This window comes from Viridibacterium curvum (assembly GCF_039544165.1).
Classification (GTDB): domain Bacteria; phylum Pseudomonadota; class Gammaproteobacteria; order Burkholderiales; family Rhodocyclaceae; genus Viridibacterium; species Viridibacterium curvum.
Genome location: NZ_BAABLD010000008.1, coordinates 454,183 through 508,625, shown reverse-complemented (window position 1 = coordinate 508,625; position 54,443 = coordinate 454,183). Strand labels below are relative to the sequence as shown.

57 protein-coding genes (2 of these 57 only partly in view) are annotated in these 54,443 nt (G+C 62.4%); 30 read left to right on the top strand and 27 right to left on the bottom strand.

What is annotated here, in order from left to right:
• Positions 1 to 171 carry the 3' portion of a hypothetical protein gene (locus ABEA02_RS10115; protein WP_345532811.1) on the top strand. Its footprint begins 75 nt before the window's first position, so only the last 171 of its 246 coding nucleotides appear in the window; its start codon lies beyond the left edge, outside the window; it ends in the stop codon at positions 169 to 171.
• A gap of 28 nt (positions 172 to 199) precedes the next feature.
• Here the strand turns inward: ABEA02_RS10115 and ABEA02_RS10110 are convergent, their stop codons facing one another.
• From ABEA02_RS10110 to ABEA02_RS10090, 5 genes are all read right to left on the bottom strand, one after another.
• The gene (locus ABEA02_RS10110) at positions 200 to 1,372 is read right to left on the bottom strand and encodes a low temperature requirement protein A (RefSeq protein WP_345532810.1); all 1,173 of its coding nucleotides are present in this window, start codon (positions 1,370 to 1,372) and stop codon (positions 200 to 202) included.
• A 14-nt stretch (positions 1,373 to 1,386) separates the two neighbouring features.
• A complete protein-coding gene (locus ABEA02_RS10105; RefSeq protein WP_345532809.1) occupies positions 1,387 to 1,686 on the bottom strand; it encodes a hypothetical protein in 300 nt (99 codons plus the stop codon).
• Positions 1,687 to 1,778: 92 nt separating this feature from the next.
• Entirely contained in the window at positions 1,779 to 2,489 is a 711-nt protein-coding gene (locus tag ABEA02_RS10100; RefSeq protein WP_345532808.1) for a helix-turn-helix transcriptional regulator, read from the bottom strand.
• Positions 2,490 to 2,598: 109 nt separating this feature from the next.
• A complete protein-coding gene (locus ABEA02_RS10095) occupies positions 2,599 to 2,967 on the bottom strand; it encodes a VOC family protein (protein ID WP_345532807.1) in 369 nt (122 codons plus the stop codon).
• Between the two features lie 79 nt (positions 2,968 to 3,046).
• Positions 3,047 to 3,469 (bottom strand): hypothetical protein, encoded by a 423-nt coding sequence (locus ABEA02_RS10090; protein WP_345532806.1) that lies wholly within the window; start codon positions 3,467 to 3,469, stop codon positions 3,047 to 3,049.
• Positions 3,470 to 3,794: 325 nt separating this feature from the next.
• Here ABEA02_RS10090 and ABEA02_RS10085 point away from each other — a divergent pair, with 325 nt between their 5' ends.
• Positions 3,795 to 4,481 (top strand): VIT1/CCC1 transporter family protein, encoded by a 687-nt coding sequence (locus ABEA02_RS10085; RefSeq protein WP_345532805.1) that lies wholly within the window; start codon positions 3,795 to 3,797, stop codon positions 4,479 to 4,481.
• 60 nt (positions 4,482 to 4,541) lie between these two features.
• Here ABEA02_RS10085 and ABEA02_RS10080 read toward each other — a convergent pair whose 3' ends face one another.
• The 3 genes from ABEA02_RS10080 to ABEA02_RS10070 form a co-directional block, all read right to left on the bottom strand.
• A complete protein-coding gene (locus ABEA02_RS10080) occupies positions 4,542 to 5,207 on the bottom strand; it encodes a Crp/Fnr family transcriptional regulator (protein ID WP_345532803.1) in 666 nt (221 codons plus the stop codon).
• Positions 5,208 to 5,301: 94 nt separating this feature from the next.
• A complete protein-coding gene (locus tag ABEA02_RS10075; protein ID WP_345532802.1) occupies positions 5,302 to 6,669 on the bottom strand; it encodes a class I SAM-dependent methyltransferase in 1,368 nt (455 codons plus the stop codon).
• 169 nt (positions 6,670 to 6,838) lie between these two features.
• Entirely contained in the window at positions 6,839 to 7,558 is a 720-nt protein-coding gene (locus ABEA02_RS10070; RefSeq protein WP_345532801.1) for a Crp/Fnr family transcriptional regulator, read from the bottom strand.
• A 281-nt stretch (positions 7,559 to 7,839) separates the two neighbouring features.
• Between ABEA02_RS10070 and ABEA02_RS10065 the strand changes: the two genes are divergently transcribed.
• Complete coding sequence (locus tag ABEA02_RS10065) at positions 7,840 to 8,670, top strand: universal stress protein (RefSeq protein ID WP_345532799.1); 831 nt, start codon at positions 7,840 to 7,842, stop codon at positions 8,668 to 8,670.
• 20 nt (positions 8,671 to 8,690) lie between these two features.
• Here the strand turns inward: ABEA02_RS10065 and ABEA02_RS10060 are convergent, their stop codons facing one another.
• A complete protein-coding gene (locus ABEA02_RS10060) occupies positions 8,691 to 8,894 on the bottom strand; it encodes a hypothetical protein (RefSeq protein WP_345532798.1) in 204 nt (67 codons plus the stop codon).
• 330 nt (positions 8,895 to 9,224) lie between these two features.
• On the opposite strand from ABEA02_RS10060, the gene ABEA02_RS10055 reads away from it, so the two are divergent.
• Complete coding sequence (locus ABEA02_RS10055) at positions 9,225 to 9,569, top strand: hypothetical protein (RefSeq protein ID WP_345532796.1); 345 nt, start codon at positions 9,225 to 9,227, stop codon at positions 9,567 to 9,569.
• Between the two features lie 78 nt (positions 9,570 to 9,647).
• On the opposite strand, the gene leuE is transcribed toward ABEA02_RS10055, so the two are convergent.
• From leuE to ABEA02_RS10030, 5 genes are all read right to left on the bottom strand, one after another.
• Positions 9,648 to 10,301 carry a leucine efflux protein LeuE gene (leuE, locus tag ABEA02_RS10050; RefSeq protein WP_345532795.1) on the bottom strand — a complete coding sequence of 218 codons (654 nt, stop codon included), beginning with the start codon at positions 10,299 to 10,301 and terminating at the stop codon, positions 9,648 to 9,650.
• Between the two features lie 11 nt (positions 10,302 to 10,312).
• Entirely contained in the window at positions 10,313 to 11,281 is a 969-nt protein-coding gene (locus ABEA02_RS10045) for a hypothetical protein (RefSeq protein WP_345532794.1), read from the bottom strand.
• The gene (locus ABEA02_RS10040; RefSeq protein ID WP_345532792.1) at positions 11,278 to 12,468 is read right to left on the bottom strand and encodes an MFS transporter; all 1,191 of its coding nucleotides are present in this window, start codon (positions 12,466 to 12,468) and stop codon (positions 11,278 to 11,280) included. The genes ABEA02_RS10045 and ABEA02_RS10040 overlap by 4 nt, the downstream gene beginning before the upstream one ends.
• A gap of 9 nt (positions 12,469 to 12,477) precedes the next feature.
• Positions 12,478 to 13,581 (bottom strand): hypothetical protein, encoded by a 1,104-nt coding sequence (locus ABEA02_RS10035; protein WP_345532791.1) that lies wholly within the window; start codon positions 13,579 to 13,581, stop codon positions 12,478 to 12,480.
• Positions 13,582 to 13,656: 75 nt separating this feature from the next.
• Positions 13,657 to 14,136, bottom strand: a complete 480-nt coding sequence (locus ABEA02_RS10030; RefSeq protein ID WP_345532790.1) for an Lrp/AsnC family transcriptional regulator — start codon at positions 14,134 to 14,136, stop codon at positions 13,657 to 13,659.
• Between the two features lie 170 nt (positions 14,137 to 14,306).
• Here ABEA02_RS10030 and glmS point away from each other — a divergent pair, with 170 nt between their 5' ends.
• The gene (gene glmS / locus ABEA02_RS10025) at positions 14,307 to 16,133 is read left to right on the top strand and encodes a glutamine--fructose-6-phosphate transaminase (isomerizing) (protein ID WP_345532789.1); all 1,827 of its coding nucleotides are present in this window, start codon (positions 14,307 to 14,309) and stop codon (positions 16,131 to 16,133) included.
• Between the two features lie 89 nt (positions 16,134 to 16,222).
• On the opposite strand, the gene ABEA02_RS10020 is transcribed toward glmS, so the two are convergent.
• The gene (locus tag ABEA02_RS10020; RefSeq protein WP_345532788.1) at positions 16,223 to 16,624 is read right to left on the bottom strand and encodes a hypothetical protein; all 402 of its coding nucleotides are present in this window, start codon (positions 16,622 to 16,624) and stop codon (positions 16,223 to 16,225) included.
• 125 nt (positions 16,625 to 16,749) lie between these two features.
• On the opposite strand from ABEA02_RS10020, the gene ABEA02_RS10015 reads away from it, so the two are divergent.
• From ABEA02_RS10015 to ABEA02_RS09990, 6 genes are all read left to right on the top strand, one after another.
• Positions 16,750 to 18,354 carry a site-specific DNA-methyltransferase gene (locus tag ABEA02_RS10015; protein ID WP_345532787.1) on the top strand — a complete coding sequence of 535 codons (1,605 nt, stop codon included), beginning with the start codon at positions 16,750 to 16,752 and terminating at the stop codon, positions 18,352 to 18,354.
• 3 nt (positions 18,355 to 18,357) lie between these two features.
• The gene (locus ABEA02_RS10010) at positions 18,358 to 21,060 is read left to right on the top strand and encodes a DEAD/DEAH box helicase (protein ID WP_345532786.1); all 2,703 of its coding nucleotides are present in this window, start codon (positions 18,358 to 18,360) and stop codon (positions 21,058 to 21,060) included.
• Positions 21,061 to 21,266: 206 nt separating this feature from the next.
• Positions 21,267 to 24,389, top strand: a complete 3,123-nt coding sequence (locus ABEA02_RS10005; protein ID WP_345532785.1) for a type VI secretion system Vgr family protein — start codon at positions 21,267 to 21,269, stop codon at positions 24,387 to 24,389.
• Positions 24,362 to 25,210: a hypothetical protein gene (locus ABEA02_RS10000; RefSeq protein ID WP_345532784.1), complete on the top strand. Its 849-nt coding sequence runs from the start codon at positions 24,362 to 24,364 to the stop codon at positions 25,208 to 25,210. Before ABEA02_RS10005 ends, ABEA02_RS10000 begins: the two co-directional genes overlap by 28 nt.
• Positions 25,210 to 25,641, top strand: coding sequence for a hypothetical protein (locus ABEA02_RS09995; RefSeq protein WP_345532783.1), 432 nt, complete (start codon positions 25,210 to 25,212; stop codon positions 25,639 to 25,641). The genes ABEA02_RS10000 and ABEA02_RS09995 overlap by 1 nt, the downstream gene beginning before the upstream one ends.
• A 269-nt stretch (positions 25,642 to 25,910) precedes the next feature.
• A complete protein-coding gene (locus ABEA02_RS09990; RefSeq protein ID WP_345532782.1) occupies positions 25,911 to 26,966 on the top strand; it encodes an acyltransferase family protein in 1,056 nt (351 codons plus the stop codon).
• Between the two features lie 42 nt (positions 26,967 to 27,008).
• Here the strand turns inward: ABEA02_RS09990 and ABEA02_RS09985 are convergent, their stop codons facing one another.
• Positions 27,009 to 27,290, bottom strand: coding sequence for a putative quinol monooxygenase (locus ABEA02_RS09985; protein ID WP_345532781.1), 282 nt, complete (start codon positions 27,288 to 27,290; stop codon positions 27,009 to 27,011).
• 71 nt (positions 27,291 to 27,361) lie between these two features.
• Positions 27,362 to 28,351: a GlxA family transcriptional regulator gene (locus ABEA02_RS09980; protein ID WP_345532780.1), complete on the bottom strand. Its 990-nt coding sequence runs from the start codon at positions 28,349 to 28,351 to the stop codon at positions 27,362 to 27,364.
• Positions 28,352 to 28,450: 99 nt separating this feature from the next.
• Here ABEA02_RS09980 and ABEA02_RS09975 point away from each other — a divergent pair, with 99 nt between their 5' ends.
• From ABEA02_RS09975 to ABEA02_RS09945, 7 genes are all read left to right on the top strand, one after another.
• Positions 28,451 to 29,308 carry an isocitrate lyase/PEP mutase family protein gene (locus tag ABEA02_RS09975; RefSeq protein WP_345532779.1) on the top strand — a complete coding sequence of 286 codons (858 nt, stop codon included), beginning with the start codon at positions 28,451 to 28,453 and terminating at the stop codon, positions 29,306 to 29,308.
• Positions 29,295 to 30,254, top strand: a complete 960-nt coding sequence (locus ABEA02_RS09970) for an alpha/beta hydrolase family protein (RefSeq protein ID WP_345532778.1) — start codon at positions 29,295 to 29,297, stop codon at positions 30,252 to 30,254. Before ABEA02_RS09975 ends, ABEA02_RS09970 begins: the two co-directional genes overlap by 14 nt.
• A gap of 11 nt (positions 30,255 to 30,265) precedes the next feature.
• Positions 30,266 to 30,964: a glutathione S-transferase family protein gene (locus ABEA02_RS09965; RefSeq protein WP_345532777.1), complete on the top strand. Its 699-nt coding sequence runs from the start codon at positions 30,266 to 30,268 to the stop codon at positions 30,962 to 30,964.
• A 19-nt stretch (positions 30,965 to 30,983) separates the two neighbouring features.
• Positions 30,984 to 31,460 (top strand): cupin domain-containing protein, encoded by a 477-nt coding sequence (locus ABEA02_RS09960; RefSeq protein WP_345532776.1) that lies wholly within the window; start codon positions 30,984 to 30,986, stop codon positions 31,458 to 31,460.
• 9 nt (positions 31,461 to 31,469) lie between these two features.
• The gene (locus ABEA02_RS09955) at positions 31,470 to 32,036 is read left to right on the top strand and encodes a GNAT family N-acetyltransferase (RefSeq protein ID WP_345532775.1); all 567 of its coding nucleotides are present in this window, start codon (positions 31,470 to 31,472) and stop codon (positions 32,034 to 32,036) included.
• 165 nt (positions 32,037 to 32,201) lie between these two features.
• A complete protein-coding gene (locus ABEA02_RS09950) occupies positions 32,202 to 32,603 on the top strand; it encodes a hypothetical protein (RefSeq protein WP_345532774.1) in 402 nt (133 codons plus the stop codon).
• A gap of 362 nt (positions 32,604 to 32,965) precedes the next feature.
• Positions 32,966 to 34,243 carry a hypothetical protein gene (locus tag ABEA02_RS09945; RefSeq protein WP_345532773.1) on the top strand — a complete coding sequence of 426 codons (1,278 nt, stop codon included), beginning with the start codon at positions 32,966 to 32,968 and terminating at the stop codon, positions 34,241 to 34,243.
• A 149-nt stretch (positions 34,244 to 34,392) separates the two neighbouring features.
• Here ABEA02_RS09945 and ABEA02_RS09940 read toward each other — a convergent pair whose 3' ends face one another.
• A complete protein-coding gene (locus ABEA02_RS09940) occupies positions 34,393 to 34,983 on the bottom strand; it encodes a TetR/AcrR family transcriptional regulator (RefSeq protein ID WP_345532772.1) in 591 nt (196 codons plus the stop codon).
• Between the two features lie 148 nt (positions 34,984 to 35,131).
• On the opposite strand from ABEA02_RS09940, the gene ABEA02_RS09935 reads away from it, so the two are divergent.
• The 5 genes from ABEA02_RS09935 (at position 35,132) to ABEA02_RS09915 (ending at position 39,019) form a co-directional block, all read left to right on the top strand.
• Positions 35,132 to 35,770: a hypothetical protein gene (locus ABEA02_RS09935; protein WP_345532771.1), complete on the top strand. Its 639-nt coding sequence runs from the start codon at positions 35,132 to 35,134 to the stop codon at positions 35,768 to 35,770.
• A gap of 87 nt (positions 35,771 to 35,857) precedes the next feature.
• Positions 35,858 to 36,277: a lactoylglutathione lyase gene (gloA, locus tag ABEA02_RS09930; protein WP_345532770.1), complete on the top strand. Its 420-nt coding sequence runs from the start codon at positions 35,858 to 35,860 to the stop codon at positions 36,275 to 36,277.
• A gap of 329 nt (positions 36,278 to 36,606) precedes the next feature.
• Positions 36,607 to 37,023 carry a hypothetical protein gene (locus ABEA02_RS09925; RefSeq protein WP_345532769.1) on the top strand — a complete coding sequence of 139 codons (417 nt, stop codon included), beginning with the start codon at positions 36,607 to 36,609 and terminating at the stop codon, positions 37,021 to 37,023.
• A 298-nt stretch (positions 37,024 to 37,321) separates the two neighbouring features.
• A complete protein-coding gene (locus ABEA02_RS09920) occupies positions 37,322 to 38,113 on the top strand; it encodes an alpha/beta hydrolase-fold protein (protein ID WP_345532767.1) in 792 nt (263 codons plus the stop codon).
• 264 nt (positions 38,114 to 38,377) lie between these two features.
• Positions 38,378 to 39,019, top strand: coding sequence for an SOS response-associated peptidase (locus tag ABEA02_RS09915; RefSeq protein ID WP_345532766.1), 642 nt, complete (start codon positions 38,378 to 38,380; stop codon positions 39,017 to 39,019).
• 214 nt (positions 39,020 to 39,233) lie between these two features.
• Here ABEA02_RS09915 and ABEA02_RS09910 read toward each other — a convergent pair whose 3' ends face one another.
• The 3 genes from ABEA02_RS09910 to ABEA02_RS09900 all read right to left on the bottom strand — a co-directional run bounded on the left by ABEA02_RS09910 (position 39,234) and on the right by ABEA02_RS09900 (position 43,757).
• Complete coding sequence (locus tag ABEA02_RS09910) at positions 39,234 to 39,881, bottom strand: hypothetical protein (protein ID WP_345532765.1); 648 nt, start codon at positions 39,879 to 39,881, stop codon at positions 39,234 to 39,236.
• A gap of 137 nt (positions 39,882 to 40,018) precedes the next feature.
• The gene (locus tag ABEA02_RS09905; protein ID WP_345532764.1) at positions 40,019 to 42,268 is read right to left on the bottom strand and encodes an AAA family ATPase; all 2,250 of its coding nucleotides are present in this window, start codon (positions 42,266 to 42,268) and stop codon (positions 40,019 to 40,021) included.
• A 67-nt stretch (positions 42,269 to 42,335) separates the two neighbouring features.
• Entirely contained in the window at positions 42,336 to 43,757 is a 1,422-nt protein-coding gene (locus ABEA02_RS09900; RefSeq protein ID WP_345532763.1) for a DUF2130 domain-containing protein, read from the bottom strand.
• A 274-nt stretch (positions 43,758 to 44,031) separates the two neighbouring features.
• On the opposite strand from ABEA02_RS09900, the gene msrB reads away from it, so the two are divergent.
• The 4 genes from msrB (at position 44,032) to ABEA02_RS09880 (ending at position 46,677) form a co-directional block, all read left to right on the top strand.
• Positions 44,032 to 44,475 (top strand): peptide-methionine (R)-S-oxide reductase MsrB, encoded by a 444-nt coding sequence (gene msrB / locus ABEA02_RS09895; RefSeq protein WP_345532761.1) that lies wholly within the window; start codon positions 44,032 to 44,034, stop codon positions 44,473 to 44,475.
• 2 nt (positions 44,476 to 44,477) lie between these two features.
• Positions 44,478 to 44,981 carry a peptide-methionine (S)-S-oxide reductase MsrA gene (gene msrA / locus ABEA02_RS09890; RefSeq protein WP_345532759.1) on the top strand — a complete coding sequence of 168 codons (504 nt, stop codon included), beginning with the start codon at positions 44,478 to 44,480 and terminating at the stop codon, positions 44,979 to 44,981.
• A gap of 93 nt (positions 44,982 to 45,074) precedes the next feature.
• Positions 45,075 to 45,821, top strand: coding sequence for a MipA/OmpV family protein (locus ABEA02_RS09885; RefSeq protein WP_345532758.1), 747 nt, complete (start codon positions 45,075 to 45,077; stop codon positions 45,819 to 45,821).
• Positions 45,822 to 45,906: 85 nt separating this feature from the next.
• Positions 45,907 to 46,677 (top strand): MipA/OmpV family protein, encoded by a 771-nt coding sequence (locus tag ABEA02_RS09880; RefSeq protein WP_345532757.1) that lies wholly within the window; start codon positions 45,907 to 45,909, stop codon positions 46,675 to 46,677.
• Between the two features lie 77 nt (positions 46,678 to 46,754).
• Here ABEA02_RS09880 and ABEA02_RS09875 read toward each other — a convergent pair whose 3' ends face one another.
• From ABEA02_RS09875 to ABEA02_RS09865, 3 genes are all read right to left on the bottom strand, one after another.
• Positions 46,755 to 48,536 (bottom strand): putative bifunctional diguanylate cyclase/phosphodiesterase, encoded by a 1,782-nt coding sequence (locus ABEA02_RS09875; protein WP_345532756.1) that lies wholly within the window; start codon positions 48,534 to 48,536, stop codon positions 46,755 to 46,757.
• 22 nt (positions 48,537 to 48,558) lie between these two features.
• Positions 48,559 to 49,743, bottom strand: a complete 1,185-nt coding sequence (locus ABEA02_RS09870; protein WP_345532755.1) for an S-methyl thiohydantoin desulfurase domain-containing protein — start codon at positions 49,741 to 49,743, stop codon at positions 48,559 to 48,561.
• 210 nt (positions 49,744 to 49,953) lie between these two features.
• On the bottom strand, positions 49,954 to 50,250 hold the full coding sequence (locus ABEA02_RS09865; protein WP_345532754.1) for a TFIIB-type zinc ribbon-containing protein: 297 nt from the start codon (positions 50,248 to 50,250) through the stop codon (positions 49,954 to 49,956).
• A gap of 203 nt (positions 50,251 to 50,453) precedes the next feature.
• Between ABEA02_RS09865 and ABEA02_RS09860 the strand changes: the two genes are divergently transcribed.
• Together ABEA02_RS09860 and ABEA02_RS09855 are read left to right on the top strand one after the other, a co-directional pair.
• Complete coding sequence (locus ABEA02_RS09860; RefSeq protein WP_345532753.1) at positions 50,454 to 50,978, top strand: DOMON-like domain-containing protein; 525 nt, start codon at positions 50,454 to 50,456, stop codon at positions 50,976 to 50,978.
• A 5-nt stretch (positions 50,979 to 50,983) separates the two neighbouring features.
• On the top strand, positions 50,984 to 52,201 hold the full coding sequence (locus ABEA02_RS09855; protein WP_345532752.1) for an exo-beta-N-acetylmuramidase NamZ family protein: 1,218 nt from the start codon (positions 50,984 to 50,986) through the stop codon (positions 52,199 to 52,201).
• Here the strand turns inward: ABEA02_RS09855 and ABEA02_RS09850 are convergent, their stop codons facing one another.
• Positions 52,202 to 53,449: a DUF1444 domain-containing protein gene (locus tag ABEA02_RS09850; RefSeq protein WP_345532751.1), complete on the bottom strand. Its 1,248-nt coding sequence runs from the start codon at positions 53,447 to 53,449 to the stop codon at positions 52,202 to 52,204.
• A gap of 131 nt (positions 53,450 to 53,580) precedes the next feature.
• Here ABEA02_RS09850 and ABEA02_RS09845 point away from each other — a divergent pair, with 131 nt between their 5' ends.
• Positions 53,581 to 53,973, top strand: coding sequence for a group II truncated hemoglobin (locus tag ABEA02_RS09845; protein ID WP_345532750.1), 393 nt, complete (start codon positions 53,581 to 53,583; stop codon positions 53,971 to 53,973).
• A gap of 55 nt (positions 53,974 to 54,028) precedes the next feature.
• Here the strand turns inward: ABEA02_RS09845 and ABEA02_RS09840 are convergent, their stop codons facing one another.
• The gene (locus ABEA02_RS09840) at positions 54,029 to 54,424 is read right to left on the bottom strand and encodes a DUF4150 domain-containing protein (protein ID WP_345532749.1); all 396 of its coding nucleotides are present in this window, start codon (positions 54,422 to 54,424) and stop codon (positions 54,029 to 54,031) included.
• Between the two features lie 9 nt (positions 54,425 to 54,433).
• Positions 54,434 to 54,443, bottom strand: partial view of a DUF3540 domain-containing protein gene (locus ABEA02_RS09835; protein ID WP_345532748.1) — the final stretch only. It continues 641 nt past the right edge of the window; 10 of the gene's 651 nt are visible here — the last part of the coding sequence; the start codon falls outside the window, past its right edge; the stop codon is at positions 54,434 to 54,436.

Sequence of the window (54,443 nt, the reverse complement as noted above, 5' to 3'; positions counted from 1 at the left end):
GGCTGGGCGGTGCTGATTGCCTTCTTTGTGCTGCTCGCACTGGGCGTCATCTGGTTCCCGCCCGACCGCATGGTTTTCGGCTACATCGCTTACGTTTCCGCGCTGTCTGCGCTGCTGTGCCTGATCTGCTGGCGCACCGGCGAGCCACCGCGCTGGCGTGGCGGAAAATAGAGAAACGGCGGGCCCAGGCCCCGTCGGCTCAGCTTGCCGAGTGACGCACGCTGTGGCTCTCCCACACCGCCACCAGCACGGACGTCGTCAGGGCGCTCAGCACCAGGGCCGAGAAGACATGCGCGTAGGCAAAAGGCAGCAGTGTGGTGAGCAGGCCGAGTCCCACGAGGTGTGACAGGGGCGGCATGCGCCGGCCGCTGGTCACCCACTTGAACAGCGCGCAGCCGAGCACGTAGAGCGCAGGGCCGCCGAGCAGGGCGCTGATGCCGGCGTTGCTGGCGTGGTCCGGGTGAGCGAGCACCAGTTCATCGGCCACGGCGCAGACGATGATGCTGGCGATGATCAGCGTGTGAATGTAGGTGTAAGCCACGCGTGCCTGCTGGCCGGGGTCGTCGGAATGGATGATGCGGTGGTGAGCGCGCTGCGCCCCGCTGTCGAAATAGATCCACCACAGCGCGACCGTGCCGACAACGGCGATTACGAAGGCGGTGATCACGTCGAAATTCCACGACTGATCGGCGAATGTCGCGCCCGTCACCAGCAGCGACTCACCCAGCGCGATGATGACGAACAGCGCGCAACGCTCGGCCATGTGGTTGCCGTCCACGTCCCAGTCCGCTGTGCTGGAGCGACCCAGGCCGGGCACCCAGAACAGCATGGCGGGCGAGATGAACTCGATGAACAGAGCCGCGGCCCAGCACAGCAGGCGCGTGTTGCCGTCGGTGAGGCCGCCTGCGATCCAGAAAGCCGCCGACAGGAGCAGCCAGGCGAGGATGCGCTGGAAGTTGCGGATCATGTTCCGGCTGCCGCTGCGCACGGCCCACAGGAAGAACAGCGTACGACCGACCTGCATGAACACGTAGGCCGCCGCAAACAGCAGGCCGCGCTCGGCAAAGGCGGCGGGAATCGACACCGACATCAGCAGGCCGGCGAACATCAGCACGAAGAGGCTCATGCGCACCGGTATGCGTTCCGGGTCCAGCCAGTTGGTGGCCCAGGATGTGTAGATCCACACCCACCACACAGCCAGCAGCAGCGCGAAGATCTCGACGGCACCCGCCATGGTGAGTTTGGCCAGCAGCGAATGCGAGAGCTGCGTGACGGCGTAGACGAAGACCAGGTCGAAGAACAGTTCGACCATGGTGACCTTGCCACTGTCGTGCTGGCCGCGCGTGCGCAGCAGTGAAGAGGGCTGACTCATGCGCTCACCTTCCCTCAGCTGCGCTTGAAGCGCCACCACAGCAAGGCGGCAGGAGCGGTGGGGATGGCGAAAATGGCCAGAAATATCGGCAACTCCTCTGCCACGGAATAGCCGGCCTGCAGCACGCCCACCGCCATGTTGATGGCGGCACCAATCAGCCACAGCGGAATGAACACCAGCGCAGCCCGCGCCAGCGCCGGGCGCCTGCCCTGCATGCGCCCGACGAGCAGACAAAGCGCGAGCAGCAGGAAGCCGCCCACCAGGATCATGATTGTGTGCATCGAACTCCCGCGCCGCGAAACAGCGTGATTCATGGCGCGCTGCTTTGAATCTGCGGCGCCCGTGCGGCCAGCATAAGGCCTTGCGGGCAATCGGGCCAGCGCGCCAACACACCGCCTCTGCGGTGCTACGCCAGACGTTTCCTGTCCTTCACGTCGATGCCTTCGCGTTGTTCGATCTGCGCGTAGAAGTCCTCTAGCCGTCGCCCCTTCTGGTCGGGGAAGTGTCTCGTCTGCACGCTCACGCTCTGCACGCGGTCGACGCGGAAGTGGCGGAAGTCATTGCGCAGCTCGCACCAGCCGATCAGCGTCCAGGTCGGGCCCCAGAAGAACAAGCCGAGCGGCCATAGCTCGCGTTGCGAAGGGGCGCCGTCTTCGCGCACGTAGTCGATGCGGATGATGTGGCGGTGGCGCACGGCGAGGCGGATGTCATGCAGCCAGGTCGGGCGTTCGCGACGATAGCTGGGCACGAAGAGGCGCGCCATTTCGGCCTCGCGCCGGCCCGCGGCAGGCAGCACGTTCTGTATCTTGGCCATGGCGGCCTGCGCAGCGCGCTCCAGATCGGGGTCGGCCCAGGCCTGCACCATGCGCGTGCCGATCAGCAGCGCCTCGATCTCGTCACTGTCGAAAGAGAGCGGCGGCAGCGTCACGTTGTGCCGCAAGCGGTAGCCGACGCCGGCTTCGCCCTCGATGGGCACGCCCGACAGGCTCAGGTCGGCAATGTCGCGGTAGAGCGTGCGCAGGGAGATCTGCAGCTGCCCGGCCAGCCAGGCACCGGTGCAGGAAGATCGGCTGCGCAACAGTTCGACGAGACGGTAGAGGCGGTTGGCGCGGCGCATGGCTCGGGCGGTGGCGTGGATGCAGGATTGTAGGCGGCCGCCGGATCCGGGTGAATCCGGCGGTGGCGCAGGGCGAGTGCGCTGATCATGGCGACTTCAATGCCGGGAGTCAGCGAAGGGAGTGCAAGCCGATGAGGTTGCCCTCGGTGTCGGCGAACATGGCGATGTGGCCGATCTCTTCGCGCAAGAAGGTCTTGGGCAGGGTCACCTTGCCGCCCGCGGCCTCAACACGGTCCAGCACGGCAGACAGATTCTCTCCGCCGTTGAGATAGACACGCACTCCGTCACTGTGCGGGCGGGCCTGTGACATTTCGATGACAGCGCCGCCGACGCTGGCGCCTTCGTGCGGGAAGACGGCCATGCGTATGCCGTCGAAGCTGCTGTCCACGTGCAGCGTCGTGGCAAAGATCTGCCCGTAGAAGCGCGTCGCGCGCTCGAAGTCGGATGCGGGGATTTCAAACCAGTTGATGGCGTTCATGTCGTGCTCCCTGTGTCTGGATGAGGAGCAGCCATGATGCGCGGGGGCTGCTGACAGCGTGGTGTCAGCAGGGTGGCGTTCAGGTGGCCTTGGGCAGTTCTTCCAGCACTTTGGCCATTTTGGCCCGCGTGGCGTCGATATTCTTGAAGTCCTGACGGCTCCAGCCGGAAATGTATTTCTCGCCGCGATTCGTGCCATAGATCGATTGCGCCAGCAGGGTAACGGTCTCCTTCTCTGCAGGTGCGAACACATCCACCTTGGTGAGCGTGCTGCGGCTGGTGTGCATGACCTTGCCGCGGATCTTCTCGACCATCTTGTTGCCGATGGTGTAGCCGTCCGACGCATAGACTTCCATGCGCCCCACGTTCTGGCTTTCATCGTGTTTCTGCGTGATGTGGCCGAACTCCTTGCCCTTGATGAAATACACCGTGGGGAAATCGTTCAGGTTGCCCGTGTAGCCGATGATGTACTGCACCATGTAGAAATCATCGCGGTAGCCCATCTCGCTCTCCAGAATGTCGTTGTCTCAGGGGTCTAGGCAGGCCTCAGGGTATTCGCCAGCAAAGATCAGTGCCGGGAGGCGCCGCGGTTCGAGCTCCTGCAGCACGCGTCAGCAATGTGGCGGACGGTCTCACCGGTTGCTGGAGTCACTTCATTGACGTGGTTGCCGCCACCGGTTGTACGCAGTTCTGGAAAGTCCAGCCGAACGCCTGAGCAAGGGACGACGTGATGACGGCGCAGGCGGCGTTGTGTCCGCCAGCGCACAGAACGGCAGGCCGGAAGTCCGTAGCCTTGCATGCGGGACAACAACTTCCGGAAGGATCATCATGACTGCCTTCACCCTCCGCCCCCTGCATCTCGATGCGTTACAGCAAGGCCTGCGCATGACCTTGCCCGGCATCAGTCACGGCATCCTGCTCGGATCCGGTTTCATCCTGGGCATCGCTTCGTCCGGGGCCAGCCATCGGCAGATCCTTGTCGCGGGTACATGTGCGCTGGCAGTTGGTGCACTGGTCACGGCCGCAAGGACGCACGTGGCGACCCATGCCAGGCAGGAAAGCGATGAAGCTGAACAGCTTCGCGAGCACAACACGATGGACAGTACACCGGGCGAGGAGCGTAGCGTCCTCGCTGCCAGCTACACGCGCCGCGGCCTGAACCCGGGCCTGGCGGCCAAGGTGGCGGCCGAACTCATGGAGCACGATGCTTTTGGCTTCCACACGCGGGAAGAGCTCGGCTTCAAGCCCGTTCGTCACTCGCTGCCCGCAGCGCGGGTGTGGGCGGCTGCAGCGAACGTTGCGATAGGCGCGGCCCTACCCCTGGCGGTCGCCGCCAGCAGCAGGGAAAACCTGATGCTGTGGGTCACGATCGCCTCCCTGCTGACGCTGGCCGTGCTGAGCATCGCGGTCTCCCGTGCGCGACACTGCGCAGTCATGCCTGGGGTCATGCGCATCGGCATGTGGAGCATTCTGACCATGGCCCTCATGACCCTTCTGGGGTCTCAGCTGCCCTGAGCAGCCGGTCGTATCGGGTCGTGGTGGAACGCCCGGCGAGGCGAGGCCCGAACGATCGCGTCAGAGAAGTTCGGTGTACGCCTGCCGGCCGGCGCGGTAGCAATCGCAGGCCGCGTTCTCCAGCCCCTTGCGATCCAGCACGGTGAGTTCCCCGCGGTGATAGATGATCAGGCCGCTGCGCTGCAGGGCACTGGCCGCCGTCGTGACGCTCACACGGCGCACGCCCATCATGCTGGCGAGAAACTCGTGGGTGACATGAATGCTGCGGGCATGTGCCCGATCCTGACTCATCAACAGCCAGCGTGCCAGACGTGGCGTGATGGCGTGATAGTGCAGGCACACTGCCGACGTCGCCAGTTGCATCATCAGCACATGGACGTAGCGACGCACGCAGGCTTGCAGCGCCGGACTGCGCGCCAGTTCGTGGCCGAAGCTCGTGGCCCCGACGCGCCAGGCCAGGCCGGAGCCCTGTACCAGGGTACGCAGGGGCGCTGTCGTCACGCCCAGTCCGATTTCGGCACCGAGCATGCCTTCAGAGCCGATCATCGCCACCTCGATGCCGGGCTTGCCTGCCGTGACGGCCAGCAGGGAGACAAACGCCGCCGAGGGGAAGTAGACGCAGCGTGTCGTTTCGCCGGGCTCGCTGAGGACCTGTGAGAGGCTCAGCTCCACCGGCACGCACAGCGACTGCAAGCGCTTGCGATCCTTGAGCGGCAGTTGTGACATCAAGCGATTTTCGGCATTGCGCACGGTGACGTTCGTTCTCGTTGTGTGGCTGGCATGGCGGAGCGCCTGCCGTACGCTGTGCGCCGTGTGGCGCTCAAATCGTGTCCGCGCTTGTCGGGTAAAGATGCCGCCGTGTCAGTGGCAGCTGGATCGGCCCGGCCGTTCGCTTGCTGGCGAGAATCTGGTAGACGCCTGTCTCGCCCGACTCGAAATCGAGCGCGCAAGCGGCCATGTACAGTCGCCAGACGCGCCAGGTCGCCTCGCTGACATGGCGCAGCGCGGCGTCGTGATGTTGCTCCAGTCTTGCCACCCAGTGCCGCAGGGTCAGAGCGTAGTGCGCACGCAAACCTTCCACATCGGCGATCTCGAAGCCGACCCGCTCCATGCCCCGCTGGATATTGCTCATTGTGTCGAGCTGGCCGTCCGGGAAGACGTAGCGATTGATGAACTCGGTGTACAGCGTCTTCTCCCAGCCTTCCACGTCGTGCGTGATGCCGTGATTGAGGAACAGCCCACCCGGCACGAGCAAACGATGTGCCGTGGCGAAGTAGACCGGAAGGTTCTTCAGGCCGACGTGTTCGAACATGCCGACGCTGGCAATCTTCTCGTAGGCATTGATGCCTTCGAGATCGCGATAATCACGCAACTCGACTTTCACGCGGTTCGTCAGGCCAGCCTCGGCGATGCGTTCCTGCACCACCGCCAGTTGTGGCCGACTCAGGGTGATGCCGTAGGCATTCACGCCATAGTGCCTGGCGGCGTGCAGGATCAGCGCCCCCCAGCCGCATCCGATGTCCAGCAGTCGGTCACCGGGCTGGAGCTGGAGTTTGCGGCAGATGTAGTCCAACTTGGCTTGCTGCGCTTGCTCAAGGCTTGTGGATTCGCTTTCGAAGTAGGCGCAGGAATAGACCATGGCCTTGTCCAGCCACAAGGCATAGAAGTCGTTGGAGACGTCGTAATGGAACTGGATCGCGGCGCGATTTTCGGGTCGCGAATGCGCCTTCACGATACGTCCGTGCAGCGAGGATTTCGCAGGGGGCTGCGCGCGCGTTGCTGCCGCGACAACCGGGTCATGCCGGGTCGCACGCAGGCGGAATGCCGTCAGTGCCGTGTGGAGTCGGTCCCGCAGAGATAGGCGGATTGCGTGCAGATGGTTCTTGAGATCCAGCGCTGCGAAGAAGCCCCCCTCGATGTCGATGTCACCCCGGAAGTGCGCTTCAGCGAGGCGCAAGGGATTGCGCCCCAGCAACATCGTTCGCACCACGGCGGGATTCCGCAGTACCAGGGTGAAAGGCGGGGCCGGTTCATCGGCATGTTGCGCGCCCAGCGTCAGGGTCTCGTCGTTCCACAGGCGCAGGCCAAGCCGGCCGTGGAAACCGCGGAACAGTCGCAACAACAGCTGGACGACCGGATCGCTGCGCTTTGCTTCCGCCAGCGCCACGCAGCGGCGAGGGTCATTCATGGCGGGTCGTCCCGCCCGGGGGCATGCTCAACGGCAGCGTCCCTGTCTTCATGTCGGCTTCCTCCTGCTGGACCGGCCGTCGCGCGACGGACAGGTGCGGGCAGTATGGGGTGCGCGCAAAAGCCTGACTGTCTGCTAGCGCACATACCGCGCAGGCCGCGTTTGCCGCTCAGGTCGCTACCTGATCCGGCAGCAGACGGTCGTATTCCCGCTTGACGACGGCATAGCATTCGCAGGTCCGGGCTTCCAGTCCCGGCCGATCCAGCACGTTGATGTGGCCCCGCGCATAGCGGATCAAGCCCGCTTTCTGCAGTTTGAGTGCGGCTTCCGTGACCCCTTCGCGGCGCACACCCAGCATGTTGGCGATCAGTTCCTGGGTCATGGTCAGCTGACTGCCACTCAGCCTGTCCATGCTCAGCAGCAGCCAGCGACACAGCTGCTGGTCCAGCGAGTGATGGCGGTTGCACGCGGCAGTCTGTGCCATCTGGGTGATCAGGGCCTGGGTGTAGCGCAGCAGCAGATGCATGACGGGGCCGGCTCGATTGAATTCTTCCAGCATGAGCCGCGCGCGCAAGCGGAAGCCGTAGCCCGCACTCTGCACGACGGCGCGGCTGGGCGTGGATTCGCCGCCCATGAACAGGGCAACGCCAATCATGCCCTCGTTGCCGACGACGGCAATCTCGGCGGAGGCGCCGTTCTCCATCACGTACAGCAGGGACACGATGGCCGTCGCCGGAAAGTACACGTGATGCAGGGTGGCGCCGGACTCGTAAAGCACCTGACCGAGCGGCATCTCCACCATCTCGAGCTGCTCTTGCCAGCGCGCCCATTCCGCATCGGGCAGGACGGCGAGCAGACGGTTGCTGCGCGCTTCGGAGAAAGCAACCATCAAGGTTCCTCTTGGAAATCTGCCGTTTGCCGGTACCGCGGACGAAGGCGCTCGACGGAGTGAAGTCTAGGGATTGCAGCCTACACCGTATGTTCGATAGCGCACCTACCGATATCGATACTGACGATAGGCTGAGGGCATGGCAACGCGGCAAAGCCTGCTGATCCGCGAGCCGTCTGAGTGCGATGGCGTACCGACAAGGCGCTTGCCCGCGGGCACGCTCGCCCTTTGCGTGCCGACTTGAGTCGTGTTGGCCAGGCAGCGGCGCACAGGAGGATGACATGAGCTACGTCAGTCTGATGGTCAATCTGCAACTGGGGCAGCGCTACGATGGCTTGCTGCATGTCGCGGCAGGCATCGCCGATCACTTCGATGCTGGCGTCATCGGTTTCACGGCCTCTCAGCCAGCGCCAGGCTATCGCGGAGAGGAGCTGGCTTTTGGCGACATCGTCGCGCGGGATGTTGCGCAACTCAAAGCCGAGATGGTGAGGATGGAGGTCATCTTTCGCACCGCGTTGGCTGATCGCGCCGGCAAGGTCAGCTGGCGCTCTGCCCTGACGAGCAGCCCTATCGCCGAGGTGCTGGCGCACGAGTCACGTGCGGCGGACCTTCTCATTACCGGACGCGTGGCGGAACAAGACTTTGACACCGTCCGGCACGCCAACAATTTTGACCTCCTCATGCGCGCCGGTCGCCCGGTCCTGATCATCCCGGCCGAAATTGACGTGCTGCACCTCAACCAGGTGCTGGTGGGCTGGAAGGACACGCGGGAAGCGCGGCGCGCCATCGCCGACGGACTGCCATTCCTGCAGGCGGCGCAGCATGTCATTCTGGTCGAGATCACGCCGGGCATTCATCTGCGGCATCCAGCACACAGTCAGCTCGACGATGTTGCCATCTGGTTGCAGCGGCATGCAGTGCATGCCGAGACCATGGTTACCACCTCTGCGGACAACGACGCCAGCCACCTGCGCGACCTGGCACGGGAACTTCGTGCCGACCTCCTGATTGCAGGGGCCAGTGGGCACAGCCGGCTCAATGAGCGCTCACTCGGGGGTGTGACTTACGATCTCTTGCGGCACGCCTCTCACAGCATCCTGTTGTCGCACTGAGTGCCGGGCCAGACAGGTGGCTAGCGATGTTTCGTGAAGGTGTGCAGGAGCTGGACGGAACGTGCTTCCCACGAGACGGTTTCGCTGCTGGTCTCGTGGGTGAGGATCAGCACTTCGTCTTCGACCTCGAATTCCGGTGCGAAGACGACCAGGGGATCTTCGTCTTCGATGTCACGATCCATCCCGACTCTCAAGCTTTCCTGTCCTCGCTGCGTGGATTTCATGGTGATGACTCCTGATGGTGGGCAGGCGTCGACGATGGATCAAATTGCTTGCGGCGGCTGTACGCTAGCCAACGGACACTGCCGCCAGGACGGTTCACGGCGCGGCGGCTCCCGCTATGCCGTCTTGCTACCGCAAGCTACTGCCTGCGCGCTCTGTGCGCTAGCGGACAGACGCTCTCAGCTCCGTGTCATACGCTGCCTGCCAGACAATTGGTGATCCCGACAGTGTGGCGCAATGCGGGGACGCCAGAGACCACCGCACTGTGGTGTGGGCAGAGCGCAGCGACATGTTCGCCGGCTGCCGCGGTGCCTCCAAGAAAGGCGGACAGCATGGCGATCGCGACCTGGATCATCCTCGGCATCGTCGCGGGCCTCATGGCCCATCGACGCTTCCATTCCAGTGGTCAGGGCATTTTCATGGACATCGTCCTCAATCCGGGCGTGGCCCGCAATCTGGCCCTGGGTGTGGCGGGCGGCGTACTCGGCGGCTGGGCGACGAATAGTGTGGCCACGTCCGGCCACGTCGTATCGACCTTGGCCAATCCGCTGGTCAGCCTGCTGGTGAATTACGCGGTCAATCTGCTCGCCGCCGTGTTCAGCGCGAACGCTGTACTGGGTCTCTACCATCTCCTGGCGCGCCGCGATCGGCACAGTCGTGAGGCGACGAAGACTTGATCGCGCTTCAGCGTGATGTGGCTGAACGCCCTGTCTTTGACGCGGCAGTCAGTTGCGAAGTCATGCGTTCCCAGCTCGTCAGCTGGCGCTGGCCAGTGCCAGCTTCAGCGCAAAGGCGGCAAAGACCCCACCGACGAGCGCCGTGGCCAGTGCAGCGAGCCGGCGCCGCTCGCGGAACTGCTCGGCCAGATGCGCGCCGCCAAAGATCAGCGCCGAGAGGTACAGCGCGCTGAGCACCTGCAGGATGCTGCCGAGGATCAGGAAGGACAGCGCAGGGTGTTCGTAATGCGGCGAGACAAACTGGATGAAGAAGGAGATGAAGAACAGGATCGCCTTGGGATTCATCAGGCTGATGATGAGCGCCGTACGGAACGGTGTGGCCGCCAGCGGCGTCGTGTCGGCGGGCGGCAGCGCAGCGTCGTGCCGTGTGCGCCAGGTTTGCCAGGCTGCACGTAGCAGACCCCAGCCCAGCCAGGCCAGCCAGCCTGCGCCGGCCACCTTCACCACCATGAACAGCGCCGGTGTGGTGCGCAGCAGGCCGGCCACGCCCGAGGCGGCAAGCAGCATCAGCACCGTGTCGCCAACGAAGATGCCGCAAGCCCCGCGATAGCCGCGTATGACCCCTTCGCGAGACGCGACGGTCATCACGAACAGCGAGTTCGGGCCCGGCAGCAGCACGATGAAGATCGAGCCGAGGATGTAGGTCGTGAGATCGGTGATGCCGTAGAACATGCAGTTTCGCGTCAGCGTTTCTGGAGCAAGGTGACGCCGGCCTTGTCCATGTTGCCTGCGGGTTCGCGGCCCGACAGGTCGGCAGCCAGCGCACGCGCGGTGGCCTCCAGCCCTTCGTTGAAGCTGGCCAGCAGAAGTCTGGCGTCGTCCTTCACCCAGTCCATCGCGGCCTTTTCGCGATCACCCTGCTTCACCGGCAGGCGCGCTTCATAACGCAACACGCGGCGGTACAGCGCGTGCAGCGGATCGGTCTGCAGCTTGCCCGGCAGCTTGTCCATGCGCTGGCCCTTGCGATACGCCTCGTACTGCAGGCGCCACATCGCATCCGACTTCGGAATCAGGCTCGCCTCGGTTTTCAGCACCAGCGTGTTGAGGTCGGTGCTCATTGCGTAACGCATGTTGACGATCAGCACCGCGTCATGGGCCGACATGGCGTGGAAGGCCTCGAAGTTCTGTGGCGTTGCAGGCTGCACGAAACTGATCTGTCCGTTTTTGAGCAGAACCTGTGGCCCGCCTTCGCCGGTCAGCGCTTCGCTGAAGCGCTGACCGAAATCGAAGCCCGCCGCGCTGCGTTGCAGGGGCGCGGCGGCACGGTTGGCCATCATTTGCTGGTAGCCCTCGACGCCCGCCTCGCCGGTGCCGACGACGAGGCCCACGGCGCTGCCGACGAGGCCGATGGTGAGTATGGCGGCGAGCAAGAACAGCGCCTCCTGCCCGTTGCTGGCGCGGGCGTGGATGCCAAGTTGGGCTCCGCCGCCAAACGAGAGCAGCCCGTACTGCCCCGAACGCTGCAGCGGCAGCCAGGCGTAATCAGGATTGCCGATCTCGATCTCCTGCTGGCCCACGCCAATCAGCACCTCAACGCCCTTGAGCTGCGCACGCGCGGCCTCTGGCAGCGGCACGAAAGAAGGCGCCGGCTTCGGTGCGCTGGCACAGGCCGTGAGTGCAGCAAGCAGCAGGATCAGCAGGATTTGTTTCATGCAATCTTCCGACGGGTTTGCAATGCCCTATGCATCATCGCGAGGGTGGCCATCAACAAGGCGGGCAGGGCCGCCAGATTGACCGCCTGCCAGCCGAACGCGGCAAGCAGGCTGCCGGCGCCCAGCGAGGCGACGCTGGTGACACCGTACACGATCAGATCATGTGCAGCTTGCGTGCGTGCCCGCTCGGCCGGGCGGTAGCAATCGGTGAGCAGCACGCTCGCGCCGACGAACAGGAAGTTCCAGCCCACGCCCAGCAAAATCAGGCCGCTGGCGAAATTGTTGTAGCTCTGGCCTGACAAGGCAATCGCCACATGCCCGCCCAGGCACAACACGCCCACCGTCATCACCGGCAACACGCCGAAGCGTTTAATGAGGTTGCCCGTGAAGAATGAAGGCACAAACATGCCCAGCACGTGCCACTGTATGACCGTGGCCGAACTTGCCAGCGGCAGCCCGCATAGCGACATGGCGAGCGGCGTGGCGGTCATGACCATCACCATCACCGCATAGCCCACGGTCGAGCAGAGCGTGGAGACGATGAAGAGCGGCTGACGCATGAGCTCGCCCAGCGGCCGCGCGCCGCTTTCATCTGCCTGGCCGGTTGTGGCCGGCCCGCCCAGTTGCAGGCGCGACACCACCACGGCTGCGAGCAGGCCCAGCACGCACATCGACAACAGCGGCACCATGAACGGCGCCAGCTGCAGGCTGTGCAACAGCGCATCGCCATGCCGCACGATTGCAGGCCCCAGCAAGGCTGCAACCACGCCACCCGCCACCACCCACGACAAGGCCCGGCTGCGGAACGCCGGGCTCGCTGCATCCGCCGCTGTGAAGCGGTAGTAACCCGCAAACGCGCCATAACAACCCAGCAGCGCATTCGCCACGAGGAACAGCGCAAAACTGTGCAGCACCACCGCCACCGCGCCGACGATGCCCGTCGCCACGCCCAGCCCCGTGCCGATCAGAAAGCCCCCGCGCCAGCCAGCACGCTGCACCACCCAGGCCGCCGGCATGCGCCCCGCCGTGCTCGCAATCATCACCACGGCCAGCGGCAAGGTTGCCAGTCGCGCATCAGGCGCGAGCTGCAGCCCGACGAGGCCGCCGACCGTGATCATCACCACGGTGGCGGTTTGATAGAGCGCCTGCGCGGCGGCGAGGAGCAGGGCGGTCTGGCGTTCGGTCATGTGTGTGGTTCAGGGCTTCTGTGCTGTTGTGCGAGGCACCAGCAGTTCTTCGAGCCGGGTGTGGAGGTGTAGTACGCCTTTGGGGTCTGGCAGCAAGTCGAGCATGCGCGCGCCATAGCTCAACTTCTGGTTTGTCATTGCCTGTTGGGGGTCGCGCAGCAAATCGTCGCGCAGGGACAGGGCGATGAGACGTAAGCCCTCGCGCATCGCTGTGCGGATCGGCTCGCCGCGGTTGGCAAGCCATGCGTCAGCAGCTGCGTCGCGCCCGGCGATGCCGTCTGGCAGGCGGGTGTCGAAGTAGACGATGCGTCGGTACAGCGCATCGTTACGGTTGCAGTCGTCACGCGTGCAGCGTCCCTTGAAGTCATTGCGATTGCTCAGGGCTGTACGCCAGGCCTCAGAGTGCGGTACGAGCCTCGCCTCGGCGACGATCTGCAGGCGTTTCAGATCAGGCGACATCATGTAATTGATGCCAACGCTGAGCGTCCCCGGAGCCTTGCTCGCCGCCATGTGCGCGCGCAATGTTGCGGGCGCTGGTGTCTGCAGCAGGGTGATCTGTCCGTCATGCAAACCGAGTGTGGCGCGGCCTTGTTCATCGAGTGCCGAGAGCAGCTCGTCGCCAAAGCCGCGCTCCTTGAGCTGGGCTCGCATGGGAATCAGCGCCCGGTCGGCCATGTAGTACGTGTATTCCTCGTAGCCTTGCTGCGCCGCCCACACTGTCAGGATGACGGTGGCCACCACCGCCACAATGATCAAACCGGCTTCGCCGGACACGCTACCGAGTCCGCTGCCGAAGCCCCCTGACCTGGAGCTACCGGAGGCTGGTTTGGCGGCAGCGTGATTGGCGTTCGTCCCAGCACTCGCTCCGCCATCTGCAACGGGCTCGGACGCTGGTGTAGGAGGCGGAACCCACAATTTGCCCTGATCACCCAGCATCAGGCCGTTCTGACCGACCGCAATGAGAACGTCGGGCGCAGCTGTTCGTATCTCCTGGCGGAGTGCAGCGGGCAAGGGGACGTAAAGCGCGGTGGTGGCGTCCGGCCTCACCGTTCGTGCAGCACAGCCCACAAGCTGCAGAGCGATCAGTGCATGGACCAGCCCGTTTCGGATCATGGCATTGCTGTTCCTGAAAGTGGTCGTGCATGGTGCCATGACGACCGGTGCTGACGGGTTTGCCCGGCCGTTTGGTCAGAGCCCCGGCAGCACCACCTGTGTCGAAAACTTCGCCCTTTGCGTGGCAAAGAAGCTGCGCACATTGCGCACATTCGCGTCCTGCGACAGCAGGCGCTGCGCGAACGCGTTGTAAGCCGCCATATCGGCGACCTGCACGATCAGCACGAAGTCCGGCCCGGTCGAGACGCGGTAGCACTGCTGCACGGCCGCGTCGGCAGCAGCGCGGCTCTCGAAGGCGTCGAGGTGTTCCACGCCCTGACGATCCAGCGTGATTTCGACGATGGCGGTCAGCCCGTGGCCGAGATGTGCCGGGGAGAGGATGGCGACCTGCCGCTCGATGATGCCGGCCTCCTGCAGGCGCTTGACGCGTCGCAGGCAGGTGGCAGGGGAGACGTGCACGCGCTCGGCCAGGTCCTGGTTGGACAGGCTGGCGTCTTCCTGCAGTTGGGCGAGGATGCGCAGGTCGGTGCTGTCCAGTTCAGGCGGGTTTGCCATGAGATTTCAAAATGTGATGAATTCTGAAACTATATTTCCTGCTCTGTTTGTTGTGCAATTAAATTCCGCACGAACGGGAATTTCGCACACATCCATCATGCCGCCCTGACTACCATCCGCCCACAAACCCTCCTCACTCATCACTCCTAACTCCTCCCGAGGTTCCTAACATGTGTGGCATCGTCGGCGCCGTCAGCACCCGCAACATCGTTCCCATCCTGGTCGAAGGCCTCAAGCGCCTCGAGTACCGGGGCTATGACTCCTGCGGCGTGGCCGTGCATCAGAACGGCGCGCTGCGCCGCGCGCGCAGCACCTCGCGCGTGGCCGAGCTCGACACGCAGATCGTTGCCGACAAGGTCGAGGGCGGCATCGGCATCGCCCACACGCGCTGGGCCACCCATGGTGCGCCGGCCGTGCATAACGCCCACCCGCACTTCTCGCGCGAGCGCATCGCCCTCGTGCACAACGGCATCATCGAAAACCACGACGAGTTGCGCGCCGAGCTCAAGGGCAAGGGCTACGAATTCCTCAGCCAGACCGACACCGAAGTCATCGCCCACCTCGTCGACCACCTCTACGACGGCGACCTGTTCGAAGCCGTCAAGGCCGCCACGCTGCGCCTCAAGGGCGCCTATGCCATCGCCGTGTTCTGCCGCGACGAGCCGCATCGCGTCATCGGCGCGCGCCTCGGTTCGCCGCTGATTCTTGGCGTGGCGGAAGGCGAACGCTTCCTCGCGTCTGACGCGATGGCACTCGCCGGCGTCACCAGCCAGATCGTCTATCTCGAAGAAGGCGACGTCGTCGACCTGCAGCTGGGCAAGCACTGGATCGTCAGCCGCGATGGTGAGCAATTCAAGCAAGTGCAGCGCGAAGTGCGCACCGTGCACGCCCACACTGGCGCGGCCGAGCTGGGCCCTTACCGTCACTACATGCAGAAAGAAATCTTCGAGCAACCGCGCGCACTGGCCGACACGCTGGAAGGCGTCGAAGGTTTCGTGCCCGAGCTGTTCGGTGACAACGCCTTCCGCATCCTCAAGGAAGTGGATTCCATCCTCATCCTCGCCTGCGGCACCAGCTACTACTCCGGCAGCACCGCCAAGTACTGGCTCGAATCCATCGCGAAGATCCCCACGCAGGTCGAGGTCGCCAGCGAGTACCGCTACCGCGACTCCGTGCCCAATCCGCGCACCCTGGTTGTCACCATCTCGCAAAGCGGCGAGACCGCCGACACCATGGCCGCCCTGAAGCACGCGCGCAGCATGGGCATGGAGCACACGCTCACCATCTGCAACGTCTCGACCAGCGCCATGGTGCGCGAGAGCAAGCTCGCCTACATCACGCGTGCCGGCGTCGAAGTCGGCGTCGCCTCCACCAAGGCCTTCACTACCCAGCTCGGCGGCCTGTTCCTGCTCACGCTCACCCTCGCCAAACTGCGCGGTCACCTCAGCGAAGCGCAAGAGGCGCAATGGCTGCGCGACCTGCGCCACCTGCCCGCCGCGCTGCAATCGGTGCTCGCTCTGGAACCGCAGATCATTGCCTGGAGCGAGGACTTCGCGAAGAAGCACAACGCCCTCTTCCTCGGCCGCGGCCTGCACTACCCCATCGCGCTCGAAGGTGCGCTCAAGCTCAAGGAGATCACCTACATCCACGCCGAGGCCTACGCCGCCGGCGAACTCAAGCACGGCCCGCTGGCCCTCGTCGACGCCGAAATGCCCGTCGTCACCGTCGCCCCCAACGACGCCCTGGTCGACAAGCTCAAGAGCAACATGCAGGAAGTGCGCGCCCGTGGTGGCGAGCTCTACGTCTTCGCCGACGCCGACAGCCACATCGAGAGCGAACAAGGCATCCACGTCATCCGCATGCCCGAGCACTACGGCGCCCTGTCACCCATCCTCCACGTCGTGCCGCTGCAACTGCTCTCGTACCACACGGCCTGCGCACGTGGCACCGATGTGGACAAGCCACGTAACTTGGCCAAGAGCGTGACGGTGGAGTGAGGCTGGAAGCCACGACGATATCCAGCGGCATTCCTTTATCGCGGGCAGCAGCGAGAACGCCTGAGCCAGCAGGTTGTTGAACCGTCTGATCAGGCGTCGGGGTTTTGTGCCTTGGCGAAGGCCAGGATCACTTCGCGAACCACTTTGCGTTTGTCGGGCGGCAGCTTCAGGAAGGCTTCGAACACTTCGCGTTCGGTGTACCCCACGCCCTCATCCCAGCGCGCCTTGGCTTTGCGGATGCGCGCTTCGACCTCCGGCCCGTCACGTAACTCCTGCGGTTGCAAACGTAACCATTCCGCAAGCACCAGCAACTTCTCGTGACTTGGCAAGGTTTCGCCACGCAACCAGCGCCGCACGCCATGCAAGGTCATCGCTTTGCCCCAGTAGCGCTGGTTGAATTCCCGCTCCAGAACGGCTGGCTTGGGTTCCAGGCCCATGGCCTGCATCGCGGCAATCAGGCGCTCGGCAAAAGCTTGTTTGGTCGGGTTCATGCCGGAACGCTAGGTTCCGTGACTGGCAGTTACTGAACTGGCGTAACTGGTTACGCTTACTGTTAGACTTTTGGTTACGTTGCGGCCGCTGTGGCCGCAAGCTTTTTGTGAAGCCTGCGTAACCTATGCCAACGCTTGACTGGATCGGCAAGAAAGCCGTCGAGAAACACCACAAGGAAGTCCCGTTCCGGCTTCTGGAGCCGGACACCGCCCTGTCTTGCGGCCCGAACGACGGCGCGGACAGTGGCAACCTGATCGTGCAAGGCGACAACCTGCATGCACTCAAGGCCCTGCTGCCGCGCTACGCCGGGCAGGTGAAGTGCATCTACATCGACCCGCCGTACAACACCGGTAACGAGGGCTGGGCCTACAACGACAACGTCAACAGCCCCGAAATTCGCAAGTGGTTGGGTGAGGCGGTGGGTAAGGAAGGCGAGACGTTGGATCGCCACGACCGCTGGCTGTGCATGATGTATCCGCGGCTGGTGTTGTTAAAGCAGTTCCTTCGGGAGGATGGCGCGATCTTTGTGTCGATTGATGACAACGAGGTCGCGACGTTGCGATTGATGATGGATGAGATTTTCGGTGTTGCACACTTCGTCGCGTCAGTCGTTTGGAGGTCATCAGACAACAGCAACAACGACGCGAAGCAGTTTTCCACCGATCACAACCACCTGGTTATTTACTCCAGAGCACTCAATTGGCGCCCCAGAAAAGCCGGTAACTACGAACAAAAACGCAGCCACTTTGATAACCCCGACAATGATCCACGTGGGCCTTGGTTTGATGGAAATCCTCTGAACTCTCCCAAACCACGCCCCAATCTCATGTACGACCTTGTCGCGCCGAACGGCCAAGTCGTTCAGCACCCCAAGAACGGATGGCGTTGGTCTCGTTCAACACTTGAGGAGAAGCTTGCCACAGGGGAAATTCGTTTCACTTCCGACGGCAAATCGATCAAGCGTCGCACATACCTCGCGGATATGGAGGCTCTTCCACCTTCTAGCTTGTGGATTGATTTAGAAGAAACAGGCCACAACAGACAGGCGAAAAGCGATCTCAAGGCGATATTTTCTGAGCTCCCGGCAAGCACTCTTTTCAGCACACCCAAGCCCGCGCGATTCATTCAGCGAATTCTTGCGCTCGCTACTGACCAAGCCTCCTTGATCCTAGACAGCTTCGCCGGCAGTGGCACCACTGCCCACGCCGTCCTGAAACAAAACGCCGAAGACGGCGGCAATCGCCGCTTCATCCTGGTCGAGATGGACGAGCACATCGCTCCAAACGTCACTGCCGAACGCGTGCGCCGAGTCGCGCAGGGCTACACCAACGCCAAGGGAGAGCAGGTGGCGGGGTTCGGCGGCGGCTTCCAGTTCTGCCGCCTGTCAAAAGAACCGCTCTTCACCGCCGAAGGCCAGATTCGCGATGACGTGAGCTTTGTGGACCTGGCGAAATTCGTGTGGTTCTCGGAAACGCAGACCGGTTACGCAGGCAGGGCGGATTCGCCCTTGCTGGGCGTACATGAAGGGCGCGCGATCTACCTGCTCTACAACGGCATCCTGAAGGACAAGTCGGTGGGCGGCGGCAATGTGCTGACCGGGCCGGTGCTGGCGATGCTGCCGGCTTTCACGGGGCCGAAGGTCATCTATGCGGCGGCCAATCGTCTGGGGGCACGTGCTGCGCGAGAGGGCATCAGCTTCAAGCAGACCCCTTACTCGCTGGAGGTGTGAGCGATGAGCGCGATCAATGTGTTTTCCGCCAAGCCTTACCAGAACCAGCTGCTCGCCAGCGTAGAGGCGTACTTTCAGGCCTGCCACGAGCTGCCTTCGCCATCGATTGCCTTCACGGCTACGACGGAGCGGCTGTGGGGGCAGGGGCTGGCGTACAACGGCCTTTCCGGTTTTCCGTCCGACATGCCGTACTTCTGTCTGCGCGTGCCCACGGGCGGCGGCAAGACCTGGCTGGCGGCGAAGAGTGTCGCGCTGGTCAACACGCACCTGTTGCGGGTGGAGCACAGCGTCATCCTGTGGCTGGTGCCGAGCAAACCGATCCGCCAGCAGACGCTGCGCGCGCTGAAGGACAGGCTGCATCCCTACCACGCTGCGCTGCGCGAAGCGGGGCCGCTGACGGTGCTGGACCTCGATGAGGCGAAGACCGTTACGCGTGCGACGCTGGATAGTTCCACGACGATCATCGTGGCGACCCGGCAGGCCTTCCAGGTTGAAGAGGAGGAGTGCCGCAAGGTGTATCAATCGAGCGGCGCGCTGATGCATCACTTCGAGCATCTGGAAGCCGCCCAGCGCGCGGCGCTGCTGACCGAGGGCGAAGGTTCAGAGCAGACTGTGCCGTATTCGCTGGCCAACGTGCTGCGTCTGCGCCGCCCCTTTGTGATCGTGGATGAGGCGCACAACAGCCGCACCGAGCTGGCTTTCGACATGCTCGCGCGCTTCCGCCCCAGCGGTGTGCTGGAGCTGACGGCCACGCCGGACCTGGAGCGTACGCCCAGCAATGTGCTGCACAGCGTCTCCGCCGCCGAGCTGAAGCAGGCGGAGATGATCAAGCTGCCGGTGTTGCTGGAGACCGAGCCGAACTGGCAGCAGTGTCTGGCGGACGCCATCGGGCGACGCGAGGCGCTGCAGAAACTGGCCGACGATGAGCGCCGCGCCGGTGGCGCGTATCTGCGGCCGCTGGTGCTGATTCAATCTGAGCCACGCCGCACAGGCGTGGATACGCTGGACTTCGAGCGGGTGCGACAGGAGTTGATGAGCAACCACGCCATTCCGGCCGATGAGATCGTGGTGGCGACCGGCGATGAAAAGGGCCTGGAGCAGATCGACACGGACTTCAAGCTGGGCATTGCCGATCCGGCCTGCCGGGTGAAGTACGTCATCACCCAGAAAGCGCTGGCCGAAGGCTGGGATTGCCCCTTTGCCTACATTCTGGTGAGCATGGCCTCGCTGAGTTCTGCCACGGCGGTGGAGCAGTTGCTGGGTCGCGTGCTGCGCCAGCCGGAAGCGAGCCATCGCAAGGCCAAGGAGCTGAACCAGTCGTATGCCTTCGTGGTGTCGCGCAATTTTGCCGAGACAGCGGCGGCGCTGCGCGACCGACTGGTTGCAGGCGCAGGATTTGAGCGCCGTGCCGTCGCTGAATTTGTGATGGCGGCGAAACCCGATCAGAAGCGCTTCGACTTCAGTTCCGGCAAGCTGATTGCGCATCCGGTTACCGTGACCTTAAGCGAAAAGCCGGAACTGAAAGCGGTGGCGAGGCCGATTCGCGACAAGCTGGAGTGGGACAACAAGCTCAACACGCTGACCATCAAGGCGCCACTCACCGAAGACGAAACCGAAGCGCTCAAGGCGACGGTGCAATCGCCTGCGGCGGTAGCAGTGATTGCCGAGGCTGCTGAGGTGAGTCGTACTACCGCCATTGAGTTCTTCCAGACGCCAGCCGAGTTGGGCGAGCGCTTCCGTGTGCCCCAGCTGGCGTTGCGCATGCAAGGCGAACTGCAGCTCTTCGATGACCCGGAAGTGCTGGAGTACCCGTGGGATCTGTCGCCCTACGATGCCAATCCCACGGCCGAAGATCTGAAGCTGTTGGGCGCTGCGTTGAAGGTCTCGGAAGGTGGCTCGATTGATATTGATGACGCCAGCGGAAAGCTGGTCTCGCACTTTCTGCCCGACCTGCAACGCGATCTGGGCCTCGTGTACAAACCCGAGAACTGGGATGAGCTGCGCCTTGCGACCTGGCTGTGCAAAAACATCCCGGAACCTTCGCTGACGCATGCAAGCAAGCGCGCTTTCGTGGCGCGCTGGCTGACCCAGTTGCTGAGCAATGAGGGTTACACGCTCGCACGCGCCAACTTGCAGAAGTTCCTGATTCGCAACCGGCTCGAAGCGCAGATCAAGGCGCTGCGCAAGCAGGCGGTGGGCAAGGCTTTCCAGCAAACCTTGTTCGGCGAAGAGGCGTCGCAGCGGGTTGCGGTGAGCGACGAGTATGCATTCGAGTTCCCGCCGATCTACGCGCCGAGCCGTGACTACGACGATCGCTTCGGCGTGTTCGATTTCCGCAAGCATTTCTATGGGCGCATGGGCGATTTTGACAGCGGAGAGGAATTCGCCTGCGCCTGCCAGCTCGACATGCTGGCGCAGAAAGGGCGCTTGAAGTTCTGGGTGCGGAATCTCGTCAATCGGGACGGGAGTTCCTTCTTTTTGCAGAAGGCGGACGGGCGTTTCTACCCTGACTTTCTATGCCAGTTGCCGGACCACGACGGGCAGCCTGGCCCCGTGCTGGTGGTGGAGTACAAAGGTGCGAACGGATGGACCAACGCGGAGGATGACCGCCTGATCGGTGGACTGTGGGCGAATCTCTCAAACGGACGCTGTCGCTTCGTGATGGTGACGGAAAAGCGCTGGGAGAACATTGAAGCCGAGCTGTAGCGCAAGCCTTCAGGCTTCTCGCGAAGCACAATCGGAACGATGAAACCCCGAGAGCTGATCCGCGTTTTTGTTATTTTTGCCGGGGAGTTTATGGGTTTAGAAGCTCCGGGTATTTGCAAACACCGCCGCCCATCTGGCCGCCGACACATCGCCTGCCAGCCCCCTAGAATCTGTCGCTTCCCGACGATTCCAACGGCGTATTCCTCATGGCTTCCGAGTCAATGCAAAGCTGGGCAAGCAAAGGCGCAGGCATCTCCCTCCCCAGTCGTGAGTCCTTCCTCAAAGCCCTCACACAGAACGCCCGACTCCTCTCATTGACCACCTGCCTGCCCGACGCAGCGCTGGTGCCCGAACGCTTCATCGGCAGCGAGGGTGTTTCTCAGGTCTCCTGCTTCGACATCGACTGCCTGTCCACCAACGCGCACTTTTCGCTCGCCAGCCTCATCGGCCAGCCCGTCACGTTGAGATTGCTGCTCGCCGACGGCCGCAGCCATCGTCAGTGGCACGGGTATGTCACCCTCGCAGGACAGCTCGGTTCGGATGGCGGATTGGCTCGCTACCGCCTGCGCATGCAGCCCTGGCTCGCCGTCCTCGCGGAGCGTCGCAACGCACGCATCTTCCAGGACCAGAGTGCTGAAGACATCCTGCATCAGCTCTTCGACGAATGCGGCATAGCGAGCTACGAGTTCCGCCTTACCCAGCCCCTCAAGCCCCGAAGCCTCACCATCCAGTACCGCGAGAGCGATCTCGCCTTCGCTTCTCGTCTGCTCGCCAGCGAAGGGCTCAGCTACCGCTTCGAACACGACCAGACCGCCGCATCAGGCCAGAGCGGCGATACGCCACCGCATTCGCTGCATAAGCTCGTCATCTTCGACAGCGCGCAAGACCTGGCTGCTTGTCCTCAAGCACTCATTCGTTTTCATCGCGCAGGCGCCACCGAGGGCAGCGACAGCTTCCAGCAATGGCACACCCGGCAGGAAGTGCTGACCAACGATGTCACGCTGGCCAGTTGGGACTACAAGCAACTCGTCGCCCTCAACGGCCAAAGCGATGTAGACGGCGCTCCCTTCGGCGGTCTCGGCAACGTCCCCACGCTCGAATCCTTCGATGGCTCCGGCGCCTACCGCTACGACAGTGCCGAAGAAGCCAGCCGCCAAGCCACGCTGCGCACGCAGGCCATCGCGCTCTGCATGGAAGCCCACACTGCACAAGGCACCGTGCGCCAGCTCGCGCCCAGCCAGCAATTCACTGTGCTGCAGCACCCGCACTATCATGGCGATGCTGCCCGCTTCACAGTGCTGCGTGTTCAGCACGAAGCGGCCAACAACCTCGACAGCAACGCCAAGCGGATCGAAGGCTTGGCCGTCGACAGTGATGTCGAACCCGGCACCTACCGCAATCGCATCGTCTGCACGCGCGCCCAGCTCCCGCTAGTTCCCCAGCCGCTACCCAAGCCCCACATGCCCGGCCTGCAAAGCGCCATCGTGGTCGGCACCGCCAAGGCGAAAGCGGGCACGAGCACCCACGCTGAACGCGATCACCGCATCAAGATCCAGTTCCCCTGGCAGCGCGGCGCCGCTCCGCTCGTGGGGGGTCTCACCAGCGACACCGAGCGCGCCACGGGCGACGACAGCAACGGCACCTGGGTGCGCGTAGCCGAAAGCCTCGCCGGCCCCAACTGGGGCAGCAGCTTCACGCCACGCGTGGGCACAGAAGTGCTGGTCGACTTCCTGAACGGCGATCCGGATCGCCCCATCATCGTCGCCCAGCTCTACAACGGCCAAGACGCACCTCCCTGGCCCGCCGGCGAAGGCAGCAGCGCCAACCACCCCGGCATCCTCGCCGGCTTCCATGCCCCCACGCTAGACGGACAAGGCTGGAGCCAATGGCAACTCGATGACGCCACCGGCCAGCTACGCACGCGGCTCGCCACCAGTTTCGCCCGTAGCGAACTCAACCTCGGCTACCTCATCCACCAGACCCCCACCAACAGCCAGCGTGGCGCCTACCGTGGCCAAGGGTTTGAACTGCGCACCGACGGCTGGAGCATCACTCGCGCCGCCCAAGGCATGCTCCTCTCCACCACCGCCCGCCAGAACGCCACCAGCACCCAGCTCGACACCAGTGAGGCCGCAGGCCAGCTCAAAGCCGCCCACGACACCGCCAACCGACTCTCCGACGCCGCCAGCCAATCCGAAGCCGACCCGCTCGCACAAACCAAACAGATCGACGCCTTCCAGCAAAAGATCCATCCCGAAGAAGCGAAGAAAGACGGCAATGACCAACCCGACCGCGACATCAAGAGCTTCAGTTCCCCCGCCATCCTCATCGAAGCCCCCGCCAGCATCGCGCTGACGACACCGCAAAGCAGCAGCCTCTTCGCCGGCGAGCAACTCAGCACCACCGTGCAGGCCGACACCCAGATCACCGCCCAGCACACCGCTAGCCTCGTCAGTGGCGACGCCACCAGCCTCTACACCCACGCCGGCGGCATCAAAGCCATCGCCGCCAACAGCCCGCTCAGCATCCAGTCTCACGACGGCCCGCTCGAAGTGCTGGCCGACCAGAACGTCACGGTCACCAGCTCAAACGATGAGATCCACATCCTCGCCAGCAGCAAGATCGTGCTGCAGGCAGGGCAATCGTCAATCACGCTCGAAGGCGCGAACATCACCTTTGCGTGTCCGGGCAACTTCACGGCGAAGGGGGCTAGCCATGTGATGGCGGGTGGGGGGAGTGCGGCGGCGAGCCTTGGGGCCCTGCCCACAGGGCAAGCGGTGTTCGCCGTGAGTTCTGCGGTTGAAGCAGGGGACGAGAAATCTCTGCGCGATAACGAGTCGCTACCGATTCTACGAGTCACTCCGTCCACACTCTCCTTCACACAGAACGTGATGGTTAAAGCTGAGAGGGTGGATGGACAGCCAATCAGCCCCAACTCGTACTTTCAACTGGGCGATGTGACGATCAGGGACTACTGGATATCTTCATCGGGTAAGGCGTACTTCATCACGCCCGAGAAGCAGTTCAGTGGGGCGTTCGCGGCGGCATCCATAGGGAGTGAACAATTCAAATTGGAGAGCAGAGTTCAGTACGCCAAATCATACGGTAATGCCACTTCGTCATTAGATAAGCAGATTGAGATCTTGCGTGAGGTGTCAAAAGACAAAGGAATTGCCCAAGGAAGATCGCAGGCTTACTGGCGAGATCAAGTGCTCACAGTGGGCTATTACAGACTGCAATTGGCTATCGATGACCTCACAAAGTCTGCAAGCGCCCAGGCGGATAAAGAACTGGTTGCGGAATGGCGAAGCAAACTGGCGGACAACTGATATCTGGTGATGAGATGAGCGATTTTTTTATAGAGATCAAGCCGCCTTTTGAGATCAGGCCCGTACTACGGAAGCGCAAGGAGTACTTCAGCGAGACGGTCGCGCGGGAAGGAAAAACACTCAGCGTGGTGATCAATGCCAACTTCTACGATCTGTCTGGTTTCGGTGCGCTATCCGCTTTGTCTGGCCATCCCCGTCTGGATCCAGACAACACGACGGTGCAAGGCATCGTAGTTCACAACAAGACGGTGATTGCAGGCACCAAACGGCCGCAGGATTTTTTCATTGCGTACTACAAAGAAAAAGCGGTGAGTGGTGATCTCACACAAGCATTTGTCAGTGGCAAAGGCGATCCACCCACAGACAGCTCCGTAGGTTTGAGTGGTCTCGGCCCCTTGATCATCAATGGTCTCGCCTATGGCAGCCGCAATCAGTATTTAGCTGGCACTGCTGCCAATGCTCCGCCAATTGGTGAACCAGGTGAGTTTGCGTCAAGCTTGCGTCAACGAAGCTCTGCCAAGTTCACTGCATTTGCGAAGCGAGACGCGGACGAGGAGTTCCAGCTGGGTAAAACCTGTCTCGGCGTATCGGCCAATAGATTGTTTATCTATGTTCAGGCTCACGGGACTCCCGGCAAATCCATCGGTGACGTACGAGACAAATTCATCGCGCAAGGTTGCAAGCATGCCGTGTTCTTTGACGGGAGCGATTCAGCCATGCTTTTCCAGAATGGGCAGTTCAAAGTCAGCCAAGGCGAAGACAAGGACGAAACATGCGTAATCGGACTGGGGTTCAAGTATGACGATGGGAGCAAGAGGTGATGAGTAAGCGAAACAAGTTGATCGCGACTCTTGCAGTTTTTGTGATCCTCTTCTGCTCAGTCAGTTTGAGTTTCCCGGTATCTGTCGCAGGGGAAGAGCTGGGGTTGGGTTACGGTTTTCCTCTGCCGTGGCACGCTGCATGGGTGACATCAGCTAGCCGAGCTGTTTGGATTCCCGGTCTGATTCTGAACATCATCTGCGCCTCGGCACTCGCGTTTTGGGTCGTGCATATCTGGGCGCGAACGCAAGACCGGTCTTCGTTGTCCCTCCGCGCGAAAGCGGCTCTGCTCTTCTGCGTCTCAATACTTGGTGTCGGTGCGCTGGTACTTTACCTATCCAACTTCCTGGACCCATACGTTACTGTCGAGCAGGTTTTCGACTTTGCATGGCCAAGCGGCATGACTTTCGGCCCCCTTTTTAATCGCTCCTGATTCCTGTCTGGCGATGCAGCGAAAACTGTCTCAGCGTTCAGTGAGTCTTGTTGTTGTCAGATTGGCTACCGACTCTGCTGCCCTCTTGTTACGTCGCGTTACCCGAGCCCAATGCACTCTTCGACGAAATCTCAGACATTTGCGCCACCTTCAATTTGATGATCGTGCGCGGGGTGGTTTTGTCTCAGACTTTAACTGCCCACTCTTCAAGCGGAGAGCATTGATTTGACGGAGCGTGCAGTCTCAGACTTTATTGTTATGGAACAATCATGTTTGCAGCATCAGGGTCGACGTCAGAGAAAGACCACGTCGACTATCTCGATGGCTGGCGCGGGCTGGCCATCGTGATGTTGTTGTGGGGGCACTTTTTCCCTGTGCCCGGCATCAACCTGGGTGTGTTGGGCGTCAATCTGTTCTTCGTGTTGTCCGGCTTGTTGATGGGGCGTCTGCTGTTCATCAGGCAGACGCCACTGCCGACGTTCTACCGGCGCCGCATTTCGCGCATCGTGCCGGCACATTTGCTGTTTATCGGCCTTGTGCCTGTGTGGTTTGCGATCAGCGGACAAACGATCAACTGGACCGAATCGCTCGCCGCACTGTTCTTCATCAAGAACTACATCACCGGTGATATCGGCCACACCGTCATGCCCTTCGGCCACATCTGGTCGTTGTCGGTCGAGGAGCACAGCTACATCGCGCTCTCACTCGTTGCCCTCGCCGTGCGTCAGCGCTGGGTGAGCGCGCTGAAGGCAGTAGGGGTTCTGACCGCATGCCTGTCGCTGGCTGGCTTCTGGTACGCAAGCCACTACGCCGCCAACGAACTGGAGTTCAGCAAGTGGATCCGCTCCGAGGTCTCGGCCTACGGCATCTTCGTCTCCGCACTGGTGCTGCTCACCTTGCAGCGCCTGCCTGCGCTGCGTGTGCCGGCGGTGCTGTGTTCACTCATGTTCGTGACGGCAGTGGCCCTGCACTGGTGGTCGGTGCCCTTACCGGTGAAGACGACGGTCGGCGTCGGGTTGCTGGCCCTGGTCGTCAATCTCCTGCCGCAAGCGCCTGCGGCATTCGTCCGCCTGTTGTCGCTGCGTCCGTTGAGGACGCTGGGCCTGTGGTCTTTCTCCATCTACCTCTGGCAACAGCCGTTCTACGTCGCCTCGCACAATGGCCAGCTGTCGCCAATGCTGGCGCTGTTGCTGGCCATCCTCGGCGGTGTTGCGTCCTTCCATCTACTGGAGCGACCCGTGCGCCACTTCCTCAACGCGCGCTGGGGGCAGTCGTCCGGCGCCGCTTCTGCCAACGCGGCAGGGGGACTGCACAAGCCGTCCTGAGAATCAGCCTGCCGGCACGCGGACGCGCATTTCAGGCATCCGTCACAAGGTGCCGGCTTCGAGCAGGTCGAGGTACTGGAATTCCGGCGCTTTCACACCGGCCTCTTTGCGGATCTGAACGAGGCGCGGCGACTCGAAGAAGGCGCGGGCTGCGGCGAGCGATGTCCAGGCCGAAAAGTGAACGATGCGATTGGCGTCGTTCTCGAACTTCAGAACCTGGTAGCTGCGCTCGCCCGCTTCCTTGCGGATGCCGGCAGCGGCATCGAAGATCTTCTTCCAGGCGGGGTAGTCTTCCACTTCATGGATGATCAATACGTATTGCATGGGCATTCTCCGGGACGCATGTCCCGCGGATCGGTCCGGTTCGACTCACCGTGAGTTTTCTGCGCTCACACTCAATGCCGGCCAGACCGCAAGCGCCCCGGTGTGGTGTTGAGGGTTTTGAGCGTGAGGCGACGCAATGCCGTGGCGTCGGCGTAGCCGACCTGCACCGCGATTTCGTCGAGCGACAGGCGTGTGCTCTCCAGCAGATGGCGCGCACGCCGCAGCCGCACCGCCTGCACGAGGTCCTGTGCCGTCTGGCCTGTGGCGCTGCGCACACGCCGTGTCAGCGTCTTCTCGCTCACGTGCAGCGCTTCGGCCAGCGTGCTCAGGGTCGGCACCATTGGCAGGCTCTTTTCGACAAGTGCTTCCAGCGCCTGCACGGTCGGGTCCTGCTGGTTCAGTTGCGACCAGATCATGTAACCCGCCTGACTGTCGCGGTCGTCGAGCAGCAGGTAACGCATCGTGAGGTCCGCCACTTCGGCACCCAGCGCGTGGCGGATCAGGTACAGCATCAGGTCCATCTGGGCCAGTGCCGCTCCGGCGGTGATGACGCGATCCTGCACGACGAGCATGCGATTGATGTCCACCCTGCAGTCGGGTTGCCGCTGCTGCAGGTAGCCCGCCAGTCGCCAATGCGTTGTGGCGCTTCGCCCGCTCAGCAAACCGGCATTGCCGAGGATGAAGGCCGCCGAACATCCCGCTGCCACCAGGCCTCCGTTGTCATGGTGTCGTGCGGCCAGCGTCGCCAGCAGCTGCGCGTCAGGGGCGTCGAGCCGCTCACCCAGCGAGGCCGGGTCATAGCGCTCGCCCGGCCGGGCAACGATTGCGATGCCGGGAATCAGCAGTACCGAGCCATCCAGGCGCAAGCGCGGCGAGAGCGGTGTGGTGGGCACGCTCAGCCCGCTGCTCAGGGCAGCCTGCGTCCCCGTGCCGAGCACGCGCCAGCGCAAAGCGCGGCCGCCGCGAATGGCCGACAGGCGGCTGGCCGCTGTCAGCGCATCCAGAGTGATGGCGACGCTGGAGGCCAGCGCACCGTCCAGCACGGCAATCGTGAAATCCATTCTTGTCTGAATACGCGTTAAAAATGTCTTAACAGACACTAGCACAGTTGTGGCCGGTTGGCTGAAATGAGGCTCCCTCATCAATGGAGCGCAGCTCTGATGTCCGCCACGCCCGTCTTCGCCACCACCCGCGAGAAAGCCGAATACTTCCAGGCCTTGCACCGATCCGGCTGCTTCATCGTGCCCAACCCCTGGGACGCCGGCTCCGCCCGCATCATGGCGCACGCCGGTGCGGTCGCGCTCGCAACAACGGGCGCTGGCTGCGCCTTTGCACGGGGCCTGCCAGACCACGCCCTGTCGCCCGACCAGTTGTTCGACGCCGTGGCCGACATCGTGCAGGCCAGTCCGCTGCCCGTGACGGTTGACCTCGAAGATGGCTTTCACGTCGAACCGGAACACGTCGCCGAGAGCATCCGCCGCGTGGCTGCCCTGGGTGCCGTGGGCGCGTCGATTGAAGACAAGCCCCGCACGGCGCGCGCTGGCCAGTACCCCGTCGCGTTCGCTGCGGCGCGTGTTCAGGCAGCGGCCGAGGCGGCACGTGCGCTGCCTCACCCCTTCGTGCTGACGGCTCGCGCAGAGAACTTCTTCGGCGGTGCGCCCGATCTTGATGACACTATCCTGCGCTTGCAGGCCTATCAGGCCGCCGGCGCTGACGTACTCTTTGCGCCCGGCCTGCAGACGGCGCAGCAGGTCGCCACGGTCATCAGCGCTGTTGCACGTCCCCTCAACGTGCTCGCTGGCGTGAAGGACTCAGCGCTGGATTACGCCAGCCTCGCCGCCCTCGGTGTTCGCCGCATCAGCGTTGGTGGCGCGCTGCAGAGGCTGGCGCTCAGCGTCGTGCATGACGCGGTGGGCCAGATGCTGCGCGAAGGGCGCTTCGATTGCGCAAACCGTGCCATCAGCGGTGCACGCCTTAACGAACTTTTTGCAAGCGGTGCCCCGGATGCTGCACGTTGAGGCCTGGCCCGCCATGGCGTCTGCCGCGCCCAAGGTCATCAGCGAAGCGCTAAGCCTGCAGGCCGAAGACGGCTACCCGCTGGCGGCCCACGCCTGGCATGCAGCGGGGAATGCCGTTGCCGAGCGCGGCATCGTCGTCATCAACCCCGCCACGGCTGTGAACGCCACCTACTACCATCGCTACGCACGCTTCCTCGCCACCCAGGGCTTTCGCGTGCTGACCTACGACTATCGTGGCATCGGCGCCTCGCGTCAGGGCAATCTGCGGCGCTGGAAGCACATCACCAAGTTCGATTGGGGGCGCCTCGATTGCGAAGCCGCGCTCGGCTGGTGCGTGCGCCATCATCCCGATCTGCCCCTGCACGTCGTCGCACACAGCATAGGTGGCATGACGATCGGGCTTGCCCCGAGCAACCACCGGGTTGTGCGCTGCCTCACCGTCGGTGCGCAGTTTGCGTACTGGCCTGACTACGCCCGCAGCGCACGTCTGGGCATGTGGTTGCGCTGGCACCTGGGCATGCCTCTGCTGACGGCTGCTCTGGGCTACTTCCCCGCCAGGGCACTCGGCTGGCATGAGGATCTGCCGGCCGGTGCCGCCTATGAGTGGGCGTTTCGTGGCAAACAGCTGCGCGCAGCAAGCGAAGCGGCCGCACAGGCCATGACGCACTTTCGCAGCATGCGCGGCGAGATCCTCGCCATCGGGATTGCAGATGATCCCTTCGGCACCCCGGTTGCGATCCAGCGCCTGCTTGCCTATTTCGAAAACTGCCGTTGCTTCCGCCAGACCATCGCACCTGGCTCGGTCGGCGAATCGAAGATCGGCCACTTTGCCTACTTCCATGAAAAGTTTCGCGACACCCTCTGGCGCGATTCCGTGCGTTGGCTGCGCGACGCACGCTTCGTCCAGCACCCTCCGCTTGCCACAGGCAGCACCACTGCGCGATGAGAGAGCACATCATGCCAATCCAGCATCTCAAGCTCTACCATGCTCCGGCCAGCCGCAGCGTGCGTGTCAAATGGTTGCTGCACGAACTGCTGGGCAACGCCTTCGAAGTGGCGCGCGTCGACCTCTGTGCAGCCGAGCAATACACCGACGCCTTTCTGCGCATCAACCCCAACCACGGTGTGCCCGTGCTCGAAATCACCCGGAACGATGGCAGTGTCAGCTGGCTGATCGAGAGCGCAGCCATCGTCACCTTCCTCGCTGACGCCTACCCTGAAGCCTCGCTCGCGCCACCACCCGGCGCCTCTGCCGCGCGGGCCGACTACTTGCAGATGCTGCACTTTGCCGCGACCTGGATGGACATGATGCTCTGGCAGATCCGCGCACATGAGCACGTGCTCCCTCACGCCGAACAGCACCCGCCCACCATTGCACGCTATCGCAACAAGTTCCTCACCGAGGTCGAGCCGCAGTTGATCGCGCGACTGCAGCGCGCCCCGTTTGCGTGTGGTGACACTTTCAGCGCGGCCGACTGCGTGCTGGGCCATACGATCTTCTGGGCGCGCGGCTATGGTCTGTGTCGCGATCAGGTCTTTCGGGACTACATGTCCAGACTTTCGCAGCGCGCAGCATTTACGGCGGCGTTTGCAGATGCGCGTGAGTTTGTGCTCGACGTCCGTCCGCATCCGCTCTCGCAACACTTTACGGGTTAGAAAGGGGAGGGCGGTCTGCATGTCGAAGACGAATCCATTAACTTGCGTGGCGGCCACAGTCGCCCCGCGCACAAAGCCATCGAACTACCCCGAACCCTTCCGCTCGCAGATGGCCGGCCGTGAAAAACGCGCCCTCGGCGATGTGTTCGGGCTGAGCAACTTCGGCGTCAACCTCACACGTCTCGCGCCCGGTGCCGTGTCCGCACTGCGCCACTCACACACCTTGCAAGACGAGTTCATCTACGTGCTGCAAGGCTCGCCGACCCTGCACACCGACGAAGGCCATACGCAGCTGGCCCCCGGCGTTTGCGCCGGCTTCAAGGCAGGTAGCGGCAACGGACATCGCCTGATCAACCAGACCGAGGCCGAAGTGATCTATCTGGAAGTAGGCGACCGCAGCCCCGGTGATCAGGGGCTCTACCCCGATGACGATCTGAAGGCAAAGCTGCTGAACGGCCAATGGCAGTTCACCCACAAGGACGACACTCCTTACTGAGCGCAGGCCATGGAGCAGATGACCCCATCCCGGCTGGCCACGCCCGCTGACGCAGAAGAGATCGCCGCGCTGGTCAACCGCGCCTATCGACCCGCTGCCTGCGAGCGCACGTGGACGCACGAGGCGGACCTGATCGCCGGTGAGCGGATCGCGGTCGAGCAAGTGCGCACGCTTTTCCGACCACAATCACGCGTGTTGCTGCAGTGCCGGGCCTCGGCAATTCTCGCTTGCGTACACCTGGAGATCGTTGGCGCTGTTGCCCACATCGGCATGCTCGCCACACGCCCCGATGTGCAGGCACAAGGCCTCGGCAAGCACATGCTGGCGCAGGCCGAGCGACATGCGCACCAGTACTTCCGCGTCGAATCATTCGAAATCTCGGTGCTCACCGCGCGCACGGAACTCCTGTCCTTCTATGAGCGGCGCGGCTATGTGCGCACCGGACGCAGGCTCCCTTACCCTGCAGACAGCGGTACAGGGCAGCCATTGCGAGAAGACATCGAACTCGAACTGCTGAGCAAGACTGCGCATCGGAATCTTTATGCGAAGGTCGTTGATGGCCGTCACCCGGCGTAACCCGGAAAAGCGAAGCGCCTTCCGACCTTCGATCCGACCTTCAAATCTGGCACGCAGTACGGGTTACGGCCTTGCCCCCCCACGCGGCCCTTTTCCACAGACTGACGGGAACGGCGCGCACGCCAACCGGGTCGAAGCCGGCATGCACACCCCGGAGACCCGATCATGCAACGCCTCATCTGGACTGGTTGCGCCCTCCTTGGCGCGTTCTGGACCCTGCTGGCAGTCGTCGCCCATGCGCTCACCGACTGGGCGCTGCAGGCTGTAGCGACAGGCTCGCCGGGAAATCTGGCCACGCAAGCCGCCGAATCGCCCATCACACAATGGCTGACCCCCTGGCTGGGGGCAGAGGCGGTCACCTACTTGCAGAACAGCATGCTGACACTGGCGGGCTGGCTGCACACCGGGCTGCCCGCAATGGGCGCCCTGGACGCCTGGATCACACCCTTGATCTGGATTGTCTGGGGCATCGGGACGGTTCTGCTGGTGCTTGGCGCACTCCTGCTGTGCTGGGCGTTCAAGCACACGCCTGAGATCGGCCAGCTGCGGCGACGGCAGCTCGCGTAGCACACCGCGCCAAGGCGCCCGGCAAACCTGCGCGACACGGGCGGCGCCAGTTCCCCGTGCCTTCCCGAGGCGCCGCCGCACGGGATGTCTCATCGGTACGCAAAAGGCATGCAACAGCCGGCGCAGAAACCACCCATCCGGCGATGCACCCCTCGACCGGCCGCATGCGCCCCTCTGCCGTAGCCTCGCTCGGGCCACTTGTCGGTGAGCGTTTGTCCTGCGCACACCGTGAAGTGATACTCGCGCCACGCTGACGCGGCACGAGCGCCTGTAATCCATTCCGCATGTCAGCCCAAGCGGTCACGCCATCACGCAAGGCATCGCGCCTCACAGCCACGCATCGACGGGTAACAGAAAACTTCATGAAAAGAAGAGACGCCTTGCAATGGATCCTGACGCTCCCGGCCCTCGCAAGCTGTGGTGGATCCGGTGGCAGCAGCGGTGGCAACAGCACCAGCGCAGGCAGCAGTGGCGCCTCAAGTTCCAGCAGCGCTTCTGGCGGCAGCAGCTCCTCAGTTAGCTCCTCTCTCAGCTCGTCATCAGGCACATCGTCCAGCAGCACATCCAACAGCACATCCAGCAGTGCCAGCAGCGCCCAACTCACGCCTGCGCAGGCCAGCTATCGCCACGGCGACACCCTCACCATCACCCAGGCAGGCGGCAATCCGCAGGTGATCCACACCTTCCTCGGGGGCGCGGGTGGCGTCATCGAATCCCCCGCCCTGGGTGCGAAGCCGGCCAATGGCCAGGGCTGGGCGTTCGACCAGCTTGGCGGCCCCACAACGATTGCCAACGATGCTGTGCGCGGCAAGGTGCTGTTCACGCCCGAACACGACGCAAGCTACAACGCCACGCGACGCTTCGACCCGGGTGCGCCCATCGCCGAACAGCGCTACTTCTACAAAGCCCACTGGGTGCGCAACGTCATGACGATGGGTGGTGTGCCCTATGCCAAGAGCTATCAGTGGAAGCACGAGCGCATCAGCTGGCAAGACTCCGTGGTCGACACCGACTGCGAAATCAAGGTTCACGACTTGTTCAACAACAGCGGCGGTCAAATCAATTTCGTCAATCGATCCGCAGCCAGCAAAAGCACCTACTACACCGGCAGCACCGTCGCAGACAACGCGGGCTGGACCCTCATGGAGATCATGGTCTTCACCGGCACACAGGGCCTCAATGACGGCAAAGTCATCACCCGCGCACACCATGGCGGCGAGACGCGCGTCAGGCTCAATCGCCAGAGCGAAATGGTCTATGCCGACCCCAGCCTGCGGTTGCGCTACTTCATCGAACAGAACTACTTCGGCAACTTCGGTCAGAAAGAGGACGGCGTCGACAACAAGCTACCCAAGCCCGATGTACGCGAGCTGTATTCCGACGACAGCCGCGTGATCCTGGGGCAAGACACCGTCAGCGGCTGGCAGCGCGTCGAACTGCGCGACACACCCAGCCTGCAGACAGCCACCGTGCGCGAACTGCAAACCTGGACGGTGTGGAACGACAGCATCACCCTCACGCTCAACACCGGCGGCCTCAGCGCCGGCAGCCATGACCTCTACCTGTGCGTCATCGACGGTGTCGACGCCAATGGCTGGGATGTTGTTCGCCACGCACTGCCACTGCGCGTGGTCGTCTGACGTCGGGCCGCATGCAGCGCAGCGGAATCCGGGACGGTGCGCTGCGCGCTGACATAGACCCGGATTGTGCCTGTGCCGTCATCCGGGCCTCCCACTGAAGATCACGCCGTGCGCCGCGCTTCCGTAGCGCAGCGCACCTAGGTGTGCACTCACTGACTCTCACCCGCACTCCAGCGCGGCCCCAGCAGCGCCTTGCCGGTTGCGGCGGCAATCTCGTCTGCCAGCGTTGACGAACTGACCGCCCGCGCCAGGGTTACAGCCCCAACCAGTGCGGCAAGTGCTGCACAAGCTGCATCCAGATCGCGCGGCGCCTTGGGCGACTTGGGGCCAGCCAGAATGGCTGCAGCCACATCCTGCAAGCCTGCCTCGAAGGCCTCGCGCGCTTCGGGCGTCGAGCGGGCCACTTCGGGAGAAAGGCTCTGCAGGCTGCAACTCTCTGACAGATCGCACTGGCGTTTCGCGCCCAGATAGAAGCGCACGAAACCCTCCCACCACGCCTGCCCCCAGGTCTCCTGGCAGTACAACACGCCGGCCTTCAGATCGGCCATGCCCTGAACAATCGCTGCGCAGAAAGCCTCGTTCTTGGACCCGTAATGTACGTAGAAGGCACCTGACGTCACGCCCGCCGCCTTCGCCAGACCATCAACACCTATTCCGCCAAAGCCACCCTTGCGAAAGCTGCGCGCCGCCGCCTCGGTGATGCGCTGGAGAGTCTGCGCTTTCTGTTCCTGTCGGGACATGGTGATTCCAATGCAAAGAGCCTGTGAGAAGTCACATTGTACTTGTACGGATAACGATCGTTATGTATTGTCCACATAACGTTCGTTATCCCAACGGCCGTTGCCACCAAGCCTACCTCCATTCAGCCATTCAAAAAGGATGCCCGTCATGACCCCGAAAGCCTATGTACTCACCGAACTCCAGGCCTCCCTGCCTTTCTCTGACGTGCCCTGGCAGCGCATCAACGCAACCCTCCTCCAGCAACCCGGCCTCATCAACAAAACCTGGCTCTCCGGCGTCGGCAACCAATCCGTGGGGGGCTTCTATGCGTTTGACAGCATCGAGCACGCCACCCGCTTCTGCACCGACTACTTCCCGCAGGAGGCACGCGCGCTCGGCGTGGCGCAGACCACCCGCATCTTCGACACACACGGCACCGAAGACGCCAGTCGCGACATGAACTCCGTGCACTTTGGCGGCTCGCTCGCAAACGCGCCGGGCGCCTTCGTCTATACCGAGGTGTGGCTCAACGCCAGCCCCTTCAGCGAAGCCATTCCCTGGCGCGCCATGAACCCGATACTGAAACAACAACCCGGGCTTCTGGCCAAGACCTGGCTAAGCGGCCTGCACACCGGCACCCCGGGCGGCCTCTATGCGTTCGACACCATCGAGCACGCAAGCGCCTTCGCACTCGAATACTTCCCCACAGAAGCTGCCGGCCTCAACGCCGCTTTCCACACACGCGTCTTCAACGGCGCCGTGGTCGCAGCCGCCAGCAAAGCGATGCGCTCACCCTTCTACGCCTGAGCCTCCGGCCTCCGCCTCATCCGAACGGCGGAGCCACCCGCTTCAGGCTCCGCCACCCCCAACGCACTCAGGCAGGAACATCACACCATGCGCATCCTTCACACCATGATCCGGGTCGGCGATCTCGAACGCTCACTCGCCTTCTACACCGGCCTGCTGGGCATGCGCCTGATGCGGCGCGAAGACTATCCTGACGGGCGCTTCACCCTGGCCTTCGTCGGCTACGGCGACGAACAAAGCGCAGCAGTCATCGAACTCACCCACAACTGGGGCGTGAGCAGCTATGAGCACGGCAACGCATTCGGCCACATCGCCCTGAGCGTGGCCGACGCAAAACTCAGCTGCGAACAGCTTGCCGCGGCTGGCGTCACCATACTTCGACCACCGGGCCCGATGAATCAGTCCAGCCCGCAACGGCGGTCCGCCGAAGTGATCGCCTTCATTGCCGACCCCGACGGCCATCGCATCGAACTCGTAGAGACCGGCCCGACGAATCAGGGCGCATAAACCCGGAGCGTTCAACGCGCAACCATCCAGCCCGGAATTCCGAAACGGGATGTCATCGCGTGCGCCCCTTTCGCTCGCGGCGACACTGCGCCGCCATCTCGCCAGCGCGTAGGGCGGAGTGGCAACTCCGCCGTATGTCATTCCCCATATAGCGACTTGCTGATGCAAAACATCCGGCGCAGTTGCACTGCGCCCTACGGCCCTCCAGTGAGTGCAACGTCTTTCGTTGCGCACGCCATCCGGCCTGGCCTTCGTCAAGGGCGCCCCTCTTTCGTCATCCCGGCGAAGCTCGTAGGCTGCAGCCCATCAACCCAAACCGCAGGCCTCAGATGAATGCACAAACACCCGGCTACTCGGGAACACCGCTCGCCAAAAAGCTTGGCATCGTCGCGAACTGCCGGGTCGCTCTCCTGCATGCTCCCGGCGATTACGTCCAGTTGCTTGAGCCCGTACCGTCCGGCGTCGTGTTCGAGAGTCTGGTCTCTCAAGCCACCGACATCGTTCACGTCTTTGCTGATCGCAAAGCGGTTCTGGGGGCTGAGCTCGAAGCTTTGCGAAGCGCAATCAAGCCCAACGGCGTGGTCTGGGTATCCTGGCCAAAGAAGGCGGCCAAAATGCCCACCGACATCACGGAAGACACCATCCGCGAGCTGGCCCTACCGCTCGGCTTCGTCGACATCAAGGTGTGTGCCGTCAGCCAGGTCTGGTCCGGCTTGAAGCTGGTCATCCGCAAAGAGCTCCGCTGAAAGTGCGGCCTGAACCGGCGCCAAACCTCGCAAGACACTGCCCCTCTTCCACACGAACATGCTTGTGCTACGAAGCTAGACCTGACCCTGTGATTTCCACGGTGAAGAAAAACGTGCCGCCGAGGCGTCATGCGCGCAGATATTTCGGCATCGGGCGATGAGCGTCATTGCGAAACATCCGGTGCATTGCCCTTCGGTTATTGCACCCTACGGCTCTTGGCCACCCGGCTTTCCAGCACAATGACTCAATGGGTAGATCGGGCGCCCTCAAGACGCCACACCGCAGGAGGCATGAAACATGAACGCGAAAGTCATCGTCCGGGCGCTGCTGCTGGCAATACTGATTTCGATCACTGCAGGATGCGCATTCCGAGGCGAGACGCCGATTGCTACGCTGCGTTACGAGAATCCGTCGAAGCCTGCCAGCGAGGGGAAAAAGCTGCTGATTTTTCTGCGCGGCCTCGGCGGCGGCCATGAAATTTTCCAGAACAATGGGCTCGTGGATCAGGTGATCATCCGCGGCTTACCCTTCGATATGGTCGCCCCCGACGCGCACTTCGGCTATTACAGAGACGAGACGCTGGGGCGACGACTGTATGAGGACATCATTGTGCCGGCGCGGCAACAGGGCTACACCGAGATCTGGGTCGCCGGCACATCACTGGGCGGCCTCGGTGCCTTGTTCCTGCAGATTGAACATCCCGGTGAGGTCGACGGGATCATCCTGCTGAGTCCGTTTCTCGGATGGAACGGCATCGTCGAGGAGATCCAGAGCGCTGGCGGTCTGGCCCGCTGGGAGCCCGGGCCGCATACCGTGGAGGATTGGCAGCGTTATCTGTGGGCCTGGATCAAGCAATACCAGGCCAGGCCCGAGCGTGTCCCGCCAATTCATCTGGGCTACGGAGCATCCGATTTATTCGTCAGCGCTCAGGACTTGCTGGCGACCGCGCTACCCGAAGGGCGCACAACGGTCGTCAAGGGCGGGCATACCTACGGGACCTTGCGTGCGCTTTGGACGACATACCTGGATAGATACGGGCCAGCGCTGCGGCGCCCGCACAAGGAGCCGCTCACAGCCCCGCCCCGATAGCGACTGCGGCACGGGTCAATGGCGGGAAAATCGTAGGGTGCGCATTGCGCACCCTACCCGGCTGCGCGAGGAGTGGAATGGCGGAACCGCTTTGCGTTCCGCCCTACGAATATCCAGGGTACGCGGCCCCATTGCCGTCATTCCCGCGAAGGCGGGAATCCCGTGACTTCGCGAACGACGCTGGATTCCCGCCTTCGCGGGAATGACGGATTGAACACGCACGCTGCCAGGCGCCACACCACCTCGCGAAGCTAGAATCCCCCCATGTGCGCCAACTACCTGCCCCCATCTGTCAAAGAGATCGAGCGACTCTGGGAGCTCAGGCATCACACGCCTGATCTCTCATGGCCTGCCGAAACCTGGCCCGGCTATGGGGCGCCGTTTCTGAGCAACTTCGACAGCAGCAGCTTGACGCTGGGCAGCTTCGGTCTCGTGCCGCAGTGGGCCGAGCCCAAGCTGGCGCGCAGCACCTACAACGCCCGCGCCGAGACCGTGGGCGACAAGCCCTCCTACCGCAATGCCTGGAAGCAGCGCCAGCTGTGCATCATCCCCGCGCTCGCCATCTACGAACCGAACTACGAAACCGGCAAGGCCGTGCGCTGGCGCATCGAGCGCGCCGACAAGCAGCCCTTCGGCATCGCCGGCATCTGGGAACGCCGCCTCAAGGACAAAGGCGTCAGCCGCTGGTCGTTCACCATGCTCACCATCAACGCCGACGACCATCCCCTGATGCAGCGCTTTCACAAACCTGAAGACGAAAAGCGCTCCGTCGTCATTCTCGACCCCGATGCCTACCAGGGCTGGCTGCAGGCCCGCAGCGAGGCCGAAGCGCGCTCCTACCTCCAGCTCTTCGAACCCGAACTCATGCAGGCCAGCCCCGAGCCGCTCGCTCCGCGCCGGAAGTAGCCCCAACCTCGTAGGGTGCAATAGCCGAAGGGCATTGCACCGAATCGCATGCGCCGAGCCTTGCCGTTGCGGCAGATTCACGGTGAAAAAATGTGCCGCCGAGGCTTCCGGTACGAAGAGGGTTCGGCATCGAACGATGAGCGCCGTTGCGCAACATCCGGTGCAATGCCCTTCGGTTATTGCACCCTACGGCCCTTGGCTCGCAACCACTCCTTCACCGCAGCCCCTTGGCTTTCGCTTTCGCATCGATCTCTTGAACTGCTCGCTTTAGGTCAGGATTTGGAACTTCCGCGAGCTCTGGGATGTTCTCGATTGCGTAGGCGAGCATTTGCTTTTGCGTTGACATGGACATAAATTCCTTGTCGCACACAAGAGCATTAAGTTTTTTGAGGAGTGCTGTGCGCCTCTCTTGGGTTTTTATTTCTCGTTCTTCTTGTTGCCTTTTTTCTTTTTCTATTCCAACAGAAGCTGCCGCAGAAGCGGCCTCCCAAAACTTGAGATACCACGACTCTTCAATATCAATAGACAGATAGCCTTGGATGAATGGCGCGTAAAGGCTGTAAGCCCCGATTTGCCCAATGTACTTTTTGTACCTTGAGAGTGAAGGATCGTGGTCTATGAGATCGAGATCGATTGAAACTGACGGATAGCTTGATGTTTCGAGCGAGATCTCGAAGTCATCACTATCGAGAGTTTGTGACGCTGCAAACACCACGGAGCATCCAAGAGCTTTGGCTGTCGTGCAAAACACGCTCAGTTCACCTTTGACCTTAACGGTATGCGGTTTTCCACTCCACTCTTCTACCTCTACCAACTGAAGTTCAAACTCTTGAAGTGATGTGGCGATCTCGGAGATGTCCATAAAAAACCCCTAACACTAACTAGACGAAAAACCTTTCGTCATGCCAACTGATGGTTAGATTGCTAAAAATTGAGCGGGGTAGGAATTGTCAAGGAAAGGACTTCTTGCAATGGAAAATCAATCCGAGCCAAGCCCCTTTACTCAACTCCCTCTGCTTCTGCGTGAGGCGCGTCTTCAAGATCCTTGTAGGCATCTCCCATCATCATCTTGTAGTGAGCCTCATGCTCCGCCAACTTGAATATCCGGTGGAAGACATCTAAGTAGCTGCTCACTGCATCTTGATCCAAGCTTACGAATATATCGTCTTGTGCAAAATGCGAACCGTCATTTATCCAAGACAAAAGACTGTTGCAAATGATTTGGTCTTTGCCAGGCAGCTTCGCGCAAATATCTCTCGGCTCAATCCCGCCGAAGAACTTGAAGTAGTTTTCAAGGATTCTTCGCATGACGTTTTGAATCGTAAGCAGTGACGGATTCGGATTCCTTACCTCTGACCAAAGCAGCTCATACGAAGTCTTGATCGGATTCCCCTCGTGCTTTTCAAGTTTCGAGAACTTGGCTGGTTTACGCACGACCCAAAACGTTTCATCTTTAAGTGCTTTGTCCGATCGTGAGTTGTTAAACGAGACCTCTTTATGGAAGTAGACGTTGTGCGTCAAAACGAAAACTTGCTTGATCAGGCTTGAACCGCTGCGCGCTTCATCAAACACCTTCTTGATAAGGCTGCCGACGATGAACAGAATCTCGCTGTCCAAGCTTGATACCGGATCATCGAACACCACAATTCGATCCGTACTAATCCCGCTTTCCGTTTCACTGCCTTTTAGCAAGTGATAGAAATACAGGAAAGTCACGAAGATCTTCTCACCTTCACTCAGCGTCTCTTTGGCGTCCGATTTATCCTCCCGGACCAACTTGTATGCGGTGCCACTATCGGTAATTGCCAGCGAAAAGCCGTGAAAGCCGAACGAGGCAAGCAGGGAGTTGATCGCGTCAATTGTCGGTTTTACGCTCGTGGTTTGCTTTTCCAGATCCCGAATGGCGGCATCCCGCGTGCGGGCTTCTTGGTTGAACGTCTCAGCCCTGCCCTCAATTGTCGTAATCGTTTTTTCTAGCTCGGCCTTCTTACCTTTGTAATCGGTGTAGACCGTTCCAAGGTCCACCTCCACTAGATGCTTCCAGACTTCGGAAATCAACTTCGCCTTTTCCCTGCCGATGTTTTTGACCAAAGCATTGTGCTCGGCAACTTTATCGTTGGCTTCCGTGATGAGGCTTTCGATTACAGCGGTGATATTCCCGACCGACTCCAGCTCAAAAATTTGGCTAGGCTCTTTGCTCTTTTTGATGAGCTGCTGCACGTTCAACTGCAGCTTCGCTTCGAGCAAATCCCGCTCTCCCCGAAATTTCTCAACATCCAAAAACTTAGATGGGATAGCCAATATTCGCGCAAGTTCTTGCAGGACCCGTGCGGTTTCGGATTTGTAGCCGTCAAGCAACGCAGTGATGGCCTTGCTGTTCCGTTCAAACGATTCGTTGAAATATTCGCTGAGGCTCTTTTCAAACGCTTCGTTCGTCTTTTGCTGGCAGAACGGGCAAAAACCTTCGTTCGCGTCGTAGAAACTTCTTCCCTCCCTCACCCAGTCGCTGTTGCCAAGCTTTTTTATCATCTCGGCGATATTCACATCTTCCTTGCCGATCACTCTCGTTCTGATGATCGGATCGGTTTCGTGGCCCAACAAAATGGCAAAGCTGACATTGGGCACAGCAACCTCTTCGCTGAGGGTCTTTCCGAAAATCGTTTCGGCGCGCTTGTGCAGGTCATTCAAGGGCACAGTCAGGGACTTGTTGGACTCCGCTTCTTGCAACGTCTTAGCCTTGAAGTCTTTCTTGCTGTTTCTGAACCCTTCAAACGCAAGGGAAAGCCGCTCTTTGTGCTTGCTATAGGACTCCCAGCACCGCTCCTGAAAAGAAGCTTCCAGCTCAGCCAACTCGCCCCGTTTTCCTGGGGCACCGTCAGCGCCATCCAGCACCTTTTTCAGTTCAGCCACCTTCGCTTTGTAATTGTCGGATTCCTGTTTCTTAGCCTTGATCTCCTTCTCGGCTTTAACTTGATCTTCCCCAAGAGTGAAAACCCCTTTGAGTTCTTCTGAGCGGCTGAAATTTCGCTCTACAAAATCTCGGTTATAGACCAAAGCTTGGACGTGACGACCATCCTTCCAAGCGACTCCGCACGAAGCATAACTAGCAGCGTCGGCGATCAACCTGCTGATCGTTGTCTTGCCAGTGCCATTAGTTCCGAAGATGAAATTGACTTGCTTTAGAGGCCCCAGAACCTCAGGTTGATCACCATAGGTTGCGGTATTCGACAGAGAAATACTTTCGATCATTGCGCGGCCTCAATTTGTGAAATCACTAATTTCAACGGGAACTCTCGACAAACTAGCTGTACATGCTTTAGCTGTCCTCAGTTCCGTCTGCTTTCTTTACCTCCGCAAACTTCCCCGCCATTGTCGGATTCCCCCGCGTCAGTCGCTTGATCGTCACGTCCTGTGCCTTGTCGTTCGCGAGGCGCAGGTTGCGATCCGTGCCCAGCAGGGCTTCCTTGGTTTTCTGCAGGTGGTCGATGGACTTGTCGATCTCGTCGATGGCCGTCTGGAATCTGCGTGAGGCGAGTTCGTAGTTCTTGCCGAAGGCGGACTTGAAGCTCTCCAGCTCGTTCTCGAAGTTGGTGATGTCGATGTTCTGGGCGCGCACGAGGGCGAGTTCGGCTTTGTATTTGACGGCGTTCATCGCGGCGTTGCGCAGCAGGGTGATGATGGGGATGAAGAACTGCGGGCGGATGACATACATCTTGGGGTAGCGGTGGAAGACGTCGACGATGCCGGTGTTGTAGAGCTCGCTGTCGGGTTCGAGCAGTGAGACGAGCACGGCGTATTCGCAGCCCTTCTCGTTGCGGTCTTTGTCGAGTTCCTTGAGGAAGTCTTCGTTGCGCTGCTTTGTGGAGGTGAGGTCGCTCTCGTTCTTCATCTCGAACATGATGGAGACGATCTCGGTGTCGGCTTCGTCCTTGTCGCGGAAGATGTAGTCGCCCTTGCTGCCGCTGCGGGCGTCGTTATCTTTCTCGAAGTAGGCGCGGGGGAAGGCGGTGGCGCGGATGCGGTTGAATTCGGTTTCGCAGTGTTGCTCCAGCGTTTCGCCGACCATCTTGGTGGAGAGGCGGGCCTTCATGTCGCGCAGGCGTTCGATTTCGCTTTCGCGGTCTTTGATCTGGAATTCGTAGCGTTCCTTGAGGGATTTTTCGGCGAGCTCTTTTTCGAGCGCGGCGCGAGCGAGCGTGTTCCTGAGTTCGTCGCGTTCTTTCTCGACGCTGCTCAGGGCTTCGGTCAAGGCGAGTTTGCGGGCGACTTCGCCGGCGTCGAGCCGGGCCTTGAGGGCCTGGATTTCGGCGTCCTTGGCGGCGGCGCTTTTTTCGAGTTCAGCGCGCATCTGCGCCTCGGCCAGCCGGGCGGCGGCGTCTTTCTCGTGCTGGGCCTGGGCGAGCTGGTGGGCGAGTTTGCTGGCGAGTTCGTCGCGCTCTTTCTCGATGGCGGCGAGGGCCTGGCTGACGGCGAGCTGGCGTTGCACTTCGCCGGCGTCGAGCCGGGCCTTGAGGGTCTGGATCTCGCTGTCTTTGGCGGCGGCGGTTTTCTGCAGCTCGCCGGCGAGTTTTGCCTCGGCAAGTGCGATGGCGTTGTGCTTGTCGCGCTCGGCGAGCTCAAGGCGCTCGTGCAGTTGCTGGGCGAAGTCGGCGTCGCGCACCTGCTTGAGGATGTCGGCGTAGCCGGCTTCGTCGATGGTGAAGGCTTCGCCGCAGTGCGGGCATTTGATGTCGGGCATGGCCGGGAGTCTCCTGCGCGCAGGGGGGGTGGCAGGCCGCCGCTGCGCGATTGATGATCCCGGCATGCTACCCGCGTTTTCCGGCTGTCAGTGGGCAGGAATCCGCGACCCCCGCGCCGGGTGGGTGGATGGCCCCTTGGGGGAGCGGTGGGGCAGGGTGAGGAGGGTGAGGCGGTGGGAAGGTGAGGCCGGCATGTAAGGATTTGCGGTGTGTGCCGGTATATTCACGTGATGAGTCCATATTGATGGACACTTGCCCCGCAGGAGTACCAGCATGTCCCGTTACAGCAAAACCCCCGAAGCCATCGCGCGCCTCACGCCCGAGCAGTTCCGCGTCACGCAGCAGAGCGGTACGGAGTACCCGGGTACGGGGGAGTATCTTCACAACAAGCAGGTCGGTATCTACGTCGACATCGTGTCGGGTGAGCCGCTGTTCGCGTCGGGCGACAAGTATGAGTCTGGCTGCGGCTGGCCGAGCTTTACCAAGCCCATCGAGCCGGCCAACGTGACCGAGCTGCGCGACACCACGCACGGCATGATCCGCACCGAGGTGCGTTCGGCACATGGCGACAGCCACCTTGGCCATGTGTTTGAAGATGGCCCGCGTGATCGCGGTGGCCTGCGGTACTGCATCAACTCGGCGTCGCTGCGCTTTGTGCCGCGCGAAGAGATGGTGGCGCAGGGCTATGGCGACTACCTTGACCAGGTGGAGGGCTGATCATGGCGACGACTGAACGTGCAGTGCTGGCTGGCGGCTGCTTCTGGGGCATGCAGGAGCTGATCCGCAATCAACCGGGGGTGATCTCGACGCGCGTGGGTTACACCGGGGGCGATGTGCCGAATGCGACCTATCGCAACCATGGTACGCACGCCGAGGGGATCGAGATCGTGTTCGACCCGGCGGTCATCAGCTATCGCCAGTTGCTGGAGTTCTTCTTCCAGATTCACGACCCGACGACGCTCAACCGCCAGGGCAATGACCGGGGCACCAGCTATCGCTCGGGCATCTACTTCACGAGTGAGGCGCAGAAGCAGGTGGCGGAAGACACGATTGCCGACGTCAATGCCTCCGGCCTGTGGCCCGGCAAGGTCGTCACCGAGCTGGCGCCGGCCGGGCCGTTCTGGCTCGCCGAGCCCGAGCACCAGGACTACCTGCAGCACTACCCGAACGGTTACACCTGCCACTTCATCCGGCCGAGCTGGAAGCTGCCCAGGCGCGGCTGATGGCGGCTGCGCCCGTCGCTCTGCTGCTTGCGGCAGGGCGGGGGCGGTGTAGAGTCGCGGCCGGGCGCTGTTGCCCGGTCTCCGGTTTTCACCATGTCCAGATTCCCTGCCTCTCCCGCCCTGTTGCGCGCCTTGTTGTGCCTGGGGCTGACTGCATTGCTGGCGCCCCTTGCGCAGGCGGCTGAAGACAAACTGTCGGGGGACGCAGGCCTGATGCTCGCGCCGTCGCAGTCCATCATCCGCGAGGGCAAAAACACCCTGGCTGTGCTGCCCTTCGTGGCGGGCGACTACGGGCGTGCGTTTGCCCGCGTCGACACCTTCGGGGTGAAGACGCTGAAGTTCGGTTACGGGCATCTGGAGCTCATCGGGCGTTATCGCGCCGATGCTTACGAGGTTGACGGTCTCACGCGTCGCGATGCGCCGGTGCCCTTGGGCGTGGGTTCGCTGCAGGTGACGCCGATTGGCGCGTTCGAGCTCAACGTCGTGCGGGACTTCGGTGATTCGGCCGGCGCGGTGGGCATGGCGCGTTACATCGCCAAGCTGGCCCGGGGGCCGGTCAGTGTGTATCCGGAGGTGGGGGGCGAGTACCTCAACCGCCGCTATGCGAATTACTACTACGGCACGCGCGAGGCCGACGCCAGCACGGTGGGGCGCCACTATGCGACGAGCAATGCGCTCAACCTCTTCGTCGGCAGCCTGCTGCGCTATGACCTGACCGACAAGTACGCCCTGCAGGCTTACTGGCGTTACACACGTTACGACGACACCATCACCGACAGCCCGCTGGTGAGCCGCAAGGGGCGGCACAACGGCTTCGTGGCGGTGACGCGCAGCTTCTGAGCCGGCGCCGCACAGTGCTGTAACACGGCTTGCAGACAATCCAGGTTCCGGCGGTGTGCGCCGGAGTCCGGGATTCGTCTGCGTCATGCCGCATTTTTCTGGCTTTCTTCTTTGCGTGGTGGCGGTGCTGTGTGCGGCGTTGAGCAGCACCTTGCTGCATGCCGAAGAGGCGCTGGCGGCAGACCACAGGGCGGGAGACAAGCCGGCCTTCAAGAGCGAGGCCGGCGTGGGCTTCGTGCGGACGCAGTCGGTCATTCATGGCGGGCAGATGTCGACCAGCGTGATGCCCTATCTCATTCACGAGCAGGGGCCGTTCTTCGCGCGCATCGATACTTTCGGCATCAAGACGCTCAAGGCGGGCTACGGGCACGTTGAGCTCCTTGGCCGTTATCGCGGTGATGGCTACGCTGTGGCGGGGCTGGCGCGGCGTGACAACCCGGTGTTGCTGGGGCTGGGCACGTTGCAGATCACGCCCTATGGTGCGGTGGAGGCGACCTTGCTGCGCGACGCCGGCGATTCGGCCGGCTTCATCGGGCAGGCGCGCTACATCACGCGCGGCGCGCTGTGGCGGCTGACTGTCTACCCGGAGCTGGGCGTCGAGTTTCTCGACAGCCGTTACACGCGCTATTACTACGGCACGCGGCAGCAGGACGCGACGGCTGTGGGCCGGACCTATCTGCCGGCAAGCGCGACCAACCTTTTCGCGGGCCTGCTGACCAGCGTACGCATCACCGAGCGCATCGCCTTCAATGCCTACATTCGCCGCACCTGGTACGACGATGCCATCGAGGACAGCCCGCTCGTGCGGCGCGGCTCGCGCAACAGCTTCTTTCTCGCGTTGGCACGCGCGTTCTGAGCGTGCCGGCCGGGACAGTGGGGCGTGTTGCGGGTCGGTGACAGCGGCGCATTGTGCCGTCTGCGCGCGCGGACGATTCAGGGCGGCAGCTGTTCGCTGTCCGAATTGCGTATCGCCGCTTCGATGACGCTGCCCGGCAAGGCTTTGCCGAACAGGAAGCCCTGGTAGCGCTGGATGCCATGCTGCGTGAGGCGCTGAAGCTGTTCGTGCCGCTCTACGGCTTCGGCCAGAACTTCGATGCCCATGGCGTTGGCGATGGTCATCACGCCGGCAACGATGGCCTGGCTGACGGCATTCTCGGCCACGTCGTCTACGAAGGCGCTGTTGATCTTGATCTGGTCGAAGCGGAGGTGCTTGAGCGCTTCGAGCGAGGCGTAGCCGGTGCCGAAGTCGTCGAGCGCGAAACGCACGCCGCGCGCACGCAGCTGGTTGATGACACGCGCAGCCTTGGGCAGGGATTGCGGCTTGATGTGCTCGGTGAGCTCCAGATAGAGCTTGCCCGGCGGCAGCTTGTACTTGTCGAGCAGTCGCAGAATGGTTTGCACGAAGGCCGGGTCTTCGAATGAGCGTGCGGTGATGTTGACCGACAAGCGCATGTCCTTGAGGGCCGGGTCGTGCAGCCATTTGCCCAGTGTGGCGCAGGCGGTGTCGAGCACCAGTTTGTCGATGTCATGCACGAGGCCGGTGTTGACGGCTTCGGGCAGGAATTCCATGGGGTTGAGCAGGCCGCGCGTGGGGTGATGCCAGCGCAGCAGGGCCTCGGCGCCAATCGGGCGCAGGTGGCGGTCGACCTGGAGTTGGTAGAGGAGTTCGAGCTGGCGGGTCTTGAGCGCGGCGCGTAGCTCGGTCTCCATGCTGTCCTGGTAGCGCAGCTCGGTTTCCATGCTGTACTGGAAGAAGCAGGACAGGTTGCGCCCCTTGTGTTTGGCGCGGTAGAGCGCGATGTCGGCGCGCTTGGTGAGTTCGTCTACGGTCCAGCCGTCGTCCGGGAAGCAGGCCACGCCGATGCTGCCGTAGGAATGCAGCTGCAGGTCACCGATGAGGTAGGGCTGGGCAAGGATCTCAAGGATGCGCGCGCAGAGGGCTTCGAGATGGGCGCGGAGGCTGCTGCCTGCGGGCTCGGGGGCGCGGATCAGCAGCACGAATTCGTCGCCGCCGAAGCGGGCGATGAGATCGCTGGAGTCGATGCAGCTTTGCAGGCGCTGGGCAACCTGGCACAGCAGGATGTCGCCGACGTCGTGGCCGTAGAGGTCGTTGATCTTCTTGAAGTTGTCGAGGTCGACGAAGAGCAGGCCGGAGGGGTGTTGCTCGACGCTGACGAGCCGGTGCAGGTGTTCGTTGACGGCACGCCGGTTGTAGAGACCGGTGAGCGGATCGGTGGTGGAGAGTTTTTCCAGATGGTTGTTCATCTGGTCCAGCTGCTGGTTCTGGGTCGACAGCAGCTGGTTGATGCGTGCCAGTTCTTCTTCGCGGCGCTTGCGCTCGTCGATGTTGAAGGTGACGCCAATGAAGCGGTGCATGCCTGCGTCGGCCGCTCCGTTCATGACCTTGCCGTAGTTGGCGTACCACGTCCATTCGCCGGTCTTGGCGCGCAGGCGGAACTCGCTGCGGTAGTTGTCGGCACGGCCGGCGCGATAGGCCTCCAGCGCGGCACCCACTGATGGCATGTCGTCGGGGTGCAGGATGTCCAGCCAGAAGGCGAGGTTGTCGCCGACCTCCTGCGGTTCGTAGCCCAGCTCGCGAAAGGTGCGTGCGGCAGGGTGCGTGACCTTGCCGGCAACGAGGTCGTTCTCCCACAGGTCGAGCCCTGCAGCCTCGAGTGCGAGTTGCAGCCTCTTGTGGTCGTCACTGGCGCTCATTCATGCACTTTCAAAAGTTGCCTCAGGCCGGCAGGGCGCCTGCGTAGCCGATGGAGCGCAGCAGCGTCGTGAACGATTGCATCACCCCCGGGGTGGCTACCAGCTGCGCGGCGGCAGTCACCTGGATCAGGCTGACTTTCTTGCCCGTGCTGCGATTCGTGGAAAAGTCGTAATAAACCGCCAGATCCGGCGTGGCATTGGAGAAGCCCGCGCCTTCGTCTTCCGAGTAATAGCAGATCGAGTCGGGCGCCACGATCAGGGGAGCCGGCTGGTTCGACGAGTAGGCGATCAGGTTCTCGTTCATGTTGTAGAGGTAGATGGTGGCGATGCTTTTGCCCGGGTCGGGGTCGGTGTCCAGGCGGATCACGCCGGCATCAAGCGAGGCGGAGCTGGTGGCTTGCTTCACCTGCGTGATGTAGTAATTGGTGACGACCGCAGTCGCGCTGCGGCCGGTCAGCGCGCTGATCTGCGCCGCCACGGCGGCCGTTGATGGCGTGTTCAGGCTCGTGCGCAGGAAGCGGCCCAGCGCCCGGCTTTGCTCCAGGGTGCCCGGGATGTAGTTGTCGGTGAGGGCGAAGCCGTTGCTGGCGGCCGATTGCCACATCGACACGCCGGCGAAGGAGCCGAAGGCGCCGACCACGGCGCCGGCGAGCGCTTCGACCTTGGGTGTGTTCGTCGTCGTCAGCACGCCGGACTGCATCTGGCTGGCGAAGACGGCGTTGTCGGCCACCACGCAGGGCGCAACGGGCAGGCCTTCTGCGCCCGCATAGGTGGTCTGCGGCAGTTCCGGCACGGCGCGTCCGGCGCCATCGCCATCCACCACCCAGCTGACGCCGCCCAGGTTCAGCGCTGCTGCAATGACGGGGGCAAGCGAGTTGATGGGGCCGGTTTCGATGGGAATCGTGCAGTTGGGTGTGAAGCCGCAGACATTGGCCTGCACGGAGAGCGCGTTGCCAATGCAGGCTGATAGCTCGGCGAGGCTCATCTGCCCCGCGGCGTCGGGCGAGCCCATCATGAAGATCACGCTGCAGGGGCTGACACCGTCGTAGGCTTGCACGGTCACCGTGCCGCTCCAGTTCGGATTCAGGGCCAGCTCGTTGATGATGAGCAGGGCGTCCTGATACCCGCCACCGCCACCGCTACCCAGAATGGCGGCGCCGGATGCGGCGTCGCGGATATCGTTCAACTCCCATGTGGTTCCGGACATCTTGCCTCCCTGTGAGGTGGGATGAAGCTGGAGAGCCTGCTTGCAGACAGTGACGTAGCGGACGTACGGGTAAATACTTTAATCAAAAAGAATAATCTGCCCATGAGTCGAGGGCGAGAGGGGGCGGGCGTTCATGTGCGCTGCCAGGCGCAACGTGCCGGGGCTGCCGCCTGGGGGCGACAGCCCGGGTTTGCGCAAGCTGCTTCCGGCTCAGTCGAAGAGTTCTTCGAGAAAGCTCTTCCTGCGCTTGTGGCGGTAATAGTCGTCGCTGTGTTTCGGGTAGGGCGCGTGCTGAGGTGGGTAATGCGGCGCTTGCTGTGGGGCCTGCTGGGGTTGCTGCTGGGCCTGCGGGGCGAGTGCAGCGGGCTGATCGGCGCTGCGTTCGATGATCTTGTCGAGCTCGCCACGGTCGAGCCAGACGCCACGACAACCGGGGCAGTAGTCGATTTCGATGCCCTGGCGTTCGCTCATGACCAGGGTCTTGTCGGTGCAGACGGGGCATTGCATGGCAGTGATCTCCGGGCTGCGGTGAACGCTGACTGGGACCGTGCCGCCGTCGAGAGGTTCAGCAAGCCGGTGCCTGACAAGGCCGCGCACCGGATCGTCGGCCCCGTCATGCAGGAGTGGCTACGGTACAGTACGGCCTTGCCCGCAAGCTCGCACTCTGTGCATCCGTCTCTGTGTCAGTGACTGCTATCACGCTCCTCCCGTTGCACTGTTACCCCGGCAGCCCCGGCGCGGCTCCGCTATCGGTGTATGCCGGCGCGCGGTGTCTGGCCGACGGCGCATTGCAGCTGCGCTTCTCCGTGCAGGGTGACGCGGCAGGGCTGCGCTTGCCGCAACCTGTGGCGCAAGCTGGCTTTGCCGACGGTTTGTGGCAGCACACCTGCTTTGAGGCCTTTGTGGGGGTGGCCGGCTCGTCGGCGTATCGCGAGTTCAATCTGTCACCGTCGGGTCAGTGGGCGGCCTATGCGTTTGCCGACTATCGTCAGCGCGATGAGCGCTGGCAGGCGGCACAGGCGCCACAGTTCAGCGTGCAGCGCACCGATGACGGCCTGACAATCGATGCGTTGATTCCCGCAGCCTTGCTGCCGGTTGGCGAAGGCGTCGACATCAGCCTGACGGCGGTGATCGAGGCTGCCGATGGTCACCTCGGTTACTGGGCGCTCAGCCATGCTGGCGAACGCCCCGACTTTCACAAGCGCGCCAGCTTCGTGCTGCGCCCGGAATCCTGATCCCCATGAGTCATACCGTTCTTTTCGGCCTCGACCGATTGCTTGAAGACGCAGCCCTGCGCGCTCCGCTGGTAGGTCGTCGCGTTGCCCTGCTGGCGCATCCGGCCTCGGTGACGACGGACCTCACGCATGCCATCGACGCGCTCGCTGCGCTGCCCGAGATCAAGCTCACCGCAGCCTTCGGCCCGCAGCATGGTCTGCGCGGCGACAAGCAGGACAACATGATGGAGTCGCCGGACTTCCGCGATCCGCTGCACGGCATTCCCGTCTTCAGCCTCTACGGCGAAGTGCGCCGGCCGACGGCAGAGATGATGGCGACATTCGACGTGCTGCTCGTCGACCTGCAGGACCTCGGTTGCCGCATCTACACCTTCATCACCACCTTGAGGTACGTGCTCGAAGAGGCCGCGAAGCTCGGCAAGGCGGTGTGGGTGCTGGATCGCCCCAACCCCGCAGGGCGTCCGGTCGAGGGGCTGACGCTCCGACCCGGCTGGGAGAGCTTCGTCGGCGCCGGCTCCATGCCCATGCGCCACGGCCTCACGATGGGCGAGTTGGGCCACTGGTTCATCGCGGAGTTGGGTCTCAAGCTTGAGTACAAAGTCATCACCATGCAGGGCTGGCAGCCCGATGCGGCGCCCGGTTACGGCTGGCCGCTGGGCGAGCGCAACTGGGTGAATCCGAGCCCCAACGCGGCGAATCTCTCGATGGCGCGCGCCTATGCCGGCACCGTGATGCTGGAGGGGGCAACGCTGTCGGAAGGGCGCGGCACGACGCGGCCGCTCGAACTCTTCGGCGCGCCAGACATCGACGCGCGTGCCGTGCTTGCCGAGATGCAGCGCCTCGCCCCGCACTGGCTGCGCGGTTGCCGCCTGCGCGAATGCTGGTTCGAGCCGACCTTCCACAAGCACGTGGGCAAGCAGTGCCATGGCGTGCAGATCCATGTCGAAGACGCGGCCTACGTTCACGCCGAGTTCCAGCCCTGGCGATTGCAGGCGCTGGCTTTCAAGGCGATCCGTAATATGTACCCGGATTACGCGTTGTGGCGCGACTTCCCCTATGAATACGAGTTCGACCGTCTCGCCATCGACCTCATCAACGGCAGCCCGCTGCTGCGCGAATGGGTCGATGACCGCAATGCCACGCCCGACGACCTCGATGCGATCACCGTGCCGGACGAGCAGGCCTGGTTGGCGCAGCGCGAAGCGTTCTTGCTGTATCGCTGATCAGCTTGCAGTGAAGCGGCTGAGCATTGCGGCGTCGGGAAATCCCGTGACACGGAAGCGCGGCAGCACATAAGGCAGGGGCTCCAGCAGCGCGCCGGCGACTGCGACGAAGTGTTCCCAGGGGACTTCGATGTGCGGCACGTCTTCGCCGCGATTGAGGATCACCAGATCTGTCTGCGGTAGCCAGGTGGGCACGCCTTCGGTCAGTACGCTAAAGCTGAGGATGGGACCGTTCTCGGCTTTGCGGAGCAGCGAGACGCTGGCGACATAGATGTCCTCGCCTCGTTCGGCGGCGTCCTGTTGCAGCATCTTCTGCTGCATATCGTAATCGCCGGCCCGGTTCTGGATCTGCAGGTCAGAGAGTTCCTGCCTGAGTGCTCCGGGGGGTTGCCAGACTGTCCAGCCCTGATCTTCGAGCCGGAACATCTCGGCGCCAAGCGGGCGGGACTGCTCACGCAATACCTGTGCGGACGTGGCAATCATGGCGGCCAGTGCATCCTCGTCCTGATCGCCCGCCAGTAGCAGGCAGATGCGGTTGGGCACCATGGCAACCGGGCGGCCATTCAGCGGCAGCTGCCACGCCAGTTCGGTCAGCAGGATGCGCGCGGCGTCGTAGTAGTCGCCGTATTCTGACAGGTACAGCCCCGCCGATAGCTCGGTGAAGCTGGGGGCTGCCTTGTGCCGCAAGTTGTCGATGGCGACCTGCAGGGCTTCTTCAAGGCCGACCTGCCATTTTTCCAGAGTCTTTTCGCCAATCTGCATGACTGCCTGTTCGGTGTCGAAGGCAACGCCGATTGCGAGATCAGGAGAAAACGGCTTCATGGCGAAGCTGGCGCAGAGGGCGTCGCGCGCTGAGCCCGTTCGCTCACCGGATTTGACCGGCAAACTGTCGAGACCACCCAGGTGACGCAGTACCGGCAGGAGCTGTTCGCGAGCCTCGGCGAAGCTGTCAGGCTCCCGCGGGCCTGTGAACGCTGCGAGAAACCCGTCGAGTATTGCGGGCCGCTGCTTGCGGTCGGCGGCACAGTAATCCATGTACACGTTGGCCAGGTTGATTCGCGTGCTTTGACTGCCGCGCAACTGCGTTTGCTCGGGCTCGAATACGAATTGTTCATCGGCCTTCAGGATGGCGAGCCGTTTCAGCAATTCACCGGCCAGATCCGCCAGCGTGGGTTTGCGGTTGAAGAGTTTTTCGAGACCGAACATCGACGAGGCTCCAGAGCGTGGCGGAAAAATGGGACGCAGCATGGACCGGGCTGCGTGGTTGAGAAGACGCCCTAGCGTCATGGCATGTACGGTAACGCAAACCTGACGCCATCGCTGCGCCTGGCGGGAGACTTGCGCGACAATACCGGTCTGCATTTCACGAGGGCCGCTCCATGTCTTCCTCCGCAACACCCGCCAATGCCTATGAAGCCTTCGGCGGTGAAACCGGCGTCCGTACCCTTGTTGATCGTTTCTACGATCTGATGGATCTCGATGAGGCGGCCGCCGGCATTCGCGCCCTGCACCCGCAATCGCTCGACGGCAGTCGCCAGAAGCTCTTCGAGTACATCTCGTACTGGCTCGGCGGCCCGCAGACTTACATCGAGAAGAATGGTCACCCACGCATGCGCGCGCGCCACATGCCGTTCGCCATTGGCGAGTCCGAACGCGATCAGTGGCTGCACTGCATGCGGCAGGCCGTCGATGAAACCCTGCCCGCAGGCGAGTGGCGCGACAAGTTCTGGGAGGCGGTGGTCGGCCTGGCTGACCACATGCGTAATCAGTGAACGCAAAAAAGGCCGCACGCAGCGGCCTTTTCCATTGCGGTTGCTGTGTGCCGGATCAGGGCGATAGCACGAGCACCTTGGGCTGACTGGGCACGATTTGCATGCCCGGGGCGTTGGTGGAGTTCTGCAACGAAACGCTGGTCATTCGCGTGAGCGGTGCGGCGCCGACCAGAACCGTAAAGGCGCCTGTCATGTGACGCGACGGTCCCATCACCATGCCCGAAGCAACGCCGGTCGCAACGCCTGCGTTGTCGCCATTGGTCAGCGGTATGGTGGTCGCCATGTTGTGCGCAGGCATGCACACGAACATGGTTTTGACCTGTGACGGAATGGCCGTGGGGCACATGGCGATGTTGGGGTAGGGGATGGGGACGGGTCCGGCCGGTGTCGGCGTCAGGCACACATCGGGAAAGCCCATGCACATTCCCATCATCTGCGTGTTGGCAAACATGTTTCCTCCTCAGCCCAGG

Bases quoted from the DNA above. Each gene is read 5' to 3' on its own strand.
- ABEA02_RS10085 (WP_345532805.1), top strand. From the start codon at position 3,795: ATGACTGCCTTCACCCTCCGCCCCCTGCATCTCGATGCGTTACAGCAA.
- ABEA02_RS09975 (WP_345532779.1), top strand. From the start codon at position 28,451: ATGTCCGCCACGCCCGTCTTCGCCACCACCCGCGAGAAAGCCGAATAC.
- ABEA02_RS09980 (WP_345532780.1), bottom strand. From the start codon at position 28,351: ATGGATTTCACGATTGCCGTGCTGGACGGTGCGCTGGCCTCCAGCGTC.
- ABEA02_RS09935 (WP_345532771.1), top strand. From the start codon at position 35,132: ATGACCCCGAAAGCCTATGTACTCACCGAACTCCAGGCCTCCCTGCCT.
- ABEA02_RS10005 (WP_345532785.1), top strand. From the start codon at position 21,267: ATGGCTTCCGAGTCAATGCAAAGCTGGGCAAGCAAAGGCGCAGGCATC.
- ABEA02_RS10035 (WP_345532791.1), bottom strand. From the start codon at position 13,581: ATGATCCGAAACGGGCTGGTCCATGCACTGATCGCTCTGCAGCTTGTG.
- ABEA02_RS10065 (WP_345532799.1), top strand. From the start codon at position 7,840: ATGAGCTACGTCAGTCTGATGGTCAATCTGCAACTGGGGCAGCGCTAC.
- ABEA02_RS10055 (WP_345532796.1), top strand. From the start codon at position 9,225: ATGGCGATCGCGACCTGGATCATCCTCGGCATCGTCGCGGGCCTCATG.
- ABEA02_RS10110 (WP_345532810.1), bottom strand. From the start codon at position 1,372: ATGAGTCAGCCCTCTTCACTGCTGCGCACGCGCGGCCAGCACGACAGT.
- ABEA02_RS09920 (WP_345532767.1), top strand. From the start codon at position 37,322: ATGAACGCGAAAGTCATCGTCCGGGCGCTGCTGCTGGCAATACTGATT.
- ABEA02_RS10045 (WP_345532794.1), bottom strand. From the start codon at position 11,281: ATGAAACAAATCCTGCTGATCCTGCTGCTTGCTGCACTCACGGCCTGT.
- ABEA02_RS10100 (WP_345532808.1), bottom strand. From the start codon at position 2,489: ATGCGCCGCGCCAACCGCCTCTACCGTCTCGTCGAACTGTTGCGCAGC.
- ABEA02_RS10030 (WP_345532790.1), bottom strand. From the start codon at position 14,136: ATGGCAAACCCGCCTGAACTGGACAGCACCGACCTGCGCATCCTCGCC.
- ABEA02_RS09865 (WP_345532754.1), bottom strand. From the start codon at position 50,250: ATGCAATGCCCCGTCTGCACCGACAAGACCCTGGTCATGAGCGAACGC.
- ABEA02_RS10040 (WP_345532792.1), bottom strand. From the start codon at position 12,468: ATGACCGAACGCCAGACCGCCCTGCTCCTCGCCGCCGCGCAGGCGCTC.
- ABEA02_RS10010 (WP_345532786.1), top strand. From the start codon at position 18,358: ATGAGCGCGATCAATGTGTTTTCCGCCAAGCCTTACCAGAACCAGCTG.
- ABEA02_RS09900 (WP_345532763.1), bottom strand. From the start codon at position 43,757: ATGCCCGACATCAAATGCCCGCACTGCGGCGAAGCCTTCACCATCGAC.
- ABEA02_RS10020 (WP_345532788.1), bottom strand. From the start codon at position 16,624: ATGAACCCGACCAAACAAGCTTTTGCCGAGCGCCTGATTGCCGCGATG.
- ABEA02_RS09905 (WP_345532764.1), bottom strand. From the start codon at position 42,268: ATGATCGAAAGTATTTCTCTGTCGAATACCGCAACCTATGGTGATCAA.
- ABEA02_RS09915 (WP_345532766.1), top strand. From the start codon at position 38,378: ATGTGCGCCAACTACCTGCCCCCATCTGTCAAAGAGATCGAGCGACTC.
- ABEA02_RS09985 (WP_345532781.1), bottom strand. From the start codon at position 27,290: ATGCAATACGTATTGATCATCCATGAAGTGGAAGACTACCCCGCCTGG.
- ABEA02_RS10000 (WP_345532784.1), top strand. From the start codon at position 24,362: ATGGCGAAGCAAACTGGCGGACAACTGATATCTGGTGATGAGATGAGC.
- ABEA02_RS09970 (WP_345532778.1), top strand. From the start codon at position 29,295: ATGCTGCACGTTGAGGCCTGGCCCGCCATGGCGTCTGCCGCGCCCAAG.
- ABEA02_RS09955 (WP_345532775.1), top strand. From the start codon at position 31,470: ATGGAGCAGATGACCCCATCCCGGCTGGCCACGCCCGCTGACGCAGAA.
- ABEA02_RS10015 (WP_345532787.1), top strand. From the start codon at position 16,750: ATGCCAACGCTTGACTGGATCGGCAAGAAAGCCGTCGAGAAACACCAC.
- ABEA02_RS09950 (WP_345532774.1), top strand. From the start codon at position 32,202: ATGCAACGCCTCATCTGGACTGGTTGCGCCCTCCTTGGCGCGTTCTGG.
- ABEA02_RS09870 (WP_345532755.1), bottom strand. From the start codon at position 49,743: ATGTCCGGAACCACATGGGAGTTGAACGATATCCGCGACGCCGCATCC.
- ABEA02_RS09995 (WP_345532783.1), top strand. From the start codon at position 25,210: ATGAGTAAGCGAAACAAGTTGATCGCGACTCTTGCAGTTTTTGTGATC.
- ABEA02_RS10105 (WP_345532809.1), bottom strand. From the start codon at position 1,686: ATGAATCACGCTGTTTCGCGGCGCGGGAGTTCGATGCACACAATCATG.
- ABEA02_RS10095 (WP_345532807.1), bottom strand. From the start codon at position 2,967: ATGAACGCCATCAACTGGTTTGAAATCCCCGCATCCGACTTCGAGCGC.
- ABEA02_RS09885 (WP_345532758.1), top strand. From the start codon at position 45,075: ATGTCCAGATTCCCTGCCTCTCCCGCCCTGTTGCGCGCCTTGTTGTGC.
- ABEA02_RS09990 (WP_345532782.1), top strand. From the start codon at position 25,911: ATGTTTGCAGCATCAGGGTCGACGTCAGAGAAAGACCACGTCGACTAT.
- msrB (WP_345532761.1), top strand. From the start codon at position 44,032: ATGTCCCGTTACAGCAAAACCCCCGAAGCCATCGCGCGCCTCACGCCC.
- gloA (WP_345532770.1), top strand. From the start codon at position 35,858: ATGCGCATCCTTCACACCATGATCCGGGTCGGCGATCTCGAACGCTCA.
- ABEA02_RS09965 (WP_345532777.1), top strand. From the start codon at position 30,266: ATGCCAATCCAGCATCTCAAGCTCTACCATGCTCCGGCCAGCCGCAGC.
- ABEA02_RS09940 (WP_345532772.1), bottom strand. From the start codon at position 34,983: ATGTCCCGACAGGAACAGAAAGCGCAGACTCTCCAGCGCATCACCGAG.
- ABEA02_RS10075 (WP_345532802.1), bottom strand. From the start codon at position 6,669: ATGAATGACCCTCGCCGCTGCGTGGCGCTGGCGGAAGCAAAGCGCAGC.
- ABEA02_RS10090 (WP_345532806.1), bottom strand. From the start codon at position 3,469: ATGGGCTACCGCGATGATTTCTACATGGTGCAGTACATCATCGGCTAC.
- ABEA02_RS09875 (WP_345532756.1), bottom strand. From the start codon at position 48,536: ATGAGCGCCAGTGACGACCACAAGAGGCTGCAACTCGCACTCGAGGCT.
- glmS (WP_345532789.1), top strand. From the start codon at position 14,307: ATGTGTGGCATCGTCGGCGCCGTCAGCACCCGCAACATCGTTCCCATC.
- ABEA02_RS09850 (WP_345532751.1), bottom strand. From the start codon at position 53,449: ATGCTGCGTCCCATTTTTCCGCCACGCTCTGGAGCCTCGTCGATGTTC.
- ABEA02_RS09845 (WP_345532750.1), top strand. From the start codon at position 53,581: ATGTCTTCCTCCGCAACACCCGCCAATGCCTATGAAGCCTTCGGCGGT.
- ABEA02_RS09925 (WP_345532769.1), top strand. From the start codon at position 36,607: ATGAATGCACAAACACCCGGCTACTCGGGAACACCGCTCGCCAAAAAG.
- ABEA02_RS10060 (WP_345532798.1), bottom strand. From the start codon at position 8,894: ATGAAATCCACGCAGCGAGGACAGGAAAGCTTGAGAGTCGGGATGGAT.
- ABEA02_RS10080 (WP_345532803.1), bottom strand. From the start codon at position 5,207: ATGTCACAACTGCCGCTCAAGGATCGCAAGCGCTTGCAGTCGCTGTGC.
- ABEA02_RS09880 (WP_345532757.1), top strand. From the start codon at position 45,907: ATGCCGCATTTTTCTGGCTTTCTTCTTTGCGTGGTGGCGGTGCTGTGT.
- ABEA02_RS09855 (WP_345532752.1), top strand. From the start codon at position 50,984: ATGAGTCATACCGTTCTTTTCGGCCTCGACCGATTGCTTGAAGACGCA.
- msrA (WP_345532759.1), top strand. From the start codon at position 44,478: ATGGCGACGACTGAACGTGCAGTGCTGGCTGGCGGCTGCTTCTGGGGC.
- ABEA02_RS09840 (WP_345532749.1), bottom strand. From the start codon at position 54,424: ATGTTTGCCAACACGCAGATGATGGGAATGTGCATGGGCTTTCCCGAT.
- ABEA02_RS10070 (WP_345532801.1), bottom strand. From the start codon at position 7,558: ATGGTTGCTTTCTCCGAAGCGCGCAGCAACCGTCTGCTCGCCGTCCTG.
- ABEA02_RS09910 (WP_345532765.1), bottom strand. From the start codon at position 39,881: ATGGACATCTCCGAGATCGCCACATCACTTCAAGAGTTTGAACTTCAG.
- ABEA02_RS09960 (WP_345532776.1), top strand. From the start codon at position 30,984: ATGTCGAAGACGAATCCATTAACTTGCGTGGCGGCCACAGTCGCCCCG.
- leuE (WP_345532795.1), bottom strand. From the start codon at position 10,301: ATGTTCTACGGCATCACCGATCTCACGACCTACATCCTCGGCTCGATC.
- ABEA02_RS09945 (WP_345532773.1), top strand. From the start codon at position 32,966: ATGAAAAGAAGAGACGCCTTGCAATGGATCCTGACGCTCCCGGCCCTC.